At 54.1% G+C, this 55,284-nt stretch carries 62 protein-coding genes (1 of these 62 only partly in view); 23 read left to right on the top strand and 39 right to left on the bottom strand.

Annotated features, from left to right (window positions below):
- Together D9K61_RS07210 and D9K61_RS07205 are read right to left on the bottom strand one after the other, a co-directional pair.
- On the bottom strand, positions 1-628 hold the 5' portion of the coding sequence (locus D9K61_RS07210) for a mandelate racemase/muconate lactonizing enzyme family protein (RefSeq protein WP_120632583.1). The gene continues 518 nt to the left of window position 1, outside the view; the window shows 628 of its 1,146 coding nt (coding positions 1-628); its start codon is at positions 626-628; the stop codon falls past the left edge of the window.
- Positions 625-1,353, bottom strand: a complete 729-nt coding sequence (locus D9K61_RS07205; protein ID WP_254055704.1) for a GntR family transcriptional regulator — start codon at positions 1,351-1,353, stop codon at positions 625-627. Before D9K61_RS07205 ends, D9K61_RS07210 begins: the two co-directional genes overlap by 4 nt.
- Before the next feature lie 138 nt (positions 1,354-1,491).
- On the opposite strand from D9K61_RS07205, the gene D9K61_RS07200 reads away from it, so the two are divergent.
- From D9K61_RS07200 to D9K61_RS07170, 7 genes are all read left to right on the top strand, one after another.
- Positions 1,492-3,090, top strand: coding sequence for a GMC family oxidoreductase (locus D9K61_RS07200; RefSeq protein WP_120632581.1), 1,599 nt, complete (start codon positions 1,492-1,494; stop codon positions 3,088-3,090).
- Positions 3,091-3,118: 28 nt separating this feature from the next.
- On the top strand, positions 3,119-4,174 hold the full coding sequence (locus D9K61_RS07195; RefSeq protein ID WP_120632580.1) for a TRAP transporter substrate-binding protein: 1,056 nt from the start codon (positions 3,119-3,121) through the stop codon (positions 4,172-4,174).
- A gap of 123 nt (positions 4,175-4,297) precedes the next feature.
- Complete coding sequence (locus tag D9K61_RS07190; RefSeq protein WP_162946790.1) at positions 4,298-4,738, top strand: TRAP transporter small permease; 441 nt, start codon at positions 4,298-4,300, stop codon at positions 4,736-4,738.
- Entirely contained in the window at positions 4,731-6,026 is a 1,296-nt protein-coding gene (locus tag D9K61_RS07185; protein WP_120632578.1) for a TRAP transporter large permease, read from the top strand. Before D9K61_RS07190 ends, D9K61_RS07185 begins: the two co-directional genes overlap by 8 nt.
- A 4-nt stretch (positions 6,027-6,030) precedes the next feature.
- Positions 6,031-7,416 carry an aldehyde dehydrogenase gene (locus D9K61_RS07180; protein ID WP_120632577.1) on the top strand — a complete coding sequence of 462 codons (1,386 nt, stop codon included), beginning with the start codon at positions 6,031-6,033 and terminating at the stop codon, positions 7,414-7,416.
- Positions 7,413-7,679: a UxaA family hydrolase gene (locus tag D9K61_RS07175; RefSeq protein WP_120632576.1), complete on the top strand. Its 267-nt coding sequence runs from the start codon at positions 7,413-7,415 to the stop codon at positions 7,677-7,679. Before D9K61_RS07180 ends, D9K61_RS07175 begins: the two co-directional genes overlap by 4 nt.
- Positions 7,660-8,832: a UxaA family hydrolase gene (locus D9K61_RS07170; protein ID WP_120632575.1), complete on the top strand. Its 1,173-nt coding sequence runs from the start codon at positions 7,660-7,662 to the stop codon at positions 8,830-8,832. The genes D9K61_RS07175 and D9K61_RS07170 overlap by 20 nt, the downstream gene beginning before the upstream one ends.
- A 405-nt stretch (positions 8,833-9,237) precedes the next feature.
- Here D9K61_RS07170 and D9K61_RS07165 read toward each other — a convergent pair whose 3' ends face one another.
- Positions 9,238-12,297: an AAA family ATPase gene (locus D9K61_RS07165; RefSeq protein WP_120632574.1), complete on the bottom strand. Its 3,060-nt coding sequence runs from the start codon at positions 12,295-12,297 to the stop codon at positions 9,238-9,240.
- Positions 12,297-13,439: an exonuclease SbcCD subunit D gene (locus tag D9K61_RS07160; RefSeq protein ID WP_120632643.1), complete on the bottom strand. Its 1,143-nt coding sequence runs from the start codon at positions 13,437-13,439 to the stop codon at positions 12,297-12,299. Before D9K61_RS07160 ends, D9K61_RS07165 begins: the two co-directional genes overlap by 1 nt.
- A gap of 73 nt (positions 13,440-13,512) precedes the next feature.
- On the opposite strand from D9K61_RS07160, the gene D9K61_RS07155 reads away from it, so the two are divergent.
- The 3 genes from D9K61_RS07155 to D9K61_RS07140 all read left to right on the top strand — a co-directional run bounded on the left by D9K61_RS07155 (position 13,513) and on the right by D9K61_RS07140 (position 15,944).
- Positions 13,513-14,331: a WYL domain-containing protein gene (locus D9K61_RS07155; protein ID WP_120632573.1), complete on the top strand. Its 819-nt coding sequence runs from the start codon at positions 13,513-13,515 to the stop codon at positions 14,329-14,331.
- A complete protein-coding gene (locus D9K61_RS07150; protein WP_120632572.1) occupies positions 14,321-14,563 on the top strand; it encodes a WGR domain-containing protein in 243 nt (80 codons plus the stop codon). Before D9K61_RS07155 ends, D9K61_RS07150 begins: the two co-directional genes overlap by 11 nt.
- Before the next feature lie 412 nt (positions 14,564-14,975).
- The gene (locus D9K61_RS07140; RefSeq protein WP_120632570.1) at positions 14,976-15,944 is read left to right on the top strand and encodes a hypothetical protein; all 969 of its coding nucleotides are present in this window, start codon (positions 14,976-14,978) and stop codon (positions 15,942-15,944) included.
- A gap of 170 nt (positions 15,945-16,114) precedes the next feature.
- Here D9K61_RS07140 and D9K61_RS07135 read toward each other — a convergent pair whose 3' ends face one another.
- The 7 genes from D9K61_RS07135 to D9K61_RS07105 all read right to left on the bottom strand — a co-directional run bounded on the left by D9K61_RS07135 (position 16,115) and on the right by D9K61_RS07105 (position 22,971).
- Entirely contained in the window at positions 16,115-17,077 is a 963-nt protein-coding gene (locus D9K61_RS07135) for a hypothetical protein (protein WP_120632569.1), read from the bottom strand.
- 125 nt (positions 17,078-17,202) lie between these two features.
- Entirely contained in the window at positions 17,203-18,963 is a 1,761-nt protein-coding gene (locus D9K61_RS07130) for an ABC-three component system protein (RefSeq protein ID WP_120632568.1), read from the bottom strand.
- Positions 18,960-19,205, bottom strand: a complete 246-nt coding sequence (locus tag D9K61_RS07125; RefSeq protein ID WP_120632567.1) for an ABC-three component system middle component 6 — start codon at positions 19,203-19,205, stop codon at positions 18,960-18,962. The genes D9K61_RS07130 and D9K61_RS07125 overlap by 4 nt, the downstream gene beginning before the upstream one ends.
- Complete coding sequence (locus D9K61_RS07120; protein ID WP_120632566.1) at positions 19,202-20,113, bottom strand: ABC-three component system protein; 912 nt, start codon at positions 20,111-20,113, stop codon at positions 19,202-19,204. The genes D9K61_RS07125 and D9K61_RS07120 overlap by 4 nt, the downstream gene beginning before the upstream one ends.
- Positions 20,113-20,676 carry a recombinase family protein gene (locus tag D9K61_RS07115; protein WP_120632642.1) on the bottom strand — a complete coding sequence of 188 codons (564 nt, stop codon included), beginning with the start codon at positions 20,674-20,676 and terminating at the stop codon, positions 20,113-20,115. The genes D9K61_RS07120 and D9K61_RS07115 overlap by 1 nt, the downstream gene beginning before the upstream one ends.
- Before the next feature lie 310 nt (positions 20,677-20,986).
- Entirely contained in the window at positions 20,987-21,685 is a 699-nt protein-coding gene (locus D9K61_RS07110) for an RraA family protein (RefSeq protein WP_120632565.1), read from the bottom strand.
- A gap of 71 nt (positions 21,686-21,756) precedes the next feature.
- Complete coding sequence (locus tag D9K61_RS07105; protein WP_162946789.1) at positions 21,757-22,971, bottom strand: MFS transporter; 1,215 nt, start codon at positions 22,969-22,971, stop codon at positions 21,757-21,759.
- 68 nt (positions 22,972-23,039) lie between these two features.
- Between D9K61_RS07105 and D9K61_RS07100 the strand changes: the two genes are divergently transcribed.
- Entirely contained in the window at positions 23,040-23,795 is a 756-nt protein-coding gene (locus tag D9K61_RS07100) for a helix-turn-helix domain-containing protein (RefSeq protein ID WP_120632563.1), read from the top strand.
- 79 nt (positions 23,796-23,874) lie between these two features.
- Here the strand turns inward: D9K61_RS07100 and D9K61_RS07095 are convergent, their stop codons facing one another.
- The 3 genes from D9K61_RS07095 to D9K61_RS07085 all read right to left on the bottom strand — a co-directional run bounded on the left by D9K61_RS07095 (position 23,875) and on the right by D9K61_RS07085 (position 25,561).
- Complete coding sequence (locus tag D9K61_RS07095) at positions 23,875-24,210, bottom strand: putative quinol monooxygenase (RefSeq protein WP_120632562.1); 336 nt, start codon at positions 24,208-24,210, stop codon at positions 23,875-23,877.
- Positions 24,211-24,216: 6 nt separating this feature from the next.
- On the bottom strand, positions 24,217-24,858 hold the full coding sequence (locus D9K61_RS07090; protein ID WP_120632561.1) for a LysE family translocator: 642 nt from the start codon (positions 24,856-24,858) through the stop codon (positions 24,217-24,219).
- Between the two features lie 79 nt (positions 24,859-24,937).
- Complete coding sequence (locus D9K61_RS07085) at positions 24,938-25,561, bottom strand: LysE family translocator (protein ID WP_120632560.1); 624 nt, start codon at positions 25,559-25,561, stop codon at positions 24,938-24,940.
- A 283-nt stretch (positions 25,562-25,844) separates the two neighbouring features.
- Here D9K61_RS07085 and D9K61_RS07080 point away from each other — a divergent pair, with 283 nt between their 5' ends.
- Entirely contained in the window at positions 25,845-26,702 is an 858-nt protein-coding gene (locus D9K61_RS07080; RefSeq protein WP_120632559.1) for a DMT family transporter, read from the top strand.
- Between the two features lie 89 nt (positions 26,703-26,791).
- On the opposite strand, the gene D9K61_RS07075 is transcribed toward D9K61_RS07080, so the two are convergent.
- Both D9K61_RS07075 and D9K61_RS07070 read right to left on the bottom strand, forming a co-directional pair.
- Complete coding sequence (locus tag D9K61_RS07075; RefSeq protein WP_120632558.1) at positions 26,792-27,088, bottom strand: AzlD domain-containing protein; 297 nt, start codon at positions 27,086-27,088, stop codon at positions 26,792-26,794.
- On the bottom strand, positions 27,085-27,765 hold the full coding sequence (locus D9K61_RS07070; RefSeq protein WP_120632641.1) for an AzlC family ABC transporter permease: 681 nt from the start codon (positions 27,763-27,765) through the stop codon (positions 27,085-27,087). The genes D9K61_RS07075 and D9K61_RS07070 overlap by 4 nt, the downstream gene beginning before the upstream one ends.
- Before the next feature lie 103 nt (positions 27,766-27,868).
- Here D9K61_RS07070 and D9K61_RS07065 point away from each other — a divergent pair, with 103 nt between their 5' ends.
- A complete protein-coding gene (locus D9K61_RS07065; RefSeq protein ID WP_120632557.1) occupies positions 27,869-28,321 on the top strand; it encodes an Lrp/AsnC family transcriptional regulator in 453 nt (150 codons plus the stop codon).
- Positions 28,322-28,690: 369 nt separating this feature from the next.
- Here the strand turns inward: D9K61_RS07065 and D9K61_RS07060 are convergent, their stop codons facing one another.
- Complete coding sequence (locus D9K61_RS07060; protein WP_120632556.1) at positions 28,691-29,137, bottom strand: Lrp/AsnC family transcriptional regulator; 447 nt, start codon at positions 29,135-29,137, stop codon at positions 28,691-28,693.
- 144 nt (positions 29,138-29,281) lie between these two features.
- Between D9K61_RS07060 and D9K61_RS07055 the strand changes: the two genes are divergently transcribed.
- On the top strand, positions 29,282-29,902 hold the full coding sequence (locus D9K61_RS07055; protein WP_120632555.1) for a LysE family translocator: 621 nt from the start codon (positions 29,282-29,284) through the stop codon (positions 29,900-29,902).
- A gap of 124 nt (positions 29,903-30,026) precedes the next feature.
- Here D9K61_RS07055 and D9K61_RS07050 read toward each other — a convergent pair whose 3' ends face one another.
- The 3 genes from D9K61_RS07050 to D9K61_RS07040 all read right to left on the bottom strand — a co-directional run bounded on the left by D9K61_RS07050 (position 30,027) and on the right by D9K61_RS07040 (position 31,992).
- Positions 30,027-30,626, bottom strand: coding sequence for a short chain dehydrogenase (locus tag D9K61_RS07050; protein ID WP_120632554.1), 600 nt, complete (start codon positions 30,624-30,626; stop codon positions 30,027-30,029).
- Positions 30,617-30,985, bottom strand: a complete 369-nt coding sequence (locus tag D9K61_RS07045) for a MerR family transcriptional regulator (protein WP_120632553.1) — start codon at positions 30,983-30,985, stop codon at positions 30,617-30,619. Before D9K61_RS07045 ends, D9K61_RS07050 begins: the two co-directional genes overlap by 10 nt.
- An 86-nt stretch (positions 30,986-31,071) precedes the next feature.
- Positions 31,072-31,992: a LysR family transcriptional regulator gene (locus D9K61_RS07040; RefSeq protein ID WP_120632552.1), complete on the bottom strand. Its 921-nt coding sequence runs from the start codon at positions 31,990-31,992 to the stop codon at positions 31,072-31,074.
- 72 nt (positions 31,993-32,064) lie between these two features.
- Here D9K61_RS07040 and D9K61_RS07035 point away from each other — a divergent pair, with 72 nt between their 5' ends.
- Complete coding sequence (locus D9K61_RS07035; protein WP_120632640.1) at positions 32,065-33,048, top strand: aldo/keto reductase; 984 nt, start codon at positions 32,065-32,067, stop codon at positions 33,046-33,048.
- Between the two features lie 83 nt (positions 33,049-33,131).
- Positions 33,132-33,518 carry a carboxymuconolactone decarboxylase family protein gene (locus D9K61_RS07030; RefSeq protein WP_120632551.1) on the top strand — a complete coding sequence of 129 codons (387 nt, stop codon included), beginning with the start codon at positions 33,132-33,134 and terminating at the stop codon, positions 33,516-33,518.
- Between the two features lie 88 nt (positions 33,519-33,606).
- On the opposite strand, the gene bla is transcribed toward D9K61_RS07030, so the two are convergent.
- The 17 genes from bla to D9K61_RS06945 all read right to left on the bottom strand — a co-directional run bounded on the left by bla (position 33,607) and on the right by D9K61_RS06945 (position 49,378).
- Positions 33,607-34,464: a class A beta-lactamase gene (gene bla / locus D9K61_RS07025; protein ID WP_162946787.1), complete on the bottom strand. Its 858-nt coding sequence runs from the start codon at positions 34,462-34,464 to the stop codon at positions 33,607-33,609.
- Positions 34,465-34,507: 43 nt separating this feature from the next.
- Positions 34,508-35,221 carry a peptidoglycan peptidase gene (locus D9K61_RS07020; protein ID WP_162946786.1) on the bottom strand — a complete coding sequence of 238 codons (714 nt, stop codon included), beginning with the start codon at positions 35,219-35,221 and terminating at the stop codon, positions 34,508-34,510.
- A 453-nt stretch (positions 35,222-35,674) separates the two neighbouring features.
- Positions 35,675-37,390 (bottom strand): LPD7 domain-containing protein, encoded by a 1,716-nt coding sequence (locus tag D9K61_RS07015; RefSeq protein WP_120632548.1) that lies wholly within the window; start codon positions 37,388-37,390, stop codon positions 35,675-35,677.
- A 14-nt stretch (positions 37,391-37,404) separates the two neighbouring features.
- Positions 37,405-39,537 (bottom strand): type IV secretory system conjugative DNA transfer family protein, encoded by a 2,133-nt coding sequence (locus D9K61_RS07010; RefSeq protein ID WP_120632547.1) that lies wholly within the window; start codon positions 39,535-39,537, stop codon positions 37,405-37,407.
- Positions 39,534-40,604, bottom strand: coding sequence for a P-type DNA transfer ATPase VirB11 (gene virB11 / locus D9K61_RS07005; protein ID WP_120632546.1), 1,071 nt, complete (start codon positions 40,602-40,604; stop codon positions 39,534-39,536). Before virB11 ends, D9K61_RS07010 begins: the two co-directional genes overlap by 4 nt.
- Before the next feature lie 6 nt (positions 40,605-40,610).
- Positions 40,611-41,756 carry a type IV secretion system protein VirB10 gene (gene virB10 / locus D9K61_RS07000; RefSeq protein WP_120632545.1) on the bottom strand — a complete coding sequence of 382 codons (1,146 nt, stop codon included), beginning with the start codon at positions 41,754-41,756 and terminating at the stop codon, positions 40,611-40,613.
- Positions 41,756-42,607 (bottom strand): TrbG/VirB9 family P-type conjugative transfer protein, encoded by an 852-nt coding sequence (locus tag D9K61_RS06995; RefSeq protein WP_120632544.1) that lies wholly within the window; start codon positions 42,605-42,607, stop codon positions 41,756-41,758. The genes virB10 and D9K61_RS06995 overlap by 1 nt, the downstream gene beginning before the upstream one ends.
- Positions 42,604-43,287, bottom strand: coding sequence for a virB8 family protein (locus tag D9K61_RS06990; RefSeq protein WP_120632543.1), 684 nt, complete (start codon positions 43,285-43,287; stop codon positions 42,604-42,606). The genes D9K61_RS06995 and D9K61_RS06990 overlap by 4 nt, the downstream gene beginning before the upstream one ends.
- Positions 43,274-43,468 carry a hypothetical protein gene (locus D9K61_RS06985; RefSeq protein ID WP_120632542.1) on the bottom strand — a complete coding sequence of 65 codons (195 nt, stop codon included), beginning with the start codon at positions 43,466-43,468 and terminating at the stop codon, positions 43,274-43,276. Before D9K61_RS06985 ends, D9K61_RS06990 begins: the two co-directional genes overlap by 14 nt.
- Positions 43,469-43,513: 45 nt before the next feature.
- A complete protein-coding gene (locus tag D9K61_RS06980; protein WP_120632541.1) occupies positions 43,514-44,392 on the bottom strand; it encodes a type IV secretion system protein in 879 nt (292 codons plus the stop codon).
- An 8-nt stretch (positions 44,393-44,400) separates the two neighbouring features.
- Positions 44,401-44,670, bottom strand: coding sequence for an EexN family lipoprotein (locus D9K61_RS06975; protein WP_216825762.1), 270 nt, complete (start codon positions 44,668-44,670; stop codon positions 44,401-44,403).
- Positions 44,667-45,368 carry a type IV secretion system protein gene (locus D9K61_RS06970; RefSeq protein ID WP_120632539.1) on the bottom strand — a complete coding sequence of 234 codons (702 nt, stop codon included), beginning with the start codon at positions 45,366-45,368 and terminating at the stop codon, positions 44,667-44,669. Before D9K61_RS06970 ends, D9K61_RS06975 begins: the two co-directional genes overlap by 4 nt.
- Positions 45,365-47,722 carry a VirB4 family type IV secretion/conjugal transfer ATPase gene (locus D9K61_RS06965; RefSeq protein ID WP_120632538.1) on the bottom strand — a complete coding sequence of 786 codons (2,358 nt, stop codon included), beginning with the start codon at positions 47,720-47,722 and terminating at the stop codon, positions 45,365-45,367. Before D9K61_RS06965 ends, D9K61_RS06970 begins: the two co-directional genes overlap by 4 nt.
- Positions 47,722-48,057, bottom strand: a complete 336-nt coding sequence (locus tag D9K61_RS06960; protein ID WP_120632537.1) for a type IV secretion system protein VirB3 — start codon at positions 48,055-48,057, stop codon at positions 47,722-47,724. Before D9K61_RS06960 ends, D9K61_RS06965 begins: the two co-directional genes overlap by 1 nt.
- Before the next feature lie 5 nt (positions 48,058-48,062).
- Positions 48,063-48,350 (bottom strand): TrbC/VirB2 family protein, encoded by a 288-nt coding sequence (locus tag D9K61_RS06955; protein ID WP_120632536.1) that lies wholly within the window; start codon positions 48,348-48,350, stop codon positions 48,063-48,065.
- Positions 48,351-48,363: 13 nt separating this feature from the next.
- A complete protein-coding gene (locus D9K61_RS06950; protein ID WP_254055703.1) occupies positions 48,364-49,071 on the bottom strand; it encodes a lytic transglycosylase domain-containing protein in 708 nt (235 codons plus the stop codon).
- Positions 49,022-49,378 carry a hypothetical protein gene (locus D9K61_RS06945; RefSeq protein ID WP_120632535.1) on the bottom strand — a complete coding sequence of 119 codons (357 nt, stop codon included), beginning with the start codon at positions 49,376-49,378 and terminating at the stop codon, positions 49,022-49,024. Before D9K61_RS06945 ends, D9K61_RS06950 begins: the two co-directional genes overlap by 50 nt.
- 203 nt (positions 49,379-49,581) lie before the next feature.
- Between D9K61_RS06945 and D9K61_RS06940 the strand changes: the two genes are divergently transcribed.
- Positions 49,582-50,316: a hypothetical protein gene (locus D9K61_RS06940; protein WP_120632534.1), complete on the top strand. Its 735-nt coding sequence runs from the start codon at positions 49,582-49,584 to the stop codon at positions 50,314-50,316.
- A gap of 178 nt (positions 50,317-50,494) precedes the next feature.
- On the opposite strand, the gene D9K61_RS26890 is transcribed toward D9K61_RS06940, so the two are convergent.
- Positions 50,495-50,668 (bottom strand): hypothetical protein, encoded by a 174-nt coding sequence (locus D9K61_RS26890; RefSeq protein WP_162946782.1) that lies wholly within the window; start codon positions 50,666-50,668, stop codon positions 50,495-50,497.
- Between D9K61_RS26890 and repC the strand changes: the two genes are divergently transcribed.
- From repC to D9K61_RS06910, 6 genes are all read left to right on the top strand, one after another.
- Positions 50,629-51,921, top strand: coding sequence for a replication initiation protein RepC (gene repC, locus D9K61_RS06935; protein ID WP_120632533.1), 1,293 nt, complete (start codon positions 50,629-50,631; stop codon positions 51,919-51,921). The genes D9K61_RS26890 and repC overlap by 40 nt on opposite strands.
- 42 nt (positions 51,922-51,963) lie before the next feature.
- Entirely contained in the window at positions 51,964-52,200 is a 237-nt protein-coding gene (locus D9K61_RS06930; RefSeq protein ID WP_120632532.1) for a type II toxin-antitoxin system PrlF family antitoxin, read from the top strand.
- Positions 52,197-52,595, top strand: a complete 399-nt coding sequence (locus tag D9K61_RS06925; protein WP_120632531.1) for a PIN domain-containing protein — start codon at positions 52,197-52,199, stop codon at positions 52,593-52,595. Before D9K61_RS06930 ends, D9K61_RS06925 begins: the two co-directional genes overlap by 4 nt.
- A gap of 209 nt (positions 52,596-52,804) precedes the next feature.
- A complete protein-coding gene (locus D9K61_RS06920; protein WP_120632530.1) occupies positions 52,805-53,179 on the top strand; it encodes a helix-turn-helix domain-containing protein in 375 nt (124 codons plus the stop codon).
- A 202-nt stretch (positions 53,180-53,381) separates the two neighbouring features.
- The gene (locus D9K61_RS06915) at positions 53,382-54,161 is read left to right on the top strand and encodes a LuxR family transcriptional regulator (protein ID WP_162946784.1); all 780 of its coding nucleotides are present in this window, start codon (positions 53,382-53,384) and stop codon (positions 54,159-54,161) included.
- 80 nt (positions 54,162-54,241) lie between these two features.
- Positions 54,242-54,826, top strand: coding sequence for an acyl-homoserine-lactone synthase (locus tag D9K61_RS06910; RefSeq protein ID WP_120632528.1), 585 nt, complete (start codon positions 54,242-54,244; stop codon positions 54,824-54,826).
- 66 nt (positions 54,827-54,892) lie between these two features.
- Here D9K61_RS06910 and D9K61_RS06905 read toward each other — a convergent pair.
- On the bottom strand, positions 54,893-55,284 hold a 392-nt coding region (locus D9K61_RS06905), incomplete at its 5' end, for a transposase (RefSeq protein WP_162946783.1).

The raw sequence follows: 55,284 nt of genomic DNA, 5'->3' as shown, positions 1-55,284 counted from the left end.
CGTCGACGTCCCATGCCTGATTGGCATCGGCTGCGATGGTCTCGTCTTTTGATTTATTATCGAACAGCCGGTGTATTCGGTTCAGGTCATCTTCGGTCTTGAACCCGACCTTTACTTTGAAATTTTTGAACCCAATTTCGCGTGCGTCAGCGATAAGAGCGTCCGCATCCTTGATGTGAATTCCACTTGCATATGCAGGGACATGGTCCGCTGCCTTGGCATTCACAAAACGGCGTAGGGTCTTGCCAGATCTACGCGCGAACATATCCCACACAGCGATGTCTAGACCTGCAATAACCTGGCGGAATGGGCCCCACTCACCACTTTGCAATGCCACAATGTGAGTCCGTTTGGTAAGAGCATGGAACAGGTCAGTGGGATGACTTAGCGGGCAATCAAATACCAATGGACCAATATCGCGTGCCAAAAGGTTCACACGATGTTCCGCTGCCGCAGCAGGCCAGTTTGCAAAAATCTCGCCCCATCCGAAAGCGCCATCTGTGTCTTCAACTCGAACGAAGACCGCGGGTCTGTCGAGCATGGTCCCAAACGACGTAATGATTGGTTTTGCGATTGGGCTACGAAACGCATATGCGTTGATCCGAGCTATGCGGACAGGCCCAATCAAGCGAGAAGATCCATATTAAGTTGGATGTAATCGCCACGATAAGTCACGTCCGCCATATAAAGAATGGTTTCATCAGCATCGCATAGAACCCGCCGCACTTCCGCGACAGGTTCGCCGACAGAAAGGTCCAAATGCATCGCCGCCTCCATGTCGCATTTGCTGATAATAAGCCGCTGGCGCGCAATCGATATCTCAATGTCAGGATCATCAAAAAACACCGGCAATGCGAGATGGGTTCGAATCTTTGCTTCGTGTTTGTCGAAAATGGCCTTGGCTAGATAGAGGGTAATGATGCAATACCGCTGTCCGTCTCGCGAGTGAATGCGGCGGATCATGTGATACTGGCCCGCTGATTTGCCGGTTTCGACGCCGTCTGGAAGCTCCGTCAGCCTGTCATCAAGGCTCACCAAATCGGGAACATCCCCACGATAAAGATCTATGAGTTCTGACAGCTTGGTGACCACACTCAGAGGTCGCGTCGGAGCTTTGTGCGGAAGAACAGTTGTTCCGCGTCCCCGTTTCGGATCTACAAGTCCTTCAGCCTCGAGGATTTTGATCGCTTCTCGCACCGTGACCCGCGCGACCTGAAACTCTTTCATTAATTCATTGACAGTTGGCAATAACTCACCGGTTTTCCAGACTTCTCGCATGATTCTCTGCCGCAAATCTTCTGCGACTTTCAGGAATAAGGGCGTGCGGTCTTGGCGAAATTTCTCATTACTCATGTCCATTCTTACCTTATTTTCATAGGGTTAGACAATAAAAAGTCTAAAGTCCTATAAATAGTATTTTTGCGTTGCCAGGGGCGCGTTTTCTTGATTAAGCTTATATATAGGACTTTAGACCTTTAGTGCGAGAGCAAAATGCTGGTATATGATTATATCATTGTTGGTGCAGGAACAGCGGGGGCAACGCTTGCTGCGCGCCTGAGCGAAAACCCGACCTGTAACGTGCTTGTTCTTGAGGGCGGAGGCTCTGACCGAAACCTTTGGCTCAAGCTTCCTGTCGGCTACTATAAGTCCATTTATAACACGACATTTTCCCATCTTTACCGCTCGGAACCCGATCAGGGGATCAATGGGCGCAAGATGGATTGCCCGCGCGGCCGTGTGATTGGTGGTTCAAGCTCAATCAACGGCCTTATCTATATTCGCGGCCAGCATGAAGACTTTGATGATTGGGCCAAATTGGGCGCGGACGGCTGGGATTATGAGTCGGTCCTCCCCCATTTCCGAAGTCTGGAAACTTATGCCGGAGAGCCCTCTCAGTTCCGGGGGAGCTACGGACCGCTTCACGTAAGTGATCTGCGCAACAAAAACGCAGCCTGCGATGCTTGGCTGGATGCCGCGCAAGCGTCCGGTTTGCCCCGCAACGCTGATTTCAATGGCGAAACCACACATGGGATTGGTGGTTATCAACTCACCCTGCGGGGGCGCTGGCGGGACAGTTCGGCGACCGCCTTTCTGAAACCCGCAATGAAGCGCGCTAATCTTACGGTCAAGCTCAGGGCGCATGTTACCGGCATTACCTTTGAGGGACGCCGCGCCACCGGCGTATCTTTCCGCCAGAATGGTCAGGACCATACCGTCAATGCGACGACCGAGGTCATCTTGTGTGGCGGGGCAGTCCAAACCCCGCAGCTCTTGCAATTGTCCGGGATTGGCCCGGTTGATCTTTTGAAGGAACATGGGATCAACCTGCGCCACGCAGCGCCGGAAGTTGGTGAAAACCTTCAAGACCATATTCAAATGCGCACCATCGTTGAGCTTTCTCAACGTGGTGTTTCCCTGAACGACCACGTCCGAAATCCGTTCCGCCTAGCCCAGATGGGGCTTGACTGGCTGATCAACGGAGCCGGCCCGCTGAGCGTCGGCGCAGGGCAGGTCGGCGGCGCGATAAAGACAAAATATGCCAAAGATGACCGGCCTGATGTTCAGCTCTTCGTGATGCCGCTGTCTGTCGATAAGCCGGGCAAGCCACTGCACAAATACCCTGGATTCACGACATCGTTTTGGCAGTGCCACCCTGAAAGTCGCGGTCAGATTCAGATCGGGACGACGGACCCGTTTGCAGACCCGAAAATCCGCATGAACTACTTTGGCGTTCAGCACGATCTTGATGTCACGCTTGAAGGATTGAAGGTCGTTCGAGAAATCTATCAGCAGCCGGAGTTCCGCGAGCTTTGGTCGAGGGAAGTGATACCCGGCAATACACACAGGACTGACGAAGACCTCAAAACTGCGATCCGCGCGAATGCGACCACGGTCTACCATCTTGTTGGAACCTGCCGCATGGGCAAAGACGAAACAGCTGTTGTCGACCCGAATCTACGCGTTCAAGGGGTCGAAGGCCTGCGCGTCGTTGACGCGTCCGTCATGCCGCGCATCCCTTCCGCAAATACGAACTCTGCAACCTACATGATTGCCGAAAAAGCCGCCCAAATGATCAAGGACGGCAACTAGAAACCGACGATAACTAGGAGGAAATATAATGAAAAACTGGACAAAAGCCGCGTTCCTGACCGGTGCTCTCGCACTTGGTCCGGTCATGGCGTCAGCGCAGGAATTCAATCCGCTGGATTGGCGTTCTGTTCCAGAAATGGACGACCAGATCACCATGAAGATCGGTCACTCGGTCAACATGGAATGGTCATCCCACACAGCAACCCTCAAGCGTTTCGCGGAACTTGTTTCGATCTATTCGAACAACGAAATCCGCCCTGAAATCTTCCCCGGCTCACAGCTCGGAAACGAACGTGAAATGGTTCAGCAGGCCCGTCAGGGTGCTCTGCATGTCACGCTGCCCGCGACAAACAACATAGCGGCTTTGGCACCATCCCTGAACGTTTTCATTCTGCCTTATCTTGCGACATCAACAGAGCAGGTGAACTACCTTCAGGATGAAATCACCCCGTTCCTGGTTCCGCGCGTGATTGACGAAGCAGGCGTTCGCATTGTTGGTTGGGAAAACTCCGGCTGGCGCGCGTTCTTTTACAAATCAGACGAACCGATCGAAACACCTGCCGATCTTGCCGATCTGAAAATGCGGGTACCACCGAACCCGATCATGATCGCGTCATATGAAGCATGGGGCGGTAACCCCACGCCAATCGCGTGGCCTGAGCTTTACAACGCGCTGCAGCAGGGTGTCGTCGAAGGTGGTGACAATCCAGTGACTGATGTTATTGGCATGAAGTTTGACGAAGTCATCAACCGCATGACTACGTTTCACTATACGATCCTGACTCACCCAATCGTTGTGTCAGAAGTCTGGTTCCAAGGTCTTTCCGAAGATCACCAGGCAGCAGTTTTGCGTGCTGGTGAAGAAGCCACGGATTACATTCGCTGGTGGCAGCCAATTGATGAAGCCAACTGGTGGGAAAAAGCCCGCGAAGCTGGTGTTGAAATCACAGCCATCGAAGACGAAACAGAATGGTTGGAAAAGGCACGCGCAATCTGGCCTGACTACTACGAAGCCATTGGTTCAGACGGCGAAGCTGTCGCTCAGCGTGCACTGGATATTCTGGCTGCTTACCCAGGCGACTAATCTTAAAATCAATGTTGCACCCGGCGTTTTTTTCGCCGGGTGCAACACCTTATTTTCAGGGGCTCAATGATGAAATTTCTTAGATACGTTTTGTTCGGGCTCGCTGCATCCGGCCTTGCGTTTATGGTCGGCGCACTTTTCTTGCAGGTTGTCTCGCGGGAGCTGAGATGGGCCGTTGACTGGACCGAAGAACTTGGCCGCTTCAGCTTCATTTCGATGGTCTTCTTCGCGGCGGCCTATGGCACCTTGACACGATCACATCTGCGGGTGTCGGTGTTCTCAGATTTGATTGGGCGTAAGATTGGCATTCGAACAATCGACTTTTTTCATACCGTGGTGCTCCTTGGATTTTCAGCCACGATGGCGTTTTTCGCTTGGAACAATTTCATCGATGGTCTGCGCTATCCGAATACTTCGGCGGCACTCGGTTTTAATCAAAACAACTTGTTTGTCGCGATGAGCACGGGCTTTGCAATTATCTTTGTCCTCCATCTGCGCGACTTCGTCGTGTTGCTGCGTGGCGGCGAACTTGACGTTCCTCAGAAGGATCTTGGTGATGAATGAAGTCTATGTGATCCTGCTGGTCCTCTTTCCGATCTTACTGTTTCTCGGACTACCAATTTATGCATCACTTGGCATCACGGGCCTTGCCGTCAGCTATCTGACCGATGCACCGCTTGTTTTCGCAACGCAAAACGTTCTGAACGGTTTGGATAAGTTTGCGTTGCTGGCGATCCCGTCGTTCATTTTGGCTGGCAACATCATGCAAAAGGGCGGCATTACCGAAGATATCATCAGCATTTTCCGTCACGCATTTGGTCATATTCCCGGAAGTCTTGGGCTTGTGACGATCTTTTCATGCATGTTCTTTGCCGCAATCTCAGGCTCTGGACCCGGCACGGTTGCGGCGATTGGCGCAATCATGATCCCCTCGATGATCAAATATGGCTACCCACCTGAATATGCGGCGAGTGTGTCAGCAACAGGCGGAACGCTAGGCGTTATGATCCCCCCCAGCAATCCGCTGATCATCTACGGCATCATCGCAAATGTTTCGATTGCCGACCTGTTTGCCGCGGGCATGCTGCCAGGCTTGTTCACCGCATTTCTCTTAGCTGGCGTTGCCTATGTGCTGGCGCTTCGGTCTGGCGCAGTCATGGAGGTCGACCACAGTGTCGAACGCCAAAGCATCTGGCGCTTGATCTGGAAAGCAAAGTTTGCACTGTTCCTGCCAGTCTTCATATTGGGCGGCATCTATTCGGGGATATTCACCCCTGTTGAGGCGTCGGTTTGTGCGGTGGTCTATGCGCTGGTCGTAAGTGTTGTCGTCTATCGCCAGTTGACACTTCCCGGTCTGCGGGCCGCATTCGAAAACGCTGTGCGTCTCGGCGGTGCCCTGATGATAATCGTTGCATGTTCCACCTTGTTTGCCACCGTCATCACGCTGGAACGCATTCCACAAGACGTCGTTGCGACGTTCAGCGGTATCACAGAAAGTGCGACGCTGATCTTACTGTTGATCTGCCTACTATTGATCATCATCGGTACGTTCATGGAGACAATTAGTGCAATCATCATTCTGGCACCAATCCTTGTGCCCTTGGTGGTAAGCTACGGCATCGACCCGATCCACTTCGGTATCATCCTGATCGTGACGATCGAGATCGCTTTCCTTACCCCACCCCTTGGCGTGAACCTCTTTGTGGCGAGCCAGATTGCGAACATCAAATTCGAACGCGTAGCCGTAGCAATCCTACCCTTTGTCGCCACGCTTATCGTAGCAATGTTGATCGTCATTTTCTTCCCACAGCTCAGCCTCTGGCTGCCTGAAACCCTTCGCAGCCTGAGGTAACCCTATGCGTGTTGAAATTCAAAACCCGGCCAATCCAAGCGAGGTCGTTGGATCGTTTCCAACAATATCGCCCGATGATGTCCCCGCGATCATGGCGACTGCACGGGCAGCGCAACGAGAATGGGCCCGGGTTCCTCAACCTGAGCGTGGCAAAATCGTCGGCGCCTTTCTGGATGGTTTGGAAAAACGTCGTGAAGACATCGCAACGGCGATTACGCGCGAAATGGGCAAGGTCATTGGTGAATCCCGTGGCGAGGTGAACAAAGCACTGGGCGAAGGTCGCGCCACCACACACCGCGCCTCGGCGCCGATCGGAGAGGTCCTTCCCTCGCAAAAGCCGGGTACGGTGACGTATTCCACCCGTCGTCCGCGGGGCGTGATTGTGGGGATTAGCCCTTGGAACTTTCCGTTTAGCACGCCAATCCGCAAGACGATCCCGGCATTGGTTTATGGCAATGCCATCGTGTTGAAACCATCCATCAGCACGCCCGGTGCCGCATTTATCATGCAAGAGGTGGCTGATGAAATCCTACCCAAGGGCCTGTTCCAAATCGCCTATGGGTCCGGAAGTTTGGGCGGTGCCTTGACCTCTGCAAACGGTGTCAACGCAATCAGCTTCACCGGGTCCGTTGGCATTGGGCGCATTGTTGCAAAGGCCGCCGCAGAAAATCTAGCCGAAATCAGTCTGGAACTTGGTGGCAAGAACCCGGCCATCTTGAATGATGCCAGCGATCTGGACGCAACGCTTGATCAGATTTACATGGCTGCGTTTGCGGTTTGTGGACAACGCTGTACGGCGATCAGTCGCGTCATCGTACGTCGTGAAATAGAAGCTCAGGTCGTTGAAGGACTAGCCGCGCGCGCGAATTCCGCTGTTGTCGGCGATGGGCTTGACCCGGCGACAACAATTGGTCCGCTGATGGGGGACAAGGCCCGCAATGATGTTGCAGGTTTCGTCGAACGCGCTGTTAGTGAAGGGGCAAAAGTAGCGGCTGGCGGGCAAAGAATTGACCAGAACGGAGGCTACTTTTTCGCGCCAACGATCTTGTCAGGTGTGACACCTCTCATGGAAGTCGCAAGGGAAGAAGTCTTTGGCCCGGTCCTTGCTGTCATCCCATATGACACTCCGAGCGAAGCCCTTGAAATCTGCAATGACATAGAATTCGGCCTTTCGGCCTGTCTCTATTCTGAGCAAACGCCGCTGGTCGACCGCTTTATCGCTGAGGCTGAAAGCGGAATGCTACACGTCAACTGCGGCAGCTTCCCCGAAGACCACGCGCCCTTCGTCGGGGTCAAAAATTCGTCGCTCGGTGTCGGGGGCTCAAACGGCGCATCAACCCTGCATTTCTACACGCAGGAACATACGGTTTTCCGCAAAGGACAGGTATGAGTAACCCCGATCCATCGCCTGACCTGCGCCTGTCCCTAAAGACCCAAGGGGGCGACAACGTGGCGACGGTGCTTGACGATCTACTGGACTGCACCGCCATCGCCGGAGGCGTGACGATCGATCAAGGTATCCCCTTTGGGCACAAGGTGGCGCTGGTCTCTATTTCAAAAGGTGAGGCAATTCTAAAGTACGGTGTTGTCATAGGCCATGCCAAGACTGCTATCCGCGAAGGAGAACATGTGCATGTCCACAACATTGCATGATCCAATCGGAAAGGGGTGGCGGCGTGCCGACGGGCGCATCGGCGTTCGCAATCACGTCATCGCATTTTCGACCGTGGCACTGACCGACCGTGTCACGGCTCTCGCCGCCGCCCAAGTTTCCGGTGTCCTACCAATTACGCCCGCTTTCCAGCGGGGGTTGCGCGGTGATGATGCCACCCTTCAAGAAGAGATGATCAAAGCCATCATAGCGCACCCAAATGTTGGCGCAGCGCTTGTCGTCACACATGATCGCTCTTCTGCTGACAGGTTACAGGCAGTCTGCTCTGAAGTCGAAAAACCAATCTTTGTTGTCGCGCTCATGGCCCAACGCGGAATGCAGGCAGCTCAGGAAAGTTTGACCACGAAACTGCGCAGTCTTTTGGATGCAACGGCAGGACAATCAAAATCTGAATTCAACCTATCAAACCTCACTGTCGCACTAGAGTGCGGAGGATCAGACGCGACATCCGCACTTTGTGCTAATCCAGCCATTGGTCGCTTTGTTGACCTACTGATCGAAGCTGGTGGCACTGCTATTGTCTCTGAAACCGCGGAGTTTTTAGGTGGAGAAGATGTCGTCCGAGCGCAATCCAAGACCCCTCAAATCGCTGACGCTATTTTGGCACATCTAAGCGCTGAAGAAGCAATGATGAACTCGGACGGTACTGATTACCGTGGGGTGAACCCAACACAAGAAAACATAGAAGCCGGCCTCAGCACATTAACAGAAAAAACCATGGGTGCGCTTTGCAAGATCGGGACCAGCCGCTTTGCAGGGGCGTTGAATTTCGGGGAACGTCCTAAGGGGAAAGGCCTCTTCTTCATGAACACACCTTTCTTCAGCCCGACATCTCTTACCGGCATGGTATTGGGGGGCGCACAAGTCTCTCTTTTTGCGATGGGGGTCTTTAATCCGTCCGGACTGCCACTTGCCCCGACAATCAAGATTTGCGGCAACCCCAAGACCTTATCTGACTGGCCAGACGCAATAGACCTAGACGTGTCAGATGTGATTTCTGGGAAATCACGTTATGACGAAGCTGCGGATGAAATCCGGATGGCGATGAGGCGTATTTCCGAGGGTCAGATGACGTGTGCTGAAAAACTTCAAGAGGGCCAGATCATCCTTCCGATCACGCAAGCGCCACTCTGAACAAGCGTTATAAACCAGAGATAGTTTGTAAGGAATGTCATGACATTTCCATCGCCTTAAGAAACCCTCCGAGATTGTAGCTTTGAACGGCCGCTTCCACGACGCAGGCCGCATTGCAGCAAAGAGCTTGCTGCAACTGCGAACAAATGCTGCGTCAGCAACATGGCAAAACATCAATGTCGGTTGAGTCCCGCTGTTTGCTAGTTAGTGCGGCCCGCAGCGAAGGTCGGTTATGGCCCCTGCCCCAGTCCCATCAATTGAAAACACTAAGTGGTTGTTTTCATTGGTTGTGCAGTCTCAGCATTGAAGGACTCCGACATACCCTTATTAATGCGCCATAAATATGAGATTCGTATTTTGAGAGACTCTGTTTGGACAAGCGAGCCAAAAACTCTTATTTGGTGCTCAAGCTGCACTTGTCCGAGCATGTATATGCGATCCACTTGGCGTCGCCTCAATATCAAAGCCTTCCGTGATCAAAGCTTTAACCTGCTCGGTGTGCGAAATCAGACCAACAGCGCGCATCTCGCCCGTCAATGAACACAATGTCTCAAGCGCTGTATCTAATGTCTCTTGGTCCAATGTGCCAAACCCTTCATCGATGAAAATCGCGTCCAACTTTATGCCGCCACTGTTTTGTTGGACCACATCTGAAAGCCCCAAGGCCAGCGCAAGAGAGGCTTGAAACCCTTCGCCGCCAGACAGACTGGTGGTTGATCGTGACTTTTCTGTATTGGCATCAAAGACAGCAATATCAAGACCACGCTTTGATCGTCCGCCCGTCGTCTCAACTGGGCGATGAAGTTGGAATCGCTGATTGGTCATCGGCCCAAGGCGTTGATTGGAAGCATCCAAAATCTCGTCAAACATCGCTGCGATTGCAAATTCAGGCAGCCTAACTTTGAGGTCATTGTCGCCATTGACGAGACCCGCAATCTCACCGAGTGGGGCATATTTTTCCTCTAGACCGGCGATCTTTGCAGAAAGCGCTGTGATCGTTGCGAATACCTCGTTTTTGCGCTCAAGTTCAGAATTCAGTCTCGCCTGCTCAGATCGACCATTGTCCAATTCATCTGTGCACGCTTTGGCAATAGCTGTAAGAGCCTCAATGTCAGGGCGTTCCTGATCTCCAATGTCCTCAATCAACCGTTCCAACCGGTCTTTGTGTGAAGCAACCTGATTGGTATGAGATTGGATTGCCGTTTCAAGTTCCTCCAAATGGGCGACATCAGATTTTGCAGATTTATAGCCTTCTTCACTCAGTTTGGATGCCTCCAAACTCTTTGAAAAATCTTCTTCCGCCTTCTTTGATGCTGTTTCTACCTTAGACAGGTTTGTGCTGGCGTTGCGGTGACCTTCTTTTGCAGATGCCAATTGAAGACCTGCGGCTTTCTCCGCGTCAATCGCGGTTGTGTTTTCCTGCTCGAAGCAAGACTGCTCGGCGCGCGCCGTCGTCAAGTCTTCCGTTAGCGACGGCAGACTTCGCCTATTTTCAGGCACTTCCGCGAGTGTTGTGGTCAGCGCGGTCTGTGCATTGGACACCGCTTGCATTTGCAAACCAACTTCTCTTGATGCTTCTTCGCGGGCCTTCAGGGTATCATTTGAAGCGCTTTCAGCTCTGGAGAGACGCTCTGCCAAATCGTTGAACCGCGTATCGCCTTCCAGTTTTTCTCTTGTTTCCTTGGCGGTTTGCAGCAACGGCGCAAGCGTTCCGCGGCTGCGTTCGGGCTTTGTCAACGCATCAAGTTCTTGCTGCCGTTCAGCCAATATGGCCTCGCCCGTTGCGACAAGGCCCTTCGCCGCGCGTTCTTCTTCCGCTGCCGTATCGCGCGATCGCTCTGCCGCTTCGAAGTTTTCATGACGCCCAAGACGTTCTGGGTCACCCGTTGCTGGATCTGGGTGCTCTGTTGATCCGCATGCAGGACAAGGTTTACCTGCGCTGAGCTTTCGGGCGACATGCAAGGCTTGAATATCGGTCAGTTCCTGTTCGGCTTTTGAAAACGCTTCCTGACATTTTGTCAGATAGGAGTCCGCTTTTTTGTGATCTTGGAGCAGGGACGTGAGATTTGTCGCTTGCTGATTTCTCTTCAACAGACAGGCTTCGAACTGGCCGGTTATCTCCGCTTCGCGTTGGAGTGCTGCCAAATCTGTCGTTGCGGCGCTGACCGCTTTTGTATGTTCAGGTATCGCTCGTTGAAGGGCTTGAATCTCACCTAGTTTCTGATTGGCAGCAGCCTCTGCGCTCTTTGCTTCCACTTCAGCCGTTTCAGCCTTCCGGTGGGCTTGCTTGGCCTCGGCCACCGGACCTTGAAGTGAAGCCGCTTTTTCTAGAATCCCCTCCCAACGTTCGAGCTTTTGAACCATCGCGGCAGCTTTGTCGCGCCGCGGTTTTTGTTTGGCTACACGTTCTTGTTCTGCCACCGCTGCCTCATGGGATGTTGTGGCCAAGCCGAGTGCAATATCGGCATCTGTCTTGAGTTTTGACGCATCTATCAAATCTTGCTTTGTACGATCGCGAACCGTTTCAGCCGGAAGAACCGATTGTGCAGCGCGCGCGACTGAAACGCGGGCCTGATAGGCTTTGATTGTCTTTGCTTTTGACTTAAGTTCCCCTTCATCCTTCTTGGCGTCGGACAAAGACTTAAACTTCGCGAGCAGTGTTTCTCCTTCGGTGAGGGTTTTTTGATGTGTGGCTGCTTGCGTTGCCAGCGTCTTTAGTTTTTCACCAAGCTCAGCGATGGATTTGTCACGTGATGCGATATCGTCTTTGAGCTCTTGTTCTGTCAGGCCCTCAAGTGTTGTGTCCCTGACAATACGTTCGTCCTTGATCTCACGATGCATATTCGCGGCTTGAGTGCGAATTTTCTGCATGAAGTTCTCATAGAGAGAGACATCAAACAGCCGCTTTAATATCGGCGCCCGATCGTCTGAATTGGCGGTGAGAATTTTACGGAACTCACCTTGTGGCAGCAAGACGATTTGCCTGAACTGAGCGGCGTCATAGCCAAGCAGATCTCTGATCATAGGATCGACCTGGCTTGTTTTCTTTTCAGACAGCATCTCGCCAGAATTGTCTTTCGTGATCTGATCCAAGGTTAGCCCGGTCGCATCAAACAGATAAGCCTCATGCGCCTGAGAAGTCGTCCCTTCCCCTCGATTGGAGGCACGCTCCTGTCTGGGAATGCGGCGAACAACATAGCGTTTCTCACCAAGATCAAAGACGAGCTCGACCTCAGTAATGTCTTTGGGGTCAGCATAATCAGACAGCATGTCATCAGAGGCTCTTTCAGCACCTGATGATTGCCCAAACAAAGCAAATGCAATCCCATCAAATATTGTGGTTTTACCTGCACCTGTATCCCCATAGATGCCAAATATTCCAGCATCGAGCGCAGCGGTAAAATCTACTACTTCTCTTCCAGCATAGGGACCAAAGGCGTTTAACGTGAGGCGAATGGGACGCATTACACTTCCTTCCGCACCGGTTGGTCGACAATTTTCGTCACAACATCGGTCTCAGCTTCATTGGGTTTCTCGCCGCGCACAAACTCAACAAATTCGCTGATCACACCCATTGGATCGTCCAATTTAGAATGTGCCCGACCCGCACTTGCATGAACCAGCTCGCGTTTTTTCTCGCGCAAGGTCTGCAAAACATTTGGGTAGTACGGCCGCAATTGCGCCGCTGGCTCGACCACCGAACCTTCATCAAGAAAAATAGCGCTGATGTAATCCTCGCTTGGAGACTTCTCTGCCTCAGCGACCAAATCGGCCATCAGGCCCCTGACCTCCCTAACTTTTCGCAGCGGTTCAAACGCAATCTCTCTGAAATTCTCAAGGCTACCATCAGCGGACAGATTAAACAGGGCCATGGTCTTTGTCGTGTCAGCCTCATCAAAGCCAAAGGCCAGAGGTGATCCGCTGTAACGTATGGTCTCATTTCCAGCGGTTTGAGAGCGATGTAAGTGACCAAGCGCGACATAATTGGCACCGTCAAAAAGGCTGCTGGATACGGTCTCAACCGTGCCCACCGACAATGTACGTTCGGATTCGCTGGGAAGACTGCCTGTTACAAATGCGTGCGCGACGATTACCCATCGGGCACCTTCAGGCTTTAGCGCGCGAGCTGCATCCACCTCAAACCTCAATACGTCCTCGGGCGACCGGATGGTTTCATCGTCAAATGCGCGCCGAGCTGCAAATATTTCGCCATATGGAAGTGCCGAAAAAGCGACAGGACCATGTTCATCATCCAAGACGATCGGGTGTTCATCCCGCGCCAATGTTCCCCTGATCAAAATGCGATTACGATCATAAAGCTTGGTCGGCCCGGCAAGCCTTTGTCCAGAATCGTGATTGCCCGCAATGATGACAATCGCAGCATCAGTCTCTTCATAGACACGCTCAATGAAACTGCAAAACAGCGCAACAGCAGCCTCAGATGGCGCTTGCTTGTCATATATATCGCCAGCGACGATCAACACCTGAATGTCATTCTCGACCACCGCATTAAGAATTTGGTCTAAAACATGCCCCTGATCATCCATCAGCGACACTTTCCGAAAGGTCTTTCCAAGGTGCCAATCTGCTGTGTGAAGGATTCGCATGCTGCACTCCGTTACTTTTTGCACGTGTATTTTTTATATGGACAAATAATGAGAGTCAAGCTAATGCTAACGAATGGCATTTGAAGATTTGAAATACGCCCAGCGTAAACGGCTGGAGTATCTGGACCGACTGTTCTTTTGGAACGGGGCTGCGACGCGCGCATCGCTTATTCAGCAGTTTGGGATTTCCAATGCACAGGCTGCATTGGATTTTCGCTCTTATCTAAAAGAAGTCGATGATGACGCTCTCATCTACGATGCAACCTCACGCCAATATCTTGCTCAAAAGGGCTTTCAGCGGTTGACAGGACCCGCTGCAACGTCCGAGCTCTTAGAGCTCTTTGATGGCGATACACAATCTGTTTATGATGAGCTCCCTGACCTTCAGCGCACTCAAAACGTACATGCTTTCTTGCCGCTTTATCGAGCCATTCGAGGAGGTCAGTCGGTCGAAATAGTCTATCAATCGATGCGCGATCCTGAACCAGAAACCCGCATGATTGCGCCCTTGCGCTTTGTCTCTGATGGTGTCCGATTGCACGTTCGCGCGTATTGTTTTACGCGCAATCAGTTCCGAGATTTCATCCCCTCTCGCATTGATCTTGATTTGTCGTTTCTCAAATCATCAAGAATTGAAGATATTCCTCGCGATGACGAATGGTTTACATGGTCGGTCTTAGAACTACGACCCCATGAACGATTGGCAGCCTCGCAACAAAGGGTTGTTCGAACCGAGTTTGGTTTCACGGAAGACGTCTTGGAAATACGCATTCGCCAGGCCCTCGAATTTTACACCACACGACGCTGGGGACTCGATCAGGAGTTTCCGCGACTTGAATGCCTTTCGATCAAACACATTCCCATGACCAAGGAGGAGATCGATGCAGATTGATATGAAACGTGTTGATCCTGAACTCAATATGGATCGGTTTTACTGTGTGGAACTTGAGAAAGACCTGTTCAACGATCACCGCGTTCACCGCCAATGGGGTCGTAGCGGTTCGTGGGGCAGGCATCGTCGGGATTGTTACGATACTGAATTGGAAGCACGAAAAGCCATCACCAAACTAGTCAATCAGAAACTCGCGCGTGGCTACACGCTCTATCAGCCTGTCAATCACTAAGTTACAGCAACTCGATCAAAATTATGGAGGACTACAATGACCAGGAAACGTAACACAGAGGTGACTGGAAGGCGGGCAGCATCTGCAGCTTCGAAGACGCTGCGCAGCCCTACTGCGAGCAAAGCGGCGAAAAGTGCGGCAGGTTCTGCATTGACACAGGTGAGGAGCAAGAGCGGTGCCAACGAAGTCACGAGCAGGAGAGCCGCTAGCGCTGCGTCAAAAACGCTCCGGAATCCAAATGCGTCTAAGGCGGCAAAGTCTGCTGCGGGATCAGCGCTAACTCAGCGTCCGGGTCGAAAGAAGTAAACCGTGCTTCCCGCTCCAAAGCTGTTGCATGGAATGTGGTCACGCATGGTCACCGCGAAATTTGTTGCGGACAGCACGTGACCAAAGACTAAAGGTTTAAAGAACCGTGGCTACAATTCTTGAAAATGCGACAAGTTCGATAGCGCTTGGCATTGAGGACATCCAAACGGATGACCCCAAACGGGCATTGAGCGCGATCCGAAATTTTCACGCGGGCGTAGTGTTATTAGGCAAAGCATGCTTGCTGAGCCGAGCGGAATCTGCAGATCCAGCTATCGTGCTCGCCGCACGGCACAAACTCGTCCCAGATGGCCATGGGAATGTGCAAATTAGGGCCAGAGGGCATGCTACAATCGATGTTGGAGACCTTGAACAGCGGTTTGCAGATTTCGACCTTAACTGGGTCAAGGGGGACGCCAAGACCGCCTTCACTTTGTTGCGTAGAATGCGAAATGCAGTGGAGCACTTCTCCCATCCTCACTCCCAAAAGGATATCAAGAAGACTGTTGGAGCATGTTATCCGATCGTCGCCGAATTCTTTGATCTACTTGGCGAGAACCCAGCTGATCACTTGGGGGCATCATGGACATTCATGGCCGAGCAAGAACAGCTTTACGTGAAACTCGTCGAGGAATGCTTGGCCTCATTATCGGAACTGCCTTGGGCCAATCACTTCACCACAGATGAGCCTGCAGCATGCACCACTTGCGGCCTCAGCCTTTTGAAACAATCAGATTCGGAAAACTCTGATCCGCAAATGATCGACGCCCTTTGCCACGGCTGCGGTGCTGCATATGGAACTGAAGACTTTGTCGAGCTTCTGGTGCAACACTCCTTCTATGCCGACGCGTATCTGACAATGACGCAAGGTGGAGAACCTGCTTGGATCGAATGTCCAAAATGTGAACGGGAGGCTTTCGTTCTTGCGATAGAGGAGCCGACTTGTTTTCTCTGCGGTTACGACCCAAAGGAAGAATGCCGTACATGTGGGCAACTTCTGACGCCAGGAGTTGAGTCCGATATTGGTGGTGATCTCTGTCAAAGCTGTTGGGAAGAAACATTCATACATCAGTGAAACCAAATCTAACCGGCAAGTGTGCGCTAATTGCGTTTGAACCGGAAAGCAGGATTGTCCCGCATTATAGACAGATGCCCTCTATGCGCCATGCTGGTCGCCGGTGTTCAGGCCGTTGCCTTTGTCAGGCCATGATTTGAACCAACGTGCTTGCGCGAAGGTATTGATCGTCACTCCCGCATCATCTTTTCTGCCATGTGAGCGCAATAGCTACAAAGACCTTCGTGATCATAGCTGTACTCGTTCACGTCAATGTCTGCGGAACACCGGTAACAGGTCCCAGCGATGCTTTCACCACACACGAAGCAGATACTGTCTTCGCCGGTTTCAACATATGCGGTGGCAGTGCAATGCGGACAGTCTGCAATGGCAGGGGACAGGCCCTCTTTTGCCATCAGATATGCGGAGATTTCGTAGCTGGCTTTGACAACCAACTCCATCATTTTCTCAAAGCCAATTTCTTCGCCACATTGAAAGCATTTTCCGTTTATCGCTTCATGGTTCGTGTTTTCTGGATCAGCCTGGCCAATCAACGATGATTGACAGTTTGGGCAATTCATCCTGTCAAGGTGCTCAACATCTGCAGGCCATCCGACGGGCTCCAAACTTGCCAAGCAAGCGACCTGCACTTTTTCGAAAGCCGCCCTTTCCGCAAGGATTGTTTCCCAGACATCTTGCAGGTATTCCTGCGGGTCTTCATCAAGAATCTTGAAGAAATCGACTACCATTGGAAATGACGATGCGATTGCTTCGCTCAAGGCGCTTGCAGGTTCCTTCAGATGATGATGTTCCAGATCATTCCGGAACCTTTGAAGGTTAGTAATATTTGCATCGGGCCAGGCCAGCCCGAAGTCCTTGAAGCGGGTCTTGAGTTGAGCAAGATCAACAGTTGTGTATCCCATGACGACGTGATCAACTCCGCCATCACCGTCTGGGACAGGCTTGAATTTTGCCCCAATGACATCCATCGCATCAGCTTCCGGGACCGCGTTGACCAAGCATTCCTTGGCAAGCAGAAGAAGGCCCGCGTAGTAGTTGCGCGCGGCACTCAGCATCCGGTCGTCGTCACCGGTCTGGAAATCCTCAATACCAAGTTTGATTGAGGTGATTGCGTTCTCGAATATCTCAGACATTTTCCAACCAGGTCCTCTAGCGCGGATCGAACGAAATAGACTATCGCGCGTATGCTCTGCAAGTTGAAATTAGATGCCTAGTTTGAATTTAAGCCGTGCGCGAAATCTACCCAGTCGATCCACCGCTATCCAAATCTGAGGCCAAACAGGCCACCCGTTTCTTCTTCGTCTGTAAGGCGGGTCGGATTGACGTACTGGTGCACATCAAAACCGTCTTGAAACCCGTCCACGGGCAGCGCATCTGAGTTCATGGTCACGATATATTGGAAGCCGACTCTTTCGGCATGATTAGCTCCAAGCTGCAGAGCCTTGGCGACCTGTCTTTCATCAACGCCATCGAAAAGATGACTGTCATGGATGAGGAAGCCTGGCCCAATTCCACGTTTCGCCGTCAGTTCGGCCAACATCAGATCGAAACAGAAGATCTGCATGCTGTTGATGCCTTTGCTCCGCTGTGCATCGATTGCCACCTCGAACGTGGGACCATTGGGTGTCGCAGCAATTGTCAGATGCCCGGCCTGCTCGTAGAGCGAGGTGGACAGTTCTTCGAAAATCACGATGGCATCATTCGTGATATCATTGCGCTCATGAAGGTCGGCTTGAAGCGCTTGCTGCAAACGGGCTCGCTCGATGTCGAGCTGGACTTTCGTGCTCTCAATCCGCTCGGCAATCTCCAACTGCTGACGCAATGCTTCTACTTTCGCTTCGGTGCGCCCGGCCTCTTCCTGAAGGCGTGAGTAGTGTTCCAGCGCGCCCCCCGATTGAAGAATGCCCATGAGCTGGCCCCGGCGTCGATCCAACTCTAGTCGCTGCGCTTCCCGTTCTGCAATGCGTGCTTCTGCAGCAGTGATCTCCGCCGAAAGATGAGTCTGGCGGTTTCGAATGATGGCCTCATGAAACTCCGACACCTCTTCGAATCTGCGCCCTACCGCCTCCGGAAGAACGACACCAGCTTCGTGGTATAGCCTTTCGACGTTGGTGATCGCAGGTGGTTCTTCGCTCTCCAAGGCTGTTCTCAGCTGCAGCACAAGTTCTCGATCAATCAGGTTGTCGTCGTTGATGGAGGAAATAGAGCGCGTAATCTCTGAAGCTTCCTGCTCCATCGATGCATATTCCGGAACGACGTTGAACTCAGCGAGTTGCTTCTGAAGTTGACGGGCCTTGGTTTCTGCGATCGCCAACCGCGTTCGAAAGTCGGCAGAGTTTCCATAAAACTCACCCAAGTCGCCTTTCTTCGCCGCTTTCCGCAGCTCCGCCATTGCACTCTCTTGCGCACGCGTTTCCTGAAACTGCTGTGCAATGCTGGCATCCAACCCGAGAAGGTAAGATATTGCGACCTGCTGGTCCCAATTCTGCTGTGGTCCGGATTGCTGCGTTGGCTGAACGAACCCTCCACTTCCTTGTCGCCGCGCAAAATAGGAAAAGAGTGAACGGAAAGTCGGTCCGAACCGACTTATTGCCTCCGGGTCCGTTGGCAGATCGAATAGCAAAGCGCCCAGATCGGCTCGCCAGTTGGTGTTCGACAGCACGAGGTCGCCGGTCTTGTTGTCCAGTTCGGGTTTGATCGGCCAATGCTCCGTCTCGCCCTGAAGTCTGATGCGTGCAGGCTTCGTGCCAGACCGCGCGGCAGAAATCGTATGCCCACTGATATCGGTCTGCATTTCGAAGGTGTGCGGTTTCAGTTCATCGGAGCGAAAGATGCTGTCAGGCTTGGCGTTGCCGCCATAGATAAAGTGGACCAGTTCGACAAAACTGGTCTTCCCTGCCCCGTTTCGCGTCTGCCGATCCGTTGATTGCGCCGTCTTCTCAGCCAAGAGAATGTTTAGACCCGGACCGAAGGTCAGGCTTTTGAAACTCTCCAGATCACTTGTGAGGTTGTGGATCATGGCGCGCCCTTACGAAGTAGGCCATTTTCAAAACTGACCGCCTTTGTGATAAACAGGAGATCAAGGGCGAGAATGAACCAATCGTAGTTTATGGGCGCCACCCCTGCTGCTTCGCCACGCTGCTCTCGCACTTCGTCCCATACCCGTGACACTGTCATCGGTCGCTTCAGGCACGCGAGTATATCGGCACCCACGGTCAGGAGCGCGCGTTCGGGACGGATATGTTTGGTCGGAAGGATCATGTGTCGGCCTCCGCTTCCACATAATCCTCAAAAATGTCGCAGCGCTCGAAGAAATACGACATGACGGCCAGAACAGCGGCTTGATGCTGCGGTGTTCCGCTCATTCCCCCCGCGAAGTGCTGAAGCTCCATGAAAATATGATCTGCCGAGTGGCCTTGCTGCTTCAGCTCGTGGTAGCGATCACGGAAGCCCTGAGCGATCTCCTCACCAAAGTCGGGATTCGGAAACTGGTTGAAGAAATCCTCGACCAGTCGCTCTCTGCGACGCCCTTGACGCAAAAGTTCTGCTGCATCGTCGGACAGGTCGTTCGCCTTCAGTTTTGATGCAGAAGGTGCCGCCAGGGACGGATTCTCATCTGGATCAATCCGCTGGATTAGCATGACGACAGGACGCAGAGCCTCGAAATCGAGTTGTGCAAGCGTGCGCTGCGTAGGAGCCGGACCGAACAAGTCTTCGAGGTGTGGAGCTGCCAGCGACATCGTAACATCGAAAATCTCTGGGTAGCTCATCTGGCCGAGCGACACGCTCTGATTGGCCTGACCAAGATCGATTAACTGCTGAATCACATCGGCAGGAAGGCCATCGTCGTCGTTGTGTACAAAGGACCAGCGCTCCATGCGCGGCCCCCAATGCGCGACCGCACCATTGAAATCTTCGTCGACCTTCGCCTGAAGCTTATCAAGCTTGGTTGTTTTCGGCGCATAGCACTGAAAAACGGTCTTGTCGCTTCCTCGGTAACCGTCACACTTCAGATCGCCCTTATTCCCATATGGCCGCACAGCCTGGAAATCGCCGGCGAAGGCGTGACCCATAATCCGAGAAAACAGATCCTCGAACGCCTTCCCTTGGCTTTCAAGGAAGGCGATGCGGAATTTGAGCTGGAAAAGATGTTTCTGAAGCGCGTCCATTACCGGGTTGCCCCGATGGCGCGCTGGATGGTGCTGCGGTTTACCCCAAGTATCTCTGCCATGCCCGAAACTGTCTCTCGCCTTGCCGATATCGCCGCCTTCGCGTGCTGGATTTGTGCGGGTGTCAGCGCAGGAGGTCGGCCAAGTCGTTTGCCGCGCTTCTTCGCAGCGGCAAGCCCAGCCTTGGTGCGTTCCTGGATCAAGTCGCGCTCAAACTCTGCCAAGGCTCCCATAATGTGAAACACTAGTCGCCCACCTGCGGTCGTCGTGTCGATCCCGTCCGTCAGGCTACGGAATTCTATGCCGCGATCCCCGAAAAGCTTCAGAAGGTGTATGAGATCAGCAATGGACCGCCCCACCCTGTCCAACTTCCAGACCACCAGAAGATCACCGTCGTCTAGAAGCTCCATTGCTTCTGAAAAACCCGCGCGCGTTTCAGCCGCTTTCATGCCACTTTGCGCTTGGTCGGTGATGATCCGGTCGCACCCGGCTTCGGTCAGCGCCTCGATCTGTAGATCAAGGTTCTGTTCCTCCGTGGACACTCGTGCGTAGCCAATTTTCATGGATCCCTTTTGCACGAGGTTTTTGCGGCAGTCCAGCGCAATCGGAATCAATGACTTAGCGGCGACATGAAAACTGCCGCAAAAAGGGTCGTTTCTGCCACCCCGCCCTACTCTACACCAAATCAAACACATAACCCGGTCAAAAACCCCCGGCGAAATGCCAGTGGTTTTGGCAGATTTTTGCCCTTGCCGGTTCAGGGTGTGGCAAGGTCGGCAATGCTGATATTCCCGACCTTCTCTTTAAGATTTCCAATCTCCGCTTTGGCTGGAATTCAGCGTCGGGTACTCATTTTACGATACCTCTATACCACTAAGACAGGTACGTGGTTCGGCTGTCCGAGAGCATATCCAAGGCCGTTTGTGAAACCGTCCGACCTGCTGAAACCTCCGCGTCCAGCTTCATTTCAAGATCGCGGATATGGTTCAGATTCTCGATAACGTCATCGATTTGGTCAAATGGGACAACAACCACACCATCCTGGTCGGCAATGATCATGTCGCCGCTGCTGACATTTTGCCCTGCGATTTGAATGGATACACCAACCCGACCTGGCCCGGATGTGTAAGGAGACGCGGGATTGAGGCCGGTACACCAAACTGGAAGCCCCACGCCCACAATGCCGACATAGTCGCGGACCGGTCCGTCGGTGACAAAAGCGGCTCCGCCTGCATTCTTGAGCATTCCGATCACGCGATCCCCCGCAGCGGAACACCCCTGATGGCCATCAACCGCTGCAACCAGTATATCTCCCGGCTTTACGAAGTTCAGGGCTGCAATGGTCGCCAGAATATCTGCGGGACCATTGGCCGCTGTTATAGCAGGACCGGCGGCAATACACTTTATGTCCCGCCCCTCACCAATGGGACGGATCGAAGAGGAAAACGCCCCGCCGCCGCCAAGTGCATCGGCCACAAAGCCGGTCGGTATGCCTTGGAAGGCTGCGATTTGATCCTCAGTCGGTCGTGAAAAATTTTTCCTGACAGTCAATGGCGTTGGTTCTTCTATCATAGGCTCTCTCTTCCGGCTCTTCAATTTTACAGTGAGTTCGGCTGCTCGAATCCTGGGATGCAAGCTCCGGGCTATTCGTTTCGTGCAGGCAGATAACCTGAGGGATGCGGAGCATTCGTCAGTTTGTCTTTCGGTAAGAACACCGCGGCTATAAATATACCCGAAGCCGCTGCTGCGAGGCCAAAAAGCTGAACGTCAAAGCCGATCCCTTTGGCATGAAACATAGCAATGAATGGTACAGCGGTGGCACCAACTCCAAGAGACATGACATATTCCACGGAAACAGCACGAGATCGAATGCCCGGTTCGAGATAGTGTCCGAGCAACCAGGTTGTGATTGGGATTTCAGCAAATATGAACGTGACCAAAGCAAGTGAGAGTGCAAGAGCAATTATGCCCGTCGCCTGCGTCAACAAGAGCAAACATAACACCTGACAGCTTAGCAACGTCAGTAGAATTGGTCGGGCTCCAATCCGGTCAAGCAATTCTCCCACAGGTAATTGTGCAAAGGCAGCGATGGCGAAGACCAGTCCTGCCGATGCCCCCACCCATGTGAGATCACCCCCGACGCCTACAAGCCGTTCATCGAAGAACTTTGGCAACGAGATCGTAACCGCATTAAAGATTAACCCTCCTAAAAGTGCAGACACACAAACAACTGCAAAGACACGCATTTGCGTCTTGCGATTGCTACTGTGAGGCGTTCCGGTTCGGGCCTCTTCATTTTGCCGAGATGCGTATCCCTGTTTTCTGCTCCTAATCAATAACACCACCCCAATTGCAACCGAGATGCCACCCGGAACAAAGAACGCCGCCTCCCATCCCACATGTTTAGAGAGAATGGCGGTCAGAACGGCGGCCCCCGCTAACCCCATGTTGCCGAAGACGCCATTTATGGCCAACGCACGTCCTGAACGCAGTCCGACTTGGGTGATATGGGCGAGACCGACCGGATGGTAAATTGCCGCAAATAGGCCCAGGAAGCCAAGACCAACTGTCATAGCCAGAGTGCTCTCAGACATCGCCACCCATATGCTTGATGCGCCACAGCCTAGGAAAAAGACTGCGATCAATGTCAATCGATCCAGCCTGTCACCGAGCCAACCGGCTGGAAGCGTGCCTAAAGCAAACATGATGTAAACGGGCGACCCGAGCAAAAGCACATTGGCGTAGCTCATGTCCCATGCGGGGGCTATGGCGAGTGCGGCAGTCGGAAAAATAAGCAGGAAGAAATGGTCAAAGAAATGAGCCAGATTGATGAATTGGAGGGTTTCGTTGCGGGACACGATTGAGCTTCCTTAACTGACTTATCCTTTGATTATGTGTCGGTAACGACTTACTGTCTGTCAATATAATGACAAATAATACGCCTGAAATGCCAAATTTGAGCCAACCCGAGGTAAACGGGTTCGCTTCGACATATCCGTCCGACACCCGGATTGAATGGCATTCGCACGAAGCGCATCAACTCATACACGCCATCTCAGGAGCAATGCGGATCTCGGCGCGAAACAGGCTTTGGGTGCTTCCTGTGAGCAGAGCCCTATGGATACCTGCAGGGATCGAACACGCCATTGAGTGCGGAGGTGCAGTCGCTATGCGGACAGCCTATCTAAGCACTGCTTATCTCTCCCTCCCCACCGATCTACGTGTAATTTCCGTTTCGCCTCTCGCTAGAGAGGTATTGGTGCGCTTGGCCGAGGATAAAGATGGCACGCTGCAACAAACCTTGGGCGATGTGCTTGTCCACGAAATCAAACAGAGCAACATCGAGGCGTTTTCCCTGCCCCTGCCAGCAAACAAACACATTGCTCTCCTTGCAGAAGACCTGCGTGCAAACCCCGCATCCAAGAAGACAATGACTGAATGGGCTAATGAGTTAGGGCTTTCCGAGAGAAACCTGATACGCCGCGTTCGCGGGGAAACGGGTATGACCTTTCGAGAATTTAGGCGGCAGACCCGAATTATCGTAGCAATTGAGAGATTAATCGACGGTCAACCGGTTACGAGTGTTGCGCTTGATGTAGGTTTTGAAACCCCGAGTGCGTTTATCAACGCCTTCCGGTTGGTCACGGGCAAAACGCCGCGCCAGTTTACCAACAGTAGTTGATTACATCTCTCGTTGAATCCTCTGCGCGGAACACAAACGGCTATTCAGCTAGAAAACCGCTTAAAGGGGAATTTAGCACTCAACCACGCTTGACCCCAAAAGGAACGAACGGCATGCGCTGTCTGTGAGTTACCAAAGAGACCAGTTCATCGACAACATTCAGGAAATGAGGTGCTTTATTATGCGCCTCCCACCCCGCTTCATCGACATAAAGTTCATAGATGAAGAAAGACAACGGGTCAGTTGGCGAGCGGTATGGCACAAAGAACTTCACGCCCTTTTCGGCCATAGTCGGGGCAATCAGCCCTTGCAGGATTTCAGCCACTGCATCGCCCTTGCCTTCCTTGGCTACAATGTTGATGGCGACTGCAAAGCCCTCATTCAGGTTTTTTGCAGCAGGATCGGTAAAGCTCATGATCGCTTAACTCCGGCTGGTCAGCAGATGCAAACCGGCAAAGGCGAAAAAGGTACCCAGAACGCCTTGAATGACCCTGCGCGCTGAGCCGTAGATGCGCACCATGGCCGGGGTGGAAAACGCCACGGCGTAAAGAACGTGGATCACAATCGACATGATAAATGTCCCGATAACGATGGCAGCGCCAACCCACAGGGGCGCACCTTCCTGCAAGCCTAGCGAGATAATGGCGACCCACGCCAAAGCGGCCTTCGGGTTTGTCATCTGGATAATGTAGCCCCGCTGAAAATACCCGAAGGGTGTTCGCCGACCTCCAGCCAGCTCTTTAGCTTCGATGTCATGTGTTGAAGCCGCTGACTTGAAAGATTTATACGCCAGCCAGAGCAGGTACAGACCGCCAAAAATCTTGATCAGCAGGAGGGCAGATGCATAGGTTGCAAGAATGGCTGACAAGCCGAACACAGTCAGAAGCGCCCACGTGAACGATCCGCTCGCAACGCCCAGAGCCAACGAAATGCCTGATTGGCGGCTTACGCTCATGGACGTGCCGATCACCGCAAGAATGTTGGGTCCAGGGCTGGCTATGGCCAAAAGGAAGGCGGAATAGGCCAGAATAATACCGGGGAGATAGGTGCTGAAATCCTGCATGGGTTACCTCAAATCAATTTATAATGTTCATATTATGTTCTCAATCGATGTGTCATGCAACAATGTTTTGCTTGTGATCTCAATTCGACGGAATGGAGCGATAGCCTTTCACGATCATACCAAAACCAACCCCGAACAGGCCAAGCCCGCTCAGCGCTTCAATATTCAGCCATCGGGATGTTGCCTTGCGCACGGCGTGCATCGCCAGCAGCGCGTAGCCAAGAATGGAAATAGCATCCAAGAACAGGAAAATGGTGCCGTAAATCAGACTTTGAAGCAGGATGTTGTGCTCTGGTGAAATAAAGCTGGGGAATAGCGCCACGAAGAATACTATTGCTTTGGGATTTGTTACGCAGGCAAAGAAACCAGCCCAGAAGGTGACGCGGTGATTGGTGGCGACAGGCGCTTTGGCTGGATGCCGGGATGATCGGAAAGACTGGATGCTCATATAGATGATGAACACGCCTCCCACGATTTGCAGAAACGGCAGAACCGTCTCAGAAATCGCGATCAGCGTTGCCAGGCCCCAGACCGCGATGCAGATATGGACAACTGTACCCAAGGCATCGCCTGCCACAGTGATTGCAGCAGCCTTTGCGCCGTGACGAACCGCCTGAGCGGATGCAAAGGCCACGGACGGTCCCGGCACGGCGACGAACAGCAATGTCGTGGTCACGAAAGCTAAGAAAAGAAGCGTGTCCATATGAATTCCTCTCGTGGGTTCAATCAATTAGTGGAATTGAAATGAAGCCCGAGCCTATGTCGCATCGCACCCTGTCGCAAGACAGGTCTTTACAGCTTGGTCTTCCATGATACGCTGACCCTGCCCATCCATGTGCGGCTAGGGTTCCGCTGATTTTTCAGGACTGGACCGAGCGCCGTTATGAGCCCGTGTACGGGCGGACACCTTAAAGACGAGAAAGCTAGGGGGGATGGACGGGCGTGCTTACGCACGTCTGCTTGAAACTCGTCTTTGAGGTAAAAACATGTCCATCCTTGGCTTCGCGCTCGTCCTGACAGCCGCAATCTGTCACGCAACCTGGAATTTCTTCGTTAAACGCATCAACGCCGGACCTGAGCTGGTCTGGCTCTTCTCGGCCCTGTCGGTGGTGATCTATCTGCCGTTGGCGATCTGGATTGGATCGGGCATCCCGCTGTTCGATGTCACACAGATGGCTTTCATAGCAGGTAGTGCTGCGCTGCATCTTGGATATTTCCTTTTGTTGCAGATCGGGTACCGCAAGGGTGATCTTTCGCTGGTCTATCCTACAGCACGGGCAACCGGGCCCTTGCTGTCCACCTGTTTTGCTGTGTTGTTTCTGGGAGAACGGATTACCTCGCAGATCGCCATCGGTGGCGCGATTATCATCTTCGGGGTTTTGATGCTGACGGGCGGGTTTCGCCGATCTGGCGGCAGCGCCCTGCTATCGCTTGGTTTTGGCCTGACGGCAGGTCTGTTTATCGGGAGCTATACGGCATGGGATGCCCACTCGGTTTCGGCGCTGATGATACCGCCGCTGCTACTGGATTATGCGTCCAGCGTGGGTAGAACCGTGCTGCTGGCTCCGCTGGCAGTACGCCGTCACGCGCTGGTTCAAAACATATGGCAGCAACATAAATTCGGCGTACTTGCCATCGCAGTGTTCAACCCATTGGCCTACATTCTGGTTCTCATTGCGCTGACCTTCACGCCGGTTGTCTTTGTCGCTCCGATCCGTGAACTCAGCGTTCTCCTGACGGTGCTGATGGGCAGCCTATTGCTTGGAGAGGGGCAATTGAAACATCGTTTGTTCTGGGCAAGCGTCATTCTGGCTGGCGTTGTGGTTCTGGCGTTGGCGGCGTGAGGGGATAGAATGATCGTATGCTTTGGAAAGCGCACGAGGTATCCGGCAACCAAGGAAGGATGCCAGATCAACCCCGCTTATCTCGGCCGCTAGAAACCGACCCAAACCAGGCCGCCATATACGGCAACACCGACGCACATAGTCAGGATTACGTGGTTGGACAGGTATGCGACAACCAGTGCTATCCCGGCGGCGATCCATGTTTCGACAGATTGACCGGCCAGCGAAGATGCAACCAGGGAGACGACGATAAGACCGGGCAAATCATCCAGCACCCATGAATACTGGGACGACTTGATCGCATCACCGGCAAAGAGACCCAGCACCCTGATCGAGAGTGCAGCGACGGCAAGAACAACGATCAACATCCAGAATGGAAATGTCATGCCACGCGCTCTTTTTTGGTCCTGTGGAAATGTGAAATCACGAGGCCGCAGACGGCACCGGCGACGATTGCGTAAGCCTTTGGAGCGCCTACTGTAACGGCGCATACCGTGATTGCGAAACTCATGGCCCAGGGAAGAAGGTTTGGTGCGCCGCGCCACAACCCACGCGCCATCGCGATGAAAGCGGCGGTGAAGGCGAACCCCAGTCCGAACTGTTCGAGGTTTGGAAGCGTTGCCCCGGCAACCGCCCCCAGTGTTGTCGAGATTGTCCAGACCGTGATCATCACAAGCCCGGAGCCAATCAAAAAGCTTGCTCTGATTGCGGGGTTTTTCGCCCGCTCCGTCATTGTTAAGGCCCAGTTTTCATCGCCTGTGATGTGGATTGCGAGGAGCTTCATCCGAAGTGAAAGGCCGCTCAGAACATCGGAGAGTGATGCGACAATGCCGATGTAGCGCAGGTTCAATGCCGCCCCCGCGAGAGCGGCACCGACCACGGCAGACGTTCCCGCAAACTGCTCTACGGCGACGATTTGGGATGATCCCGCATGAACAACCCCGCTCATAAGGGCAACGCCCCACCATGGAAATCCGACCTGAGCCGCCAGCAGACCGAATGCGAAGCCATAGAGGGCTGCTCCGGCAGCGAGGGGAAGGATTGCAACAGCGCCATGTTTCATAAACAGCCAATTTAGGACCGTTCGGTGATAGATTAAACTATCAAAATCGGCTTTATGTGATAGCATCACCTCAAAAGTTATGGGCTTTGGGAGTGACACGATCATGGATCAATCGGATCATAAACTGTTAAACATACTGCAAGGAAACGCGCGGACGTCCATACAGGATCTGGCGGACCATATCGGGGCGTCCACGGCATCGGTTCAAAGGCGATTGAAAGCCTTGCGCGACGGCGGTGTGATCAAGAAAGAGGTGGCTGTTCTTGATCAGCAAAAACTCGGGTTTGGAATAACAGCAGTGGTTTCTGTTGAGCTTGAGCGTGACCGCTTGGACCAGATCGACGCGTTCAAGCGGAAAGCGCGAGAGGACCGGCAGGTGATGAATTTCTACTGCATCGCCGGGGACGCCGATTTCGTTATGATTGTCGTGGCTAAAGATATCAGAGATTACGAAGCATTCACGCATCGCTTCTTTTTCGCTGACAAGAACGTGCGGAAATTCCGCACATCGATTGTCGTCTCCACCGAGAAAGCAACGTTGGAACTTCCCCTATGACGGCCAGATAGTCGCGAGTAGTTGTAGCGGATTGCACTTATGCGGCGCTCGAATTGCAAACTGCCCGAATTTCCGCTCGAATTATTTGCGTCTATCCGGGGTGCTAAACTAACATTATTTGCGAACGTAATCAGATTATCTGCGACGGGATTGCAATCATCCGCACCGGATCACATTACGTGCGAACGGTAGGACAGTTGAACAGCACGGCCTGTGCAGACTGGAGGAATGCAAGCGCAGAAACCGCCGTTCGCTGCACGGCTCATGAACTAGAAAGACGCGGGACTAAATACCAATTCGCTTCGGCTGCGCGAGTGGCCGCTCTGATTAAGTCGGTTGATATGCCTTGCGCTCAGAATCGGAGCAATTTCAATCAAGCGGGGGTGGCCGCATACGCACCGGGCTCGATTTGATGACCGCCGTCTGGGTGGATGCATGTGTCGAGAAATCTTCCAGCAGTGCGTCCAGTTCGGAGATGTTTTTGAGGAGCATTCGGGCAACGAACGCATCTTCGCCTGTGACCTTGTCACATTGCACGATGCGGGTTGATGTAATGATCTTTTCAGCGAGCAGATGAACTTTTCCTGGAAAGGGCTTGAAGCGCACAATCGCTTCGAGGGTGTAGCCAAGTGCCTTAGGAGAAAGCTCAACACCAAAACCCGTGATGACACCCATGTCTTCGAGCCGCCTGATACGGTCTCGGACGGTTGGGGCGGACACCTCAGTCAGCGATGCAAGTTCGCGCCAGCTAAGTCTGGCGTTGCGGCTCAATTCCTGAAGGAGAGAGCGGTCTAGTGGATCAAGGGCATCTTCCATAATGAAAGTATCTCACCAATTGAGTTCTGATATGATCAGACTATTCTAACCTTGCTTCCGATATGTAAAGGATTTCGACCATATGACAGTCTAAACTCCAGTTTGACGCGTCCATCTTGACGTGCCTTAAACGGAGTTTGAGATATGGCGTGGGCAATATGGCTCTCATACGCGACAATATCAGCCGCCAACATCGTGACGCCGGGGCCCGCAAACCTCAACACCCTCAGGCGGGCCTTACAGTTTGGGTTTGCGCCAGTTCTGCCAACGATATTTGGCAACGCATTGGGTCTCGCCATTGGGGGCATCTTGTGCGCGGGCGGTGTGGCTGCGTTTGTTGTAACATCAGAGGCGCTCTGGATGACGTTCCGCTGGCTTGGGGTTATGTATCTGGGCGGACTAGGTCTGAAGCTGATACTCAAGCGTGAGTCTATCGTTCTGGGAGCGGGTACGATCCAGCACATCTCGCCACAGACTTTGTTTCGTGAGGCTTTCTTGCTTGCTGTGACGAACCCCAAAGCATTGTTGTTCTATCTCGCACTGTTCCCACAGGCGCTGGACCCGTCTCGGTCGCTTTGGCCTCAATCGATATTGCTGGTTTTAACCTACTGCTCGCTCTCCATTCTGTCACTCAGCTCCTATGCGCTTTTAGCCGAAAAGGTCCGCGAGCGGTTTCTCACTCAGGCGCGCTACGATGTTTTTCGCGTCTGTTCGGGACTCGCGCTGCTAGGGTTCGCTCTAATGCTGGCCGTGCAAGCAAGTTGATAGAAGCCACAGATAAAAACTTTTTGTTTTCACTTAGGCCAATCTGGGGCCCATGTCTTTCGGGGGTCAAGGCCGTCGGGCTTTCGCTGCGGTTGTTCCAGTGGCTGGTTTCGTGAAGGGCTTGTCACTCTACGATTACGACTTGCCCCGTCAAAGCACCCTCGACGCACTTCGTATACGCCAACCCAACATGATGCGACAACACAGGTTTATGCCCTTGAAACCACGCACCATAGCGCGGGGCGGACACGTCCAGCATTCCGGGGCTGACGACGTTGACCCGCTGGCTACGCGGCATCTCTATTGCTGCACTTTTGACAAACCCTGCCAGCGCCCCATTCGCGGTCGCGGCATTTGCGCCCATTCGGATCGGGTCGCGATCAAGGACACCACTGGTCAGGGTGAACGAACCTCCATCCGCAATAACGTCTAACCCAGCGAGAACCAAGTTCACTTGGCCCATGACCTTTTGCCGAAGACCGACCATGAAAGCTTCCTGATCCAACTCGGCCAAGGGTGCGAATGTCGCATCCCCCGCACAGGACACAACGGCATCGAAATCGCCAACCGCAGCATAGAGTGATTTCACCGCGTTCAGATCGCCGACATCGACCTGGTAGTCCCCGCCGGAGCGGCCAACGGTGATGATTTCGTGTCTTTGCTCAAGCTCCTTACAGGCGGCTTGCCCGATATCGCCAGTCGCACCAACTAAGATTATCCGCATGCCTGATCCTTTATTATCTCATCGTATCGCTGCAATTTCTGTTTCAGTATTGCGCGGCACTGATCCAATTCTGCTTGCCGGTCGCCAAGGCTTTGCCTGTGCGCCAATAGCGCCGCCTTGCGCTCTGGGATTGTTTTATCGCCCGAGGCATAGAGCTCAGCAAACGCGCGCATTTCCTCCATGGGCATCCCTGTTGCGCGCAGGGATGCCAGCAACGCCAACCAATCAGCATCCGTTTTAGAAAATACGCGATTGCCGTCAGGGCCGCGTTCGATGAACGGACACAGCCTAAACTTCTCATAGAAACGTATTGTGGAAATGCTGAGCCCGGTGCGTTCAGCAACTTCTGATATTTTCATGTGACCCGCTTTCTGTTCACCCTCATACGGACCTAAAGCAACTTTAGATCAAGCAGGTTTGTCAGACATGATCGCAGAGGGAAAATTCATACGTCGCCGCTTAAACGAACGCGATTCCCCTGCACGAGATCGCGCAGGAATTCCGCGACGGCGTGGACACGGCGGGAGTGTACAAGATCGGAGTGGGTGACAAGCCAGATCGTCTGATCGACACCAAGGTCTGCGTCGAGGCAAACAAGACCGCGTGGTCGAGCGAGGAAATATGGCAGGATAGCCAGACCGAGGCCGCTTTCACATGCCCTAAGCTGTGTCGCCAGCGAGGTCGTTACCAAAGCAGGCGGGCGGCCCTTCAATATCCGTTCAACCCATTGGGCCGCTGGCAGGTTCGCGTAAGCCTCTGACCAACCGATGAAATCGTCTGTGTCAAATGCACCATCATCCGATGCTGTGCCGCGTGCTGACACATATTCAGCCGTGCCATACAGACCAAAGCCCAGACTCCCCAGCCGTTGCAGCGATACGTTCCCGCGATCAGGCTTTACCATTCTGAGGGCGATATCCGCATCGCGCCGATGCAGGTTTACTGTCGCTATGTCCGTCACGATCTCCAGAGATAACTGCGGGAATTCCGCCCTCAGCCGCCCCAGTTCCGGTATGATCAACCCAGTCGCTAAGTTCTCCGCTGTGGCCAGCCGCACGGTGCCCGCGACGGGCGCGTCGTGGTGCAGTCCAGAAGCCAGCGACAGGGCTGCAGCCTCCATTTCTTCGGCCCGTTCGATCAACGCGGCGCCATCGTCCGTTAGTCGGTAGCCGGACTGGTGTCGCGTAAACACGGGCTGGCCAATCGCCATTTCCAGTCTTTCGACCCGGCGCGAAACTGTGGCGATTCCGACGCCCATCTGTGCTGCCGCGCCGGACAGCGTGCCTGCACGCGCCACAGCTAAGAAAGCGCGAATGTCATCCCAGATCAGATCATTGTTGGAGTGCTTTCCGATTTTGGAAATCATGTTTTCAGTTTCGCGGATGTTTATCGTTTTCTGAAAATGCCATCTCTCCGGTTAACAAACAAGGAGAACAGCATGAGACAACGAACACTGGCGCAAGGTTTCGACGTATCGGCCATCGGCCTTGGCTGCATGGGGATGAGTGAGTTTTACGGCCCGCGCGATGATGAGATGTCAATGCGGGTGTTGCATGAAGCCGTTGATCTCGGGATCGACTTTTTCGACACCGCTGACATGTACGGCCCGCATCACAACGAAGAGCTGCTTGGGGCGTTCCTGGCTAAATCGAAAGCCCGTCCGAAGATCGCAACCAAGTTCGGCATCGTTCGCAAGCCCGGTGAATACCGTCGCAGTCTCGACAACAGTCCCGAATATGCAAGAGCTTCCTGTGAAGCATCGTTGGCGCGACTCGGGGTCGAGCGGATCGACCTCTACTACGTTCATCGGATCAATCGTGAGCAGGACATCGAAGACACGATGGGCGGCCTTTCGCGTCTGGTCGAGGAAGGTAAAATCGACCGGATCGGTCTGTGCGAGATCAGCGCGGACACATTGCGTCGAGCACACGCCGTGCATCCGGTTACTGCCGTGCAAACCGAATATTCTCTTTGGTCGCGTGAAGTTGAAAACGAGGTGCTTCCCACTTGTCGCGAGCTGGGGGTCGGCTTTGTGCCGTATTCGCCGCTTGGTCGTGGTTTCTTGACCGGGCGCTTCCAGGATGACAGCGAGTTTGAGAGCGGAGATTTTCGTGCATCTCTGCCGCGTTTCCAGGCGGATGCTGTCACCTCCAACAGACGTATTGCCAATCTGGTGCGTGCAATTGCAACACGCAAGGAATGTACGCCTGCGCAATTGGCGCTCGCATGGCTGCTGGCGCAAGGTGACGACATTGTTCCAATCCCCGGCACGAAGAAGATCATATATTTGCGGGAAAACACCGCTGCCGCAGATGTCGGTTTAAATGATGAGGATCTGCAGGAGCTGGAAGACGGCCTCGCCGCACTTCCGATTTCCGGCGCACGCTACACCGAAGAAGGAATGAAGGGGGTTAACGCGTGAATGTAAGAACACTTTGCTGAGTCACCACACACCGAACGAGACCCCAATAGCGAAACCTGATCCCAACCTAAAAGAGGCGATACATGCAGGATGCATACGAACGCGGTAAAGCGTTAGCAGAAAAACACAATCCGGGTTTGGAAGAGGCCCTTGAAGCGCGCTATGGCTCTCTTTTGCCGGGGATGCCCCAAGACCTGATCAGTTTCGTCTACGGTCAACACTACGGCCGCCCGGGGTTGGCTCTACGGGACCGAAGTCTTGCAACGATTGCGGCGTTGACCACTCTGGGCGGGCAAACCGCGCCTCAGCTACGCATTCACATCGCAGGTGGTTTGAAAGTCGGTCTCACCAAAATCGAGATAGCCGAGGCGATATGGCAAATGTCGCTATATGGTGGGTTTCCTGCGGCTATCAACGCGTTGAACGTAGCCCTGGATGTATTCAACGAAGAAAGTGAGAGCGCAGAATAGATCTCTGCCAATATCTGCCGATACTGGTGAAAGTTCCCTTGCATTATCTGGGGGCATTCCCTTTTGATCCGTGATGGGCGCTCAGGTGCTAGAGGACGTTACTGAGTGCGGTGCCCGCAATGTCATGGATCGCGGCGACAGCCTCACGCGCCCTTCCTTGCTGCGTGTCGATGAAAACTGTAACAACGAACGGAGTACCATCCGGCGACCACAACACCGCAATATCATTCGCCACGCCATTTGGAGAGGTGCCTGGCTTGTTGCCAACGGCCCAATCTCCGGGCACGGCGGCTCTTATCCTGTTCTGACCATTTTGCTCGTTTCGCATCCATTGGATCAGCAATGCGCGGGAATGATCCGATAGTAAATTGGTGGGCATCGTCAATTCGCTAAGAGTCCGGGCCATCGCCTGCGGGCTTGTCGTATCCCGCTCATCCCCCGCAATGTTGGAGTTTAGCGCCATTTCCGTGCGGTCCAGACGGCTGGTTGTGTCTCCAATATCCCGGAAAAACTGCGTTATGGCCGAAGGGCCACCAATATGCTTCAGTAGAAGGTTGGCAGCGGTGTTGTCGCTATATTCGACAATGGCCTGACACAGATCGCTGATGCTCATGCTTCCAGCGGAGAGGTTTCCCCTGGTGACGGACGACGTTGGCAGTATGTCTGACCCTTGGAACGCAAGCCGCTCATCGAGGTCAAGCTGTCCTCGATCTGACCGGTGCAGGCAAAGTGCCGCCAATGACGCCTTGAATGTCGAGCACATGGCAAACCGTTCATCAGGCCGGTGTTGGAAAACTTGTCCGGTACTAAGGTTCTCGGCATGGACCCCTATTCTTGCGGATAGCCTTTGTTCGGCGCTTTCCAATCGGGCAGTTGCATCCGCATTGGCTGCACGGTTGAACAAGCCAGCCGCAATGCTTCCGAAAATCAGTTCTCTACGCTTCATGGGGGCCTCTGTTATTGTTCGTTGGAAAAATCTGTCGTGTGAGCTAGGGGTGCAGTCTTTCAAGGTCGGGATCATTCATGATCGCCTGCGTCGTCAAAACCGCAGTGTCCCTGATGAGTTCCCAGCACGCCTGCTCTGTTGCGATATACTGGCAATAAGGGTTTTCCTGCCAATCTCTCAGGAATGCATGCCGAAGATCAGGCCTGTCCTGGGACAGCTCTGACAATCTAATAGGCTGACCTAGCTGAACTCCGGCACCCAAAGCAGCCAGGAACACAAGCTCGGCGCTGTAATATGCATCACCACCGGGAAATCTATATCGGTCCGCAGGTTTTCCATATGCAACGAGAAGCGCATTGTATGAAATCGGGCTGTCGCTTTGCCCCCAATCACCTGCCTCACGGATGCGATAGGCCGCGTAGTCACTTTCATCCAAACCAGCAACGAATTCATCAAGCATAATCTCAGTTACACCGATGTCTGGGTCGACATAGACAACGCGAGGTCCGCCACTGCTTGCCCGAACGATAGCGGCAGAGCCAAACTGTGCCCCCGCATAAGTGGCGATCAGATCATCAAACGGATCAATCCCGGATCGAAAGATGAGATCCCCTGCACGCCAGTCCCAAACTGCCTCATCATATTCTCCGGCATGCACAGGTGGTGTAATCGTCCAGCAGGCCAAGCAAGCTACGACCGATGCGAAACGCAAATCGATATTCCGAGCGTTTTTTGACAAGCACGCAAATGGATTCATGATCTCACTACCTCCTGACCTCACTGTTTTGCTTTATTGGTAATCTGTGGTCGGTTAGCCTGCACCAGAAACCTGCACAGTGTTTTGATCTCACGCGATTTTCCGCCGAGGTCGTACGAAAACGGCCAACTGTTCCAAGGCTGCAAATTGATGGGGCTTTCCAGATATGTTCAAGAGGCCTGTGTTTGCAAAAGTGGCAAAAATTCAGAATAACCTAAGAACATGCAAGAGTAATGGCCGTTCGCTAAGAGCCGACCTTCATGCCCCGCGCAGCATCAGCCAAAGTGGGCTCGAAAGGTGACTTCGCCGAGCTTTGTTTGACCGGTAGTTTCACGGAAAACTATCCATTCGCGGCACCTTTGGGGAACCGGCATTGGCCTCAAGCTCTCGAATGCGCAGACCAGCCTTCTGGCAATAACCTGAAGCAGAGAACCACCAGAGCGGCAATTAGCTTTACCGTTCTCTGCCGGAGGATTGTGGGCTGTTTTCCCGCGATCTACTGAAGTTCCGGGTGGTGTCCTGGATTTGTGGCGGCGTCCGCACTTTCGCGCTCTCAATGATCTGAGCTACATCTCTAGCAGTCAGCGACTTCGCGCGTTTCTGTTGCTCAGTCGTTACGTTCGGTAGGCGCTGCACATCGTATTGGCGCCCGGCGCGCAGGCCATCTGCCAGTTCTCGAGAGGCGTGATCGCGGAATGTGGTTCGATCCTTCTCTGAGATCCCAGCGGCACGCAGTTCCGCATCGAGATGCGCCAATACGCTTGCCGCACCACGCAAAGCTGGGTCCTGAGCCGCCTCCTTTTGAATCAACCGTTCAGCAAGTGGATCTGGATCTTGCTCCTGTTTTGGAGGAGCTGTGGAACCGTTATCACCTACTGGCGGAGAGGCAGTTTCAGCGGCAGCTTTCGTGGGATTAGAAGTGGTCTCGATAACTGCTACATCCCGCTTTTGCACCGGCTCCACACCTGGTTTGACCTGCTCGGGTGCTCGCTCGATTTCCCGTGCACCCCATTCCCGTCGGAAGGTTTGTTTCTCGCGTTCTTCGCCGGTCTTTGGATCTCGTTCCTTCACAGTTACGGCTTTGCGACCATTGTCATAGATCGTTGCGTGATCACCGACACTGAGGTCGTGTTTGTCGATCATATCCGGCAAACCAACCCCCCAGAGTTTGTGAGGCCGACCATCCGCCAGTTCCAATGAAACAAAGGGGGTTGGTGTGGCACCCTCGCGGTCCCTGTATGGTGCATCGCCAATGCCGGTGATTTTGCCTTTAAGACCCTGCTGATAGTCAATCATGGGAACAACATTGGAGTTCTCGGCACCGTGCCTCTGAGCACCAGGCCTGACACCGGTATTCGGTTCGCCTGTAGCATGACGCTCGCGATCCGTGCGTTCAATACTGCGCTCGCCAATCAGTTCCGCGCGACGATCCGCTTCGGCACGATCCTTGTCATTGGGCCGGTATCCCTGCACGCGGATGCCTTGGGCGGTCCCTTCGATCCACATCTCGCGGCGGAACTCTTCTGGTCCGGTGACTTTCATAGAGGACCAACTGCGGTGGGCGGCGAGCTCGATCATATCCATCGCCGTGCCGCGATCCGCGTTCTTGGTACGCAGGCTGTCACCCCGATCCGAAATCGCGGGGCGTGTATCGTCATAGGAGCGGAACAACTCCTGTCGGTCCTGCTCCTTCGTCAGGATGAAGCGCTCCTGAAAGCTGGCTGGGAGCGCGAAGCGTTCATCAGGTGACTTCCCAGGCTGGGGCGTATCCGGTTCGGCGACGCTGTCCGGGGTCGGGTCTGCATTGGGCGCCGTCTCTGATTGTGTTTTCTTACCAGATGCATTGATCTCCTTTTCCGGGTCACCTTCTTGCTTCTCGGTCTCTCGGGCATGATATGCCACCCAGAACGCCTCATCCCGATCGCCCTGTAGTGTTTCCAACCGGGGCGCGGATTTGTGGACTTCCTCGCCAATCGTGACTGTGCGGGCCAAGGTGCGTGCGCCGTTTTCCGAGCTCTCAATTACGCGCGGGTGCAGTGTCGCATCTGCATCCGCAAAGGCTCGGGCAGCCTCTTCCATCGTCGCAAAGCTTTCCACCCGCTCGGAATGGGCCTCTGACAACGTGTAGATGTGCGGATTTGTTGATGTCGTCGGATCAGGATCGGCCATATCTCATTCTCACTTCATGCAATCGATGGGCCGCTGGTCTCGACGCCCATGGCTGAGAGAAGGTCTCTTGCGCCTTCGCGGGAGGTCAGAGTGCCGGCATCCTTGAGCGCTGCGAGCTTGGCGCGTGCAGCGGATTGATCGAGTTTCAATCGTTCCGGCATGATGGTGTCAGGATTTGCGATCTCCTCGTTCGTCATCTCGACGGATGAAGGTGCACCACTGGCCACGTTCTCATCGCGGAACTGCGCCAAGAGTGTGATGCGGGCCAAATCCTCACGCATCGCGGCCATTTCTTCTCGGGCTTCTGCCTGTGCATTCCGCAGGTCCTGGTTCTCAGATTCAACGCGGGCCACTTTTTCGGCCAGCGGATCAGGTGCAATCGATGGCACGTCTGGCGGTGCAATCTTCGCCCGTTCCAGAAAAACCTCTTCGGCGTAGTAGCGCAGCTTGTTGGCCTCAACGGGGGGATGGCCCGCGATTATGACCAGCGCCTTGGACTGATCCATCGCCAAAAGTTCTTGCGGCAGCATCAAAGAGCGTTTCTGTTCACTGGTGCTGACCGATACGTTTCCTTTCTGCGTCAGATATTTGGACCGGCTCTCACTGCGGCTTTCCATCGCTAATGTGCCGAACCGTTCCGAGAGGTTTCGGGCCTCTTTCAAGCTCTTGGGCGTGAACACGATCTCCACACCAGCGTTGTCCATATAGGCGGCCGCACCATCCACGCCGTAAATGTCGGACAGCTGGGCCGGGGTTTGGATGATGGTCAGAACCGTCAGGCCATAGCCGGCGAAATACCCGATCCCGCGTTTGAAGGCGGGCAGTTCACCAACAGAGGCGAACTCATCCATGCACAAGAGGACCTTGTGCTTCAGATCGGGGTTGTTCTCCGGCAATTCCTGCATGTTGGCGTCGACGCAGGTTTGAAAAAACAGGTTCATGAGGGGGCCGAGACGGCCAAGATTGTTAGGGGTGATGCCCACATAGATCGACATGCGCTTTTTGCGCAGGTCGGTGAAATCAAAGTCGGACGCCGATGTCGCCCGATCCAGCATTGGGTTTGCAAAAAGCCCGAGATTGGCCGTGATGGTGGATTTGACACTCTCAAAAGTGTTTTCCGATTTCGATATGAAATCAGTCAGAGCCGCTTCGGTTTGCCAGGACAGCGGCTTGCCATTGTCCTTGCGGTCCATGATCCGTTTCTTGAAGGTCTCGACCACATTGCCGGTGAGCGTGAGTTGGCGGAAGATCTCACCAAGGGTAAACGGCAGGTGCGGGGTTTCCGCGAGAAAGCCGCCAACGCCAACAAAGGCAGTTTGAGCCGCCCGGTCAAAGAACGGATCCTTGGATTGCACCGGGATGAAGAGATCGGCCAGGCGCTGCAAATCTTCGATCTGGAAATCACCGCCCCGTCGCACGGTAGACAGCGGATTCCAGCGATGGGTCTTGCCGCTCGGCTCCAGCGGATCGAACAGATACACATCCTGCCCGGAGTCCGCCCGAAACCCCGCGGTCAGGGTCCAGTTTTCCTTTTTGATATCGAGGATCACGGCGGAGCCGGGCCAGTTCAGCAGATTTGGCACCACGACGCCCACACCCTTGCCGGAACGGGTCGGCGCATAGAGGAACATATGCTCGGGTCCGCCATAAGTCAGCAGGGATTTTGATGTCAGGTTGCCGGTTGGCATCACCTTGACGGCACCACCCTCTTCGACAAGGCGACCCTTTTTGTCGACCGGTTTGCCGTAGTGCCGGGAAGGAAGAGAACCGGTGAAGCCCACGATCAACCCGTTTCTGGACCGTAGGCCAGCGTTCTTGATATCCCGTCCTGCGGCAAACCGCGCCTTGCCGTGCAGATCGGGCTTTGGCTTGTTCATCAAGAAGGCCGTGAGGATAAGTGCGGTCGGCGCCATCCCGGCAAAGCCGCCGAGCTTGATCCATTTTTCGGTCGCAGCGCCGCTGTAGTCTGAAAGGGCGATCCTCGGCCAGAGGAGCAGATCGGCAACGGGGTCGAACCGGAGATTCAACCCTTTGCTGAGCACAAACCCAGAAAGAAACAGGCCACTGCCCGCCGCCAGCAACCCGAAGAATGCGAGGAAAATCCCCTTTGCAGTTGGTGAGAGATCAGGCCACTTCTCCAGAATCATTGCCCTGTCTCTTTCTCTTCTCTGGCCTTTCCCTCTTCTCGGCCCAGCTTTCGCAAGGGATCAAAATAGATCTCCGTGATGCGAAACTTGCCCTCGCTGCGTTTGACCTGCACGACCACATCGACCATCTGAAACAGCATCTCTTTAATTTCCGAGCGCTTCAGATCGCGGCCGGCCTCGCTTTCCTTGACCAGCAACGCCAGTTGCTCGAAGGCCAGCATGGCGCTGTCGGCGTGGATCGTGGTGATCGAGCCCGAATGGCCGGTATTGACGTTGCGCAGATAGTAGAAGGCTGACGCGTCCCGCAGCTCCTGCAGGAAGATCCGGTCTGGTCGCATGCGCAACGCGCTTTCCAGCAGTTGCCGTGCCGAGACCTTCGCCTGCCCCTGGCCATCTTTGGAATAGATCAGGCGCACGTTGTTGGGCTGGGGAATAACCAGCTCCACCGTGTCTTCGATGGTCAGGATGCGCTCATGATCCGGGATTTCAGGGATCAAGGCCTTTGAAAACGTGGTCTTGCCAGAGCCGGTGGAGCCGGAAATCAGGATATTCTTCCTCTCTTTCACGGCCCGGCTCAAAAAACCCTTCCAGGATTGTGCTTCATAGAGATCAAGCAGATCCCGGTCCGCAGTAGACAGCGCGTCTGTCTCGGTTAGAATATCTTCAAACATGCCCGCCGCCTCATAATCGTCCAGCGTGAAACTGCGTTCTGAGGGTTTGCGGATTGTGATGCTGACCGTCCCGGCGGGAACGGCGGGCGGCAGGACGATCTGAATGCGCTCGCCGCCAGGAAGGGAGCCCGACAGGATCGGGCTGGTGGCGCTAATGCTTTGCTTGGTGAAGGTGGCCACCGTGGTGGCAAAGCTGGTCAGATGCTCAAAGCTGAGCGCATCGACCTGCTCAACATTCCAGCCGTCATAGGTTTCAATGAAGAGCTCTTTGGGGCGGTTGATGCAAAGCTCAATCACCTCCGGGCGCATCAGGTGAGGTTGCAACGGATTCAGAAATGACGCCAACCCCGCAGGGGCGAGCTGGGCTGCGTTTTGTGGAAATGTTCCATCAGCCATGCAGCATCACCTCGGTTTCAGACGATAGACGGAGGAGAAGTCGAGATCACGGGCCATCATGATGGCGACCTCCTCGCCCTGGTTCTTGGTCAGGACAACCGGTACGTTGATCGTGCTCTGCAGCTCGGTCTGCGCGAGGCTGCTAACACCGTTTGTGGTGTTCTCAATCGTGTCTGCGTTGCTGGCGCTTACGACAGCGGCAGCAAGTGCGTCATCGATCACGGACAACATGATCGTGCCACCAAACCTGGTCCAGAACTGTGTATCAATGTCACCGTCAAACCCGGCGCGGCCGAGGGCGTCGGTACCGGAAGAGTCCAGATTGACTGTGACAGCGTTTGGTGTCTCAGCCCGGCTCCAAACAACGAAGAGGCGCTTTTGCCCCCGTTGCAGTCCGCCACGATACTCGCCAACAACTGTGGTACCTTTTTCGAGCAGAATGACTGTACCTGTGGTCGAGCGGACATCGTCGGTTATGGTGCACCGTACGTCACCCGGCTGAGATGAGTTCATGGCTGTGTCCAGCGCGCAGGGAATGATCGTGCCCCGGGTGATTGTCAGATGCGGGTTTTCCAGAACCGATGCGAAGACTGTGTCCCGGCCTGTGCCTTGAAGGCTTGCGGCCAATCTGCTCGGACCTTGCCCGGATCCATTGTCCGGTGTTCCAAACAGGCTGCCGCCTTCGGTCTCTGCCGAGCCCGCCGCGGATCCGCTGCGCACTGTTCCCTCATAAGCCATGAGGGGCGCACGCTTTGAGCTCTCAAACAGGAGCTCCGCCTCGGACGGCTCGGCCGGAAGTTGGTCTTGTTCGATCCGTATCCGTTCAATCGGACCCAGAGGTTCAGAAGGGGTCTCAGGCTCAACCGCAGCAACGGCGTGCGCCTGGTCCTGCTCGATAATGTCTGCGGGTTGGAACTGACCACCGGAACGGATTTGCCTCGTGCTGGTAGAAACCTCTTCCACAGGTGCCTCCTCTTGGGAAGGCCATTGCAGATACGCGAGCAGGCCAAGAAACAGGAAGCCTGCAATCACACCAATTTTCTTGGCGATCTCGGTATTGCCGGATGTCCCCTTTACATCTGCAATGGGCGAGATGCCACGCACGCCGTCGATGTCCTGATCATCGGTGAGGGTTTCTGGTTCTTTTGCCATCAGTTGGACCCCCCGATGATTTCGCGTTCGACCTGGTGGCTGGTGGTGCCCGTGCTGATACTCGTATGGCCCTTGCCGACACCCATGTTGTAGATCGCGGTGATTTCTCTCCCGAGGCGCAGGCGGATTTCATGGGCAACGCCGTGCACGATCACCTCGTTACGGTGGACCGTTGTGTTTGCGAGCCGCTCTTCCCCGTCCGTTCCAACCAGAAAGACGGAGGGAAGCCGCGAACTGCGCTTGAAAGTCAGAACCGTCAGATCGCCGTTGTCGAACACGGTGGAGGGTTGCAGATTGCGAGATCCCGCCGCCAGATAGCGCCAGTTCTTGGTGCCAGAATGAGCAACAGAGGACGAGAGACGCGAGCGGGCAGCCTGTTCCTGAGCCGCTTGCCGTTCAGCGGCACGGGTGGCACGACGGGCTTCGGCCTCATCGCGGGGATAGCGAAACCGCACCTGAAAATAGACATCGCGGTTGTTGACCTGAATACCCCCTTCGCGCGTGATCAGCTCAAAAGAATAGGTCCGGGTTGTTCCGTCAGAACGGACCGTGGCGATTTGCAGGTTTGTCGGCGGATGAGGCTCGCGCGCCTTCAGATAGAGGATGTTGCTGCGTGGCTTGAACTCCCAGCCCACATTATCCCCGGCACCGACATCCAGAATTTCTTCCGATTGATCAAAGACGATCTGCACAGCCGTGCGGACGGTGCCAACCACGCGCACTACATCCCACTCGTTGTAATTGACCCAACGCACCCGACTGTCGGAGGTGCTTGGGGTCGGGACATCCAGTGCAAGGCTCGGTGTGGCGACCACAAAAAGGGCCGTAAACAGAAAAAAGAGCTTCCTCATTGCACCACCTCTGGATCGGCGCGATAGTCCGTAGACAGGAAGCCGAGCGGGTTCATCATTCGGTCTTGCGAGCTGATTTCTGCCTGACCGTCGAATGTGTAGGTGATGGTGGAGACCCACTGGCTGCGCCGCTGCGTGTCTTCATCCTCGTTCTTCGTGATCAGATAGAACCGCACCTGCGCCAACCCATCGTCGAGAAATGAGATCGACCGGATCTGTACTTCCGCCTTGGTTTTCTTGCCGTACACATATTGCGGGCTTTCCGGGTTCGACGCGTTGTAATGGGCAGAGAACTCGGCCTGTTCTTCGGGGCCGGACATGATCATGACCTGATCGAAGATCGCGCTGCGCGCGGCATAGGAATAGCCTTCTCGGGTACGCACATAAAGAGCCAGAAAATACTTGGCGACCGCCTCGTCATACTCTTCCTGTCCGTCTGTCAGCGCGGTCATGACCTCGGGCACGCCCGTTGCACTTTCAACCCGTATGACAAACGGCTCGACTGTTTTCAGCGGGGTAAGGGCGATGACAGCTGACGTGCTGGCAAGGGCCAGAATACTGGCGACGATTGCAATTGCCCAAGCGAGCTTCTTTGACCGGTCAGCCGCCAGCAAGCGGTCCTGATCGAACCGGCGGGCCTCGTCAAAATAGGCTTTCAGGTCTTTGTCAGTCTGGATCATTGCTGGCCCCGTTGCTCTTGACGCCGATCTCGGCCTGCTTTTGTTCAAGCGCCTCCTGGTAGTCCCATTGGGTGGCATTCAAAGGTCGCACCACCGACCCGCGCACGTCGGGCAAAGGTGTCGTTGTCGCGCATCCCGCTGCGACAGACCCGAGCAGGGCGAAGAGAGCCAGATTTTTCATATTGTGACCTTGCTGTTCGAATTGGAGCGTCTGACCTGTCAGCCGCTAGGTTCTGGTTGCGCTGCCGCCTCCACCGCCTGAGCCGGCTCTCGGAAGCCCGAGGTTTCGTTCGACGACACGCTGGAGCATGCCGGTTGAGGCCTGGGCACCGGCCGACAAACCAGCTGCGATGGAGGGGATGAGAAAGAAGAAGAAAATGGAACACAGAAGGCCGCTTACGTAGGCGCCCCAGGCGATTCCGATATCAAGCGCCGATGTCTGCGTATAAATGTTGCCCAGCAACGCGACGATGACGATGGTCAAAACAATGACCAGAAGCTTGACAAGCGTGAAGTTCAACACCTGTCCAAGCCACGCGAAAAACCAACCCCGCGTTGCGTCAAACAGAGCAAAGCATATGAATATCGGTCCAATGGCGGCGATGATCGACAGAGCGAAGGTGGTCAACAGGGCGACGACAAACGCGATGGCTGCGAATATGAAGGCGGTAAACAGAACGACGATGGAAATGAAACCGCCGACAATCACACCGGTCCAGCTCTCGCTCGCGTAGCGCTCCTGTATCTTGTCGGAAAACTCGTAGGCCTGAACCATGACAGAGTCGCCTGGAATGGTCCCAGCCCCGCCAGTCAAAGTGTTAATGAGCTCTGGAAGGTCGGTGTTTATGGTGTTGCCAATCCAGGTTGTGTAGTCGCCCGCTGACGAGACAAGCGTCCAGATGAACGCGAGCTTGAGGACACGCACTGCAAAGTCCAAAACGGGTTCCTGAATAGAACCCCGCATGATCGCGATGCCATAAAGGATGATGTAGAGCGTCATCGCGGCCGTAAGGGGTGCGGTCAGAGCCGACGACATGTTTCCCGCCAGCGCATCCGTCTGCGTTGTCAGGTTGTCGATGAAACTGTCGTAAAGGCTCTGCCACATGAGGGGTTCTAGCTCCCGTCGCCGTAGAGAGATTTCACGGCATCACTTCGGTTTTTCCTGTTTTCTTCGCGCGCGACAGTTTGAGCCGCAGCACTTGCGTTGCGGCAATTGGCATCGGAAATCGCATCGTCCATGACTTCACATTCCGCCATCATTTCCGCGCGCGCATCGGCGTTATCCAGGAAATATTGGACGGTGTGGTTCGGCTCTTCTTCCTTACAGGCCGAAAGCATCAGTGCGGCGGTAAGGACGCCGAGAGATTTGTGGGTGTACGTCACTTGTATAGCTCCTGCGCGGCACTCAGTGTTGCCGCTCGGTTTTGGGCAGAGATTTCGCGCTGCCGTTGGGTTTCGACTTCGGTCTGGGCCTGCTGTAGCATCGCCAATCCCTGAATGCGGTTGGTGTCGTTTTGCAGCATGGCCGATTCCACTTGCAGGCGGGCCTGCAGGGCGTCAATTTCTTTCTGAGTAGATGCACTCCCGATGGCCTGGCGCAACCGCTCCAGACCGGCGAGGCGGCCATCAGCAGAATTTACGATACGTTCGCCAACAGAGGCGTCGCGCGCCGATCTCGCACCGATGCGATCCAACTCCTGGCGGTAGAAATCCTCGGCGGAAACCTCGGATGCTGTTACCTTGGTATGATCCAGAAAGCCCTGGGCGCTGTCGGCAAGGTCGCCGAGTGCTGATATATCCACATCGAGCGAACTGGCGATCTGCATCGCCTCCGGACCGAGCAACTCGCGTACGTCGGGGTCATTCAGAGCGTTGGCAATGTCGGCCATATCGGTGAGGCCGTTGACGGCATCATAAAGCCGTTTGGCTTCGTCCAGCTCTTTGACCATCTGCGCGATTTCCTGTGCGAACTCTTGCTTGGCATTTGCAATGGAGGTCGCGTCGATCACCGGAACACCCTGCGCGAAGGCAGGTTGCGTAATCGACATTGCTGAAAGCAGGAGGACGGTTTTGATCTTCACGATAGGTCCTTTCGTCTGGCATGGAACAGCGGAAGCCAATGAGATGGATCGGGATGCTCGGCACGGATTTCATTCATCAAGGCAGTCTCTTCTTTGCGGCCCGAAAGAACCGCCAGCGCATCGTCCTGCCCAGCAAGATCAAGCTCGCAGACCACAGAGTTTCCGCCCTGCTTGATCAGGAATTGTCCCACATTGAGCTCGTTGCGGATGATCAGATATTCCCGACGAGAAAGACCGAACTCCCCGACCAGCTCCCGTTCGCTCGCCTTCTCATTCCGGAAGAAGATCTGCGTGGCGCATTGCTCGATCATCGTGCGTGCAATCGGACTTTTCAGAACGTCGGACGTGGACTGTGTTCCGGCGATGACGATGCCGTTTTCCTTGCGGATCACCTTGAGCTTGTCATTAACGAAGCCGACGAAGAACGCGTCGGCCAGAGCTTTCCAGACTTCGTCAATGAAAAGCGCTATACGCTGCCCGGTGATGAGCTGTTCCACCCGGTGCATCAGGTACATCATCAAGGGCGTTCGAATGTCTGGATCATCCAGAAAGGACGTCATATCAAAGCCAACAAGATCGGCATCAAACGCGATCTCATCGGCTTCGTTCTCAAAAACCCATGACAAGCGGCCCTCAGAACACCATTTCTCCAATCGGTTGCCGATGTCATCGGCCTCCCCTGACCCGAAGCCCAGCAACTCACGAAGTACAGAAACTGAGCGCTGCTCCTGCGCCACGTTTCTGAGGCCCGAAACGGCAGCTTCAATGCGGGCATTGTCCTGTGCCGTGAACGGATGCTGTGGGTCCGCCAGCATTGCTTTGATCAGGGCGATAAAGAAGGTTTCCGTCTCGGGCGTCATTTTCAGCGCCTTGAACGGTGCACAGCCTGTGGGTTTGCCGGTGTGCAAGGCCAGATAAGAACCCCCGCAGGCACGCACGAAGATCTCGCTGCCCCGGTCCTTGTCGAAGAGAACCCGCTTGACGTTGAGCTTTTCGAGCTGCGCCAGCGTGAAATTGAGAACGACCGTCTTACCCGAGCCGGAGGGCCCGTAAATGGCCGTATGTCCAAGATCAGCCACATGATAGTTGAGATAGTAGGGGCTATCGGCGCTGGTTTTCAGCTTGGCAATGGCCTTGCCCCAGTGGTTTCCATCCCGGTGCCCCGTGGGGTAATTGTGCAAGGGAGACAGGGCTGTGAAATTACGGCTGTTGATCGGCGCCGCGCGCAGCCGGTGTTTGTGATTACCGGGCAACTGCGTCCAAAACGCGCTCTCGGTTCCCAAATCCTCTCGCGCGACAATGGCACCGGAATTTGCCAGCAGTGTATTGGCTTCTGCCACGTTGCCCCGGATTGCATTCACGCTATCAGAAAAGACCAGCAGCGAGAGATTGTGCTCGCCCATGACAAATTTGCCCGCCATCAGGTGCTTGCGGCCATCTTTCAGATCATCGGCCTGCGAGACGCCATCGTCTTTTGCGTTCCGCATTTTGTTTTCTTTGGTCTTCATGCTCAGGATCGCATCGGCACGGGCGATGAAGCGGAAGGATTGACTCAGCACGAACCGAAACGGTGCTGTGAGAAGATCATCGAGCATGTTCGGGCGCGTAGGCGTTGGATATTCGTTGAAGCCGAACATTGCGCCAAAAGTAGTTTCCGCCGGATGTCGAATTTCCAGAGCGTCTTTTACGAATACGGCGCGGTCCGTATAGATTGCAGAGCCAATATCGCCGCTGACCATTGGCATAAGGCGATATTGGCCGGTAAGGAACATGCGCAGAACACTCACAGGCTCCGAGCAGAGCAAATCGCGGTCATTCCTGATCAGGCCGAGCCGTCGCGCGCCAAATCTCTTCAGGCTCTTGGCAAGCTGCGCGGCCTTATTGTCGAGTTGGTCCAAAAGATGCGCATCGGCTTCGATCTGGCTTTTGCGCGCCCGTTTGAGGCCCGTCGCAAGCTTTGATCCGGCCAACCCGCCCTGCTTTATGAATATGGTGAGGTAGATGTCGTTGCGATAAAGACGTTTGGCCTGGATTTGGTCGCGATAGATCCTGTCGAGCCAAGCAGCGAACCCGGACTGGAATTCACCAGCGGGGTAATCCTGGTCATCACTTCTGACAATATGGCTGTAGATCATCACGTTCTCATCCGCGATGTTGCGGATGCTGTGGTTCAGGTTGTCGTGAAGCGCGTTGATGCCGCTGATATCCGCCGTCCGGAATGAGGCCCCGTCGAGTTTGAGCATCTGAAACGCGCTTCTGTCCGTGGTGATGATCGTACGCTCATCCACATGGCGCACAAACGGAAGGTAATCATCGGGCGCGGTTTCCCGATTTAGCAGACGCTCAAACCCCATCAGTCGATTTCCCCGATGCAATATTTGCGTCGCAGGCGCATCGGCGAAGGGGAGGACCCGCGCCAGTAGCTTCGGTTTTTGGCTTTGCCTCCGGTGTTTATGAAGCGCGACAGGATGTGAAAAGCATTCTGGTCCCGCTTCACGATGATCCGGCAGATGGCCAGAAGAGGAAGCGCAATGACCAGATAGAAGATCGAATCCGCAATGATCATCACCAGGCCGCTGAAGATAAGCGAAATGGTAAAGGCCTCCACCGGCACGCCGAGGCCGGGCACCATGGCCGGGCGGGTCAGCGCCAGATAGAGCTTATCTTCGTTGAGTTGTTCCTCTTCCATGACCGTCACGCGATGATCAGATCAAGAAGTTCTACGGCCGAGAACGCGATCACGATCCCCATTGCCACACGCCCGGCCGTGCGCAGGTCGAAAATATTGAGCTGCCAGAGAATGCCGACACCGATGATGGCGATGATCGCAATCGGTCGACGCACGTCATTGAAGATATCGACGAGGTTGTTGAGAGAATCCACGACACCAGCGGCAGCCGGGCTGGGGAAGCCGATCAGGAACGCCATTGCGAAACACACAGGTATGGTCAGGGTCCGGCCAAGCGCGGAGGCAGATTTCATATGGGGTGTCCTTTTAATGGAATATCAGAGCGGAGGATGCGCTCCCGCCTGTAAACACGTCCCAGCCAGGTGCCGTGTCTGATGTGTTTGAGATGGATTGTGGTTGAGACGCTGCGGGCGCAGGCACATCATGTGCCATCACGCGCTCGACATAGCCGTTGGAAAACCCGCGCGTAAAGGTTCCGGTGTTATATGCGGAAAGCGCCTGATGCAGGGCGGTTTGCGGGTCTGACCCCTGGGCGCGCGCGCGATCATATCCGTCGCGCAAGACAACCTCTGCCGCTGTGAGGTTGGCGCAGGACTCAAACACTGTCTCAAGCGTCAGGTTCAGCCATTCCAGATTTGCGGAATTGATCTGGCCCAATCCCATATCAATCGAATGGCCCTGGTCGATCAGCTCGCGCGCGATCCGGGTGGCTTCATCTTTGGAGCCAGGATTGAAACTTTGATGCTTGGGGCCATTCACGCCTATGGCAAAGCGATTGAAGCCGCTCTCCGCGCCCACCAGTTTTTCCATGATCTCAGGGTCAACCGAGGGCGCACAGTTCTCCGCCAGAATGCCGAATGCATGGGAAGAAATGGCCTCGGCTTGAGAAGGCGAGCCGCTTAGGGATAGTAATGTGATTGCAAAGATAGAAATGATACGATGGGACGCAAGCAGGCGCAGGTCATCAGCTTTCGACTGACTGTGTTGCCGTTTTTGTTCCGCAATGATCTTCACTTTGCGTCCACTTCACACATCGGCCTGCGGTTCTGGGAATTGCTATGGGATCGATGCCATGCTCCGCGCCAAAGGACATTAACCCGGTGACGGACTTGAAGACTTTTGGCTCCTGTGTTCGGCTGACGCCCAGTGCAATGCGGTGGAAGGCTGCGCCGTTCTTGATCTGAACGTAAACCTTCCATTCACCCTGCCACAGGTTGCCAACTTTTTCAGCGTCTTTGACGCATTCGATCTCTACGGTGCCCCCAGCAGCCATTGCCTTTCTGAATCCAGCCAACATCAGGACTGGTTGAATTTCGATCATGCTATTGCTCCAGTATCCTGCCGGTAGTCATACCAGCTTTCTGTGGTCAATAACTCATTCCTACCTTTGCGAACACTGATTTGCTGCCGTAGTTGTGTAGTGACTACAAAACACAACTATTGCAGTCAAGCACCTAAATGTTATACCAAAAATTAATTCATGCGTCAGGGATTCTGCTCTGACCGCAATTCGGAGTGTTTTTCATGAAACTATGCCTCACCCGCGCTCTTTTGGTGGCTTCAGCGGCCATCTCGATGTCTGTCTTTTCTGCGCAGCGCGTCGTCGCTTACCCGGTGGATTGCGCCATTCTCATCTGCTTGTCCGGTGGTTGGCCAGCATCGGCTGAATGCGCGCACGCCCGTGCTGTATTCATCAGGCGCATTACGCCCTGGCCGATCGAGCCGCCACTGCAAATCTGGAACTGTCCCATGGGGGCTGCGATGAATACAAATACAGTCACCGACGCACCACGACGGCAGATCGCATCTGACCTAGCAACTCCGACTTTCGGGCAGAGTTCTGCTGGTCATGCGTCCGGGATGGCCTCTCTGCTCCCAGCCTCATTCTCTGATAGTCAAAACGAAGCACCACCAGTAATTCGTCAGCTGGCTCAGGACATCTCCGACGCGAACGGATCCGCCGACATCGATATTTCCGGACCCGAGTTTGACTATGTCCGGTCAATCAAGGTTTGGAACGTGATGTCCTATAGCCATCGTAAAGCTGGGCGCAGCGAAGAATGCCGAGAGGCTGCAAATATCACGCTTGGAACCTATGGCATGCAAGGCGACTTCCATTGGGAGCGGGTCTCACCTGCGCCTGTTCCGCGGTGGGTGATCCCGTCGCGAACGTGCACCCCGGCAAGCTCGACGCGTGCGGTTGGGATTGAATGGACAGATTATGCAGGTAATCACGGGTTTGAGGTGGTGAACTACTGACCGCTACCACTGGTAGTCGGCAAGACGACGACCACCAGAATTGGCGATCAGACCGAATCCCCATACCATGTGCACAGAATCATGAAGTCATAGAGGAGACGACACAAACCCCCAAAATAGAAACCCCCGCAAGGCGGAGACCTTAACGGGGGGGTATCAAAACCAAGGACGCCAATCCTCAGTGAGCACTCAAATATTTCAGCTCCGGTTTTAACACCCCTCTCTCAGGACAGGCAAGAAAAAACGCCTTTGCGCGGACAAGAAAAGTTTGCCTGATGTCTGCGTTTTGCTCAATCGAGCAGGCAATGAAAGATGATGCAAAATCATGCACGATGCGCTGAAAGCGCTTCATTTAAAACCTATCCCGTGTTGCGACCGGGGCTTTACAGAAGCCATGTTGAAGGCCTTCTGACAGATGTCAGTCGCTATATCGGCATGTCAGATGCGCTCTTGCGCGCTACATTGACCATGATCCGCTACACGCGACCGGATGACTGGACAAATCCAGACGTCGAGCCGATCTGCAGCAAGATGCAGGCCGATCTCGCGATTGCGCTTGGAAAAACCGACCGGGCCGTTCGCAACGACGAGCATGCACTTGAGCGGATCTTTGGGTTCATCAAAAAAGAAGTCTCGGCCAATGGCAGCCGACGCAGTGATGGCAATGGCTATCGTCAGGGGCTTAGTTTCTCTCCCCTCATCGAGATGATTGAAGATCTGCAAGCGCTACGCGACCAGGCCCGATATGAGGAGCAACACCGCAAAACGCTGCGCATAAAGTGCAGCGCACTGCGGCGTCTGGTCAAAAACGGATTGATGGAATTGCACCCAAATAACCCCGATCATGAAGGGCTGTGCCGTGTCAGGGACATGTTTCTCAGCTGGGCGCCGCGTTACTCAGCTTATAGGACGATTGAGGCGCTCGAAGAGCATTATGAAGAGGCATCGCAAGCCTCAATTGATGTGGATGATATCCGTCAATTGTGCATAGATTCTTCCGGTCGGGCGGAACCAAACTTCCGCCGATATATACACGATACAACTGAAAATACTTCTGTAACCTGTAACGCAAGCGTGGACAAACGGCCCGGGGACAAATCCCCGGACAGTGTTCAAATTGGTTCGCCGCCTGACGGCGGCGAACATTGCTTAGAAAATAAACATGGCGAGGCTGATGGTTCGCGCAACCTTAAAATCATGGAAAACATGACCCTTGAGCGGCTTTTCGATTTGGCTTCTTTCGATCTTCAGGCGCATGTGGCTTTCTGCAGGGGGGATCGAGGTCATTTACGCGAAATTGATTTCATCCATGGGGCGCATGGAGTGTTGCATCCGCTGGGTATCAACGAGTCTGCCTACCACACAGCCATAAGCGAGATGGGCCAGTATCTTACTACGCTCTGTCTGTTGGTGATTGATGCAAACCGGGATCATCCTGTTACCCCGGTTCGCAATCCCGGTGGATTGCTGCGCGCAATGACCCGAAAACACGCCTCGGGCCAGTTGAACATAGCCGGCAGCCTGATTGGGTTGTCGGAGCGCCGAAAACAGGAAGAAGGCCTGGAAAGGGAAGTTGGCGCAAATATTGAAAAAGTAATGCAGTGATGGTATATGTAATGCGTTACCTATTTTTGGAATGAGGCCCCAATGCAAGAATCCACGATCACAGTCAAAGGCCAGACCACCTTGCCGAAGGATGTCCGCGGCGCGTTGAACCTCTCACCGGGTGATCGGATCAGATATGTTCTTCTGGATGGTGGTGAGGTCCGGATCCTTCGGGTCGGCTCCGCGCGGCGGCTCAAGGGGCTTCTGTCTGGTGTGTATCCCTCTCCAGTCAGCCTTGAACAGATGGAAGAAGCCATCGCCGGAGGTGCCTCGGAATGATTGCACTCGATACCAACGTTCTTGTGCGTTTTCTGGTGCAGGATGATGCCGCTCAAGGCCAGGCGGCGGCCGACCTCGTTGGCGGGCTGACAGAACAGGAGCCGGGCTATATCTGCCGAGAGGTGATTATCGAACTGATATGGGTTCTGGAGCGCGCCTACAAGATGACCCGTGCGCAGATCATCCCCGCCATCGAGGGGTTGCTCGCATCTCGGGAGCTGGTCGTGGAGCACGCCGGTCGCGTTGGTTTGGCGCTGTCACGATACGTTGCAGGAGGCGCGGGGTTCTCGGATCAGATGATCCGACTGGCTGCGGAAGACGCCGGGTGCGAATATCTCGTTACTTTCGACAGAGCGCTGGCGCGGGAGCAAACTGTTCAATTGCTGAAGGCCTGACTGTGCCTTGATTCCTAACAACTTTTTCCGCTAATATCCTTCTATCGCGGGTGCATCCGTGGGGTGAAGTCAGCGAGCCCTGGAAAATTCGAAGTCTAGCGGCCACTCGGTACGCTAAAGGATGCTTCACGTCCGGTCGTTTCTTGGCTGGGGATCTCGCTGACATCCGGCTTGTTCCGGTTCCCTTGTCTCTTTGAGGATCTGCGGCCGTGAGTGAGCGACCAGAAAAAGAAATCAAGCAATTGGGTAGGTGTCTGAAACTGATCCGGCTGCAGCACAAGCGAACGCAAGCTGATCTGGCAAATATCCTCTCAATCTCACCCCAGCAAATCCAGAAATATGAACTGGGCCAGAACCGGTTACCAGCTGACGCCATTCTCAGGCTTGCGATTGAGTTACAGACACCAGTTGAATCCTTTTTCCCATCAGGCATTTCAGACCGCATATTTGACAATCAATACCCCGCTGGTGATCGCGCCCTTCTTATGCAGATTGGGGTTCTTGACGCTAAGAAGCGTGCGCTGGTCAAGGAACTGGTTTCTCAACTTGGTGGCGTGGAGCCTACCGCGCAATCTTATGTGTAAATTCTTGATGTATCAGGTCATTGAACCGTTGAAGTCTTGCCCCAACTTGCGCTGTCCAAGGAGATTCAAGCAGAATTCTGCTTAAATCTGACTAAATCACTAATGTTTGACACGCATGGCGCTATTTGGCGTCGCGGAGCACACCACAAACGTGCTAGCAGCCGGTAACGCGTATAGGCCTTATCAGTGGAAAGGAGATGTCATGCAAACAGGTGCCATCTCAGAATATTTTGTAGAGAATTGTGAGCGGTTTCAACTGTCGAATTGTGACAGTGCATTCCTGTCGGAATTGGCCGAAAAGTTCGGCTTTTCGAACATCACCTATTTCTTCCTGAGCAATAAGACTGTTACGGGCAGCCCGGGCAGGCTTCTGACAACCTATGCAGAGGACTGGCAAAGCCACTACTTCTCTATGAATTACGACGAGATCGATCCGATCGTATGGGCGGGAATGAGAAGTTTCTTACCCATCAACTGGGCGATGGTACCAAGGCCAACAAAAAAGGCGCAGAAGTTCTTTGGCGAAGCGATGGAGTTCGGCATATCGGATCAGGGCGTGACGATTCCAGTACGTGGTGCCAGCGGGGAAACGGCATTGGTTTCTCTGAGTCCCGAAGTGGGTCAGTCGGATTGGTCCGCCTATTTAAAGGACGCAAAATCTGACGTCATCTATTTTGCGTATTTGCTTCACAAGGCAGTTCTCAACACAACGTCACAACCAAGAGCATTTGAAACAGCCCACCTGACGGAACGCGAAAAAGATGCACTCCAATGTGCCGCGTTGGGCAAAACCTCTAAAGACACGGCAGTTGTATTGGAGATCTCGGAGCGCACGGTTGAAGCATATCTCGCGAATGCTGCTGCAAAACTCCAAGCCTGCACCAAAACTCAGGCTGTGGCGCGGGCGATTTCGGCAGGTTACATCCAGCCGGATCCCTTCATTCAAGTATTAGACCCATCGCTGAAAAAGGTACTCAACTAGAGCTCCGTAATTTTACGGTGGTGCGACAGCTATTTGCCTGAGTCATCGTCCCCACAAAGAAGAATTTTGTGGAGAGAGTGATGATTCTGACCGCCTTTGAAGCCGTTCATGATACCTATGCGGATATTTTTGAACAGATGTATCGCCTACGGGCGAGACAATTCAGCGAGCGTCGTGGCTGGCGCGTGACGGTTGAAAACGGGTTGGAAAAAGACCGCTTTGATGAAATGAACCCACTCTATATCTGTGTAGTCTCCGAAGCGCGGCAGCTTCTGGCTTCTCTCCGTCTGCTGCCAACCACAGGGCCGCATATGTTGTCCGACGTTTTTCCGGAAGTAATGGGCGAAGCAGGTATCGTACGACATCCGCTTATTCTCGAGAGTTCGCGTTTCTGTGTGGATACCAAGGCTGCCACCGAGTTTGGACCCGAAGGCATTAAACTAGTGACGCGCGAGTTGCTCTTTGGGTTGTTTTCGACGGCACAGGCAGCTGGGATGAAGAATATTATCGCGGTCTATGATGTCTTCGTAGAGCGTATCTTGCGGCAGGCGGGATGCGACTTTGATCGGTTGGGCCCGGTCGTGAATTATAATGATTTGAAGACAGTTGGTGGGCTGTTTAAAGTGACCAATGCGGTGGTTGAGAACGTTTGTGAAGCAGTCTGATTATTGACGAATGGCTTTGTTGCACAAATCGGGGTCTGAACGCACTTCCCCTTTCCGCGGACAGACTCATCCTACGGGCTCTGTGATGGGTATGCCAAGAGCGGTGTAGCGGTTGAGCACCGCGATCCGGATCTGTAGCTCAGCGACCTGCCGGTCGAAGTCTCGGGCCATGAGGCCTTGGCCCAGGAGTTTGAGGCAGTGCATCTTCGTCTCTGCGCGACTTCGGCGGTGATAGCCGGTCAACTTTCGCCAGAGTGCCCGTCCAAGATATTTGGACGCCCTGACAGCTTCGTTTCGGGCGATAGCTCCTGCCGTGGTTGGCTTCCAAAGTTGGGCATTCTTGCGTGGCGGGATGATGGCGGCGGCTCCGCGAGCGGCAATCACATTGTGGCAGCTGCGCGTGTCGTAGGCCCCATCAGCGGTGACCGTGGCAATCTCTTGGTCGGGCGGGATTTGGT

This window comes from Ruegeria sp. EL01 (assembly GCF_900313035.1).
In the GTDB taxonomy this organism is placed as follows: Bacteria; Pseudomonadota; Alphaproteobacteria; order Rhodobacterales; family Rhodobacteraceae; genus Ruegeria.
The sequence above is the reverse complement of the archived record's forward strand: the minus strand, read 5'-3'. Positions and strand labels throughout refer to the sequence as shown.

Bases quoted from the DNA above. Each gene is read 5' to 3' on its own strand.
- D9K61_RS07205 (WP_254055704.1), bottom strand. From the start codon at position 1,353: ATGAGTAATGAGAAATTTCGCCAAGACCGCACGCCCTTATTCCTGAAA.
- D9K61_RS07200 (WP_120632581.1), top strand. From the start codon at position 1,492: ATGCTGGTATATGATTATATCATTGTTGGTGCAGGAACAGCGGGGGCA.
- D9K61_RS07195 (WP_120632580.1), top strand. From the start codon at position 3,119: ATGAAAAACTGGACAAAAGCCGCGTTCCTGACCGGTGCTCTCGCACTT.
- D9K61_RS07190 (WP_162946790.1), top strand. From the start codon at position 4,298: ATGGTCGGCGCACTTTTCTTGCAGGTTGTCTCGCGGGAGCTGAGATGG.
- D9K61_RS07185 (WP_120632578.1), top strand. From the start codon at position 4,731: ATGAATGAAGTCTATGTGATCCTGCTGGTCCTCTTTCCGATCTTACTG.
- D9K61_RS07180 (WP_120632577.1), top strand. From the start codon at position 6,031: ATGCGTGTTGAAATTCAAAACCCGGCCAATCCAAGCGAGGTCGTTGGA.
- D9K61_RS07175 (WP_120632576.1), top strand. From the start codon at position 7,413: ATGAGTAACCCCGATCCATCGCCTGACCTGCGCCTGTCCCTAAAGACC.
- D9K61_RS07170 (WP_120632575.1), top strand. From the start codon at position 7,660: ATGTCCACAACATTGCATGATCCAATCGGAAAGGGGTGGCGGCGTGCC.
- D9K61_RS07165 (WP_120632574.1), bottom strand. From the start codon at position 12,297: ATGCGTCCCATTCGCCTCACGTTAAACGCCTTTGGTCCCTATGCTGGA.
- D9K61_RS07160 (WP_120632643.1), bottom strand. From the start codon at position 13,439: ATGCGAATCCTTCACACAGCAGATTGGCACCTTGGAAAGACCTTTCGG.
- D9K61_RS07155 (WP_120632573.1), top strand. From the start codon at position 13,513: ATGGCATTTGAAGATTTGAAATACGCCCAGCGTAAACGGCTGGAGTAT.
- D9K61_RS07150 (WP_120632572.1), top strand. From the start codon at position 14,321: ATGCAGATTGATATGAAACGTGTTGATCCTGAACTCAATATGGATCGG.
- D9K61_RS07135 (WP_120632569.1), bottom strand. From the start codon at position 17,077: ATGTCTGAGATATTCGAGAACGCAATCACCTCAATCAAACTTGGTATT.
- D9K61_RS07130 (WP_120632568.1), bottom strand. From the start codon at position 18,963: ATGATCCACAACCTCACAAGTGATCTGGAGAGTTTCAAAAGCCTGACC.
- D9K61_RS07125 (WP_120632567.1), bottom strand. From the start codon at position 19,205: ATGATCCTTCCGACCAAACATATCCGTCCCGAACGCGCGCTCCTGACC.
- D9K61_RS07120 (WP_120632566.1), bottom strand. From the start codon at position 20,113: ATGGACGCGCTTCAGAAACATCTTTTCCAGCTCAAATTCCGCATCGCC.
- D9K61_RS07115 (WP_120632642.1), bottom strand. From the start codon at position 20,676: ATGAAAATTGGCTACGCACGAGTGTCCACGGAGGAACAGAACCTTGAT.
- D9K61_RS07110 (WP_120632565.1), bottom strand. From the start codon at position 21,685: ATGATAGAAGAACCAACGCCATTGACTGTCAGGAAAAATTTTTCACGA.
- D9K61_RS07100 (WP_120632563.1), top strand. From the start codon at position 23,040: ATGACAAATAATACGCCTGAAATGCCAAATTTGAGCCAACCCGAGGTA.
- D9K61_RS07095 (WP_120632562.1), bottom strand. From the start codon at position 24,210: ATGAGCTTTACCGATCCTGCTGCAAAAAACCTGAATGAGGGCTTTGCA.
- D9K61_RS07090 (WP_120632561.1), bottom strand. From the start codon at position 24,858: ATGCAGGATTTCAGCACCTATCTCCCCGGTATTATTCTGGCCTATTCC.
- D9K61_RS07085 (WP_120632560.1), bottom strand. From the start codon at position 25,561: ATGGACACGCTTCTTTTCTTAGCTTTCGTGACCACGACATTGCTGTTC.
- D9K61_RS07080 (WP_120632559.1), top strand. From the start codon at position 25,845: ATGTCCATCCTTGGCTTCGCGCTCGTCCTGACAGCCGCAATCTGTCAC.
- D9K61_RS07075 (WP_120632558.1), bottom strand. From the start codon at position 27,088: ATGACATTTCCATTCTGGATGTTGATCGTTGTTCTTGCCGTCGCTGCA.
- D9K61_RS07070 (WP_120632641.1), bottom strand. From the start codon at position 27,765: ATGAAACATGGCGCTGTTGCAATCCTTCCCCTCGCTGCCGGAGCAGCC.
- D9K61_RS07065 (WP_120632557.1), top strand. From the start codon at position 27,869: ATGGATCAATCGGATCATAAACTGTTAAACATACTGCAAGGAAACGCG.
- D9K61_RS07060 (WP_120632556.1), bottom strand. From the start codon at position 29,137: ATGGAAGATGCCCTTGATCCACTAGACCGCTCTCTCCTTCAGGAATTG.
- D9K61_RS07055 (WP_120632555.1), top strand. From the start codon at position 29,282: ATGGCGTGGGCAATATGGCTCTCATACGCGACAATATCAGCCGCCAAC.
- D9K61_RS07050 (WP_120632554.1), bottom strand. From the start codon at position 30,626: ATGCGGATAATCTTAGTTGGTGCGACTGGCGATATCGGGCAAGCCGCC.
- D9K61_RS07045 (WP_120632553.1), bottom strand. From the start codon at position 30,985: ATGAAAATATCAGAAGTTGCTGAACGCACCGGGCTCAGCATTTCCACA.
- D9K61_RS07040 (WP_120632552.1), bottom strand. From the start codon at position 31,992: ATGATTTCCAAAATCGGAAAGCACTCCAACAATGATCTGATCTGGGAT.
- D9K61_RS07035 (WP_120632640.1), top strand. From the start codon at position 32,065: ATGAGACAACGAACACTGGCGCAAGGTTTCGACGTATCGGCCATCGGC.
- D9K61_RS07030 (WP_120632551.1), top strand. From the start codon at position 33,132: ATGCAGGATGCATACGAACGCGGTAAAGCGTTAGCAGAAAAACACAAT.
- bla (WP_162946787.1), bottom strand. From the start codon at position 34,464: ATGAAGCGTAGAGAACTGATTTTCGGAAGCATTGCGGCTGGCTTGTTC.
- D9K61_RS07020 (WP_162946786.1), bottom strand. From the start codon at position 35,221: ATGAATCCATTTGCGTGCTTGTCAAAAAACGCTCGGAATATCGATTTG.
- D9K61_RS07015 (WP_120632548.1), bottom strand. From the start codon at position 37,390: ATGGCCGATCCTGATCCGACGACATCAACAAATCCGCACATCTACACG.
- D9K61_RS07010 (WP_120632547.1), bottom strand. From the start codon at position 39,537: ATGATTCTGGAGAAGTGGCCTGATCTCTCACCAACTGCAAAGGGGATT.
- virB11 (WP_120632546.1), bottom strand. From the start codon at position 40,604: ATGGCTGATGGAACATTTCCACAAAACGCAGCCCAGCTCGCCCCTGCG.
- virB10 (WP_120632545.1), bottom strand. From the start codon at position 41,756: ATGGCAAAAGAACCAGAAACCCTCACCGATGATCAGGACATCGACGGC.
- D9K61_RS06995 (WP_120632544.1), bottom strand. From the start codon at position 42,607: ATGAGGAAGCTCTTTTTTCTGTTTACGGCCCTTTTTGTGGTCGCCACA.
- D9K61_RS06990 (WP_120632543.1), bottom strand. From the start codon at position 43,287: ATGATCCAGACTGACAAAGACCTGAAAGCCTATTTTGACGAGGCCCGC.
- D9K61_RS06985 (WP_120632542.1), bottom strand. From the start codon at position 43,468: ATGAAAAATCTGGCTCTCTTCGCCCTGCTCGGGTCTGTCGCAGCGGGA.
- D9K61_RS06980 (WP_120632541.1), bottom strand. From the start codon at position 44,392: ATGTGGCAGAGCCTTTACGACAGTTTCATCGACAACCTGACAACGCAG.
- D9K61_RS06965 (WP_120632538.1), bottom strand. From the start codon at position 47,722: ATGGGGTTTGAGCGTCTGCTAAATCGGGAAACCGCGCCCGATGATTAC.
- D9K61_RS06960 (WP_120632537.1), bottom strand. From the start codon at position 48,057: ATGGAAGAGGAACAACTCAACGAAGATAAGCTCTATCTGGCGCTGACC.
- D9K61_RS06955 (WP_120632536.1), bottom strand. From the start codon at position 48,350: ATGAAATCTGCCTCCGCGCTTGGCCGGACCCTGACCATACCTGTGTGT.
- D9K61_RS06945 (WP_120632535.1), bottom strand. From the start codon at position 49,378: ATGATCGAAATTCAACCAGTCCTGATGTTGGCTGGATTCAGAAAGGCA.
- D9K61_RS06940 (WP_120632534.1), top strand. From the start codon at position 49,582: ATGAAACTATGCCTCACCCGCGCTCTTTTGGTGGCTTCAGCGGCCATC.
- repC (WP_120632533.1), top strand. From the start codon at position 50,629: ATGATGCAAAATCATGCACGATGCGCTGAAAGCGCTTCATTTAAAACC.
- D9K61_RS26890 (WP_162946782.1), bottom strand. From the start codon at position 50,668: ATGAAGCGCTTTCAGCGCATCGTGCATGATTTTGCATCATCTTTCATT.
- D9K61_RS06930 (WP_120632532.1), top strand. From the start codon at position 51,964: ATGCAAGAATCCACGATCACAGTCAAAGGCCAGACCACCTTGCCGAAG.
- D9K61_RS06925 (WP_120632531.1), top strand. From the start codon at position 52,197: ATGATTGCACTCGATACCAACGTTCTTGTGCGTTTTCTGGTGCAGGAT.
- D9K61_RS06915 (WP_162946784.1), top strand. From the start codon at position 53,382: ATGCAAACAGGTGCCATCTCAGAATATTTTGTAGAGAATTGTGAGCGG.
- D9K61_RS06910 (WP_120632528.1), top strand. From the start codon at position 54,242: ATGATTCTGACCGCCTTTGAAGCCGTTCATGATACCTATGCGGATATT.